37 protein-coding genes and 2 pseudogenes (1 of these 39 cut by a window edge) are annotated in these 52,455 nt (G+C 63.5%); 19 read left to right on the top strand and 20 right to left on the bottom strand.

The features are described from left to right. The 5 genes and pseudogenes from NCS58_RS33840 to NCS58_RS33820 form a co-directional block, all read right to left on the bottom strand. Positions 1-15,297, bottom strand: a 15,297-nt coding sequence (locus tag NCS58_RS33840) for a non-ribosomal peptide synthetase (protein ID WP_250539035.1), incomplete at its 3' end; no start/stop codon positions are given. Between the two features lie 202 nt (positions 15,298-15,499). Beyond that, positions 15,500-16,396 (bottom strand): cupin-like domain-containing protein, encoded by an 897-nt coding sequence (locus NCS58_RS33835; protein ID WP_061117033.1) that lies wholly within the window; start codon positions 16,394-16,396, stop codon positions 15,500-15,502. A 24-nt stretch (positions 16,397-16,420) separates the two neighbouring features. Then, positions 16,421-16,600 (bottom strand): MbtH family protein, encoded by a 180-nt coding sequence (locus tag NCS58_RS33830; RefSeq protein WP_061117032.1) that lies wholly within the window; start codon positions 16,598-16,600, stop codon positions 16,421-16,423. A 547-nt stretch (positions 16,601-17,147) separates the two neighbouring features. After that, positions 17,148-17,457: pseudogene (locus NCS58_RS33825) on the bottom strand (NAD-dependent epimerase/dehydratase family protein); the annotation flags it as partial. A 1-nt stretch (position 17,458) separates the two neighbouring features. Further along, positions 17,459-17,634: pseudogene (locus tag NCS58_RS33820) on the bottom strand (cyclic nucleotide-binding domain-containing protein); the annotation flags it as partial. A gap of 299 nt (positions 17,635-17,933) precedes the next feature. Here NCS58_RS33820 and NCS58_RS33815 point away from each other — a divergent pair. From NCS58_RS33815 to NCS58_RS33775, 9 genes are read left to right on the top strand one after another with little or no spacing between them, the layout of a single operon-like run. Then, positions 17,934-19,310 (top strand): amidase family protein, encoded by a 1,377-nt coding sequence (locus tag NCS58_RS33815; protein ID WP_250478520.1) that lies wholly within the window; start codon positions 17,934-17,936, stop codon positions 19,308-19,310. Positions 19,311-19,341: 31 nt separating this feature from the next. Further along, complete coding sequence (locus NCS58_RS33810; protein WP_061117030.1) at positions 19,342-20,223, top strand: polysaccharide deacetylase; 882 nt, start codon at positions 19,342-19,344, stop codon at positions 20,221-20,223. A 35-nt stretch (positions 20,224-20,258) separates the two neighbouring features. Next, positions 20,259-21,629: an MFS transporter gene (locus NCS58_RS33805; RefSeq protein WP_250478519.1), complete on the top strand. Its 1,371-nt coding sequence runs from the start codon at positions 20,259-20,261 to the stop codon at positions 21,627-21,629. An 18-nt stretch (positions 21,630-21,647) separates the two neighbouring features. After that, on the top strand, positions 21,648-22,403 hold the full coding sequence (locus NCS58_RS33800; RefSeq protein ID WP_061117028.1) for an SDR family NAD(P)-dependent oxidoreductase: 756 nt from the start codon (positions 21,648-21,650) through the stop codon (positions 22,401-22,403). A 27-nt stretch (positions 22,404-22,430) separates the two neighbouring features. Continuing rightward, positions 22,431-23,189, top strand: coding sequence for an SDR family NAD(P)-dependent oxidoreductase (locus NCS58_RS33795; RefSeq protein WP_061117027.1), 759 nt, complete (start codon positions 22,431-22,433; stop codon positions 23,187-23,189). Between the two features lie 17 nt (positions 23,190-23,206). Further along, positions 23,207-23,539, top strand: coding sequence for a hypothetical protein (locus NCS58_RS33790; protein ID WP_061117026.1), 333 nt, complete (start codon positions 23,207-23,209; stop codon positions 23,537-23,539). Beyond that, positions 23,536-24,594 carry a GTP-binding protein gene (locus NCS58_RS33785; RefSeq protein ID WP_061117025.1) on the top strand — a complete coding sequence of 353 codons (1,059 nt, stop codon included), beginning with the start codon at positions 23,536-23,538 and terminating at the stop codon, positions 24,592-24,594. The genes NCS58_RS33790 and NCS58_RS33785 overlap by 4 nt, the downstream gene beginning before the upstream one ends. A gap of 32 nt (positions 24,595-24,626) precedes the next feature. Next, entirely contained in the window at positions 24,627-25,808 is a 1,182-nt protein-coding gene (locus NCS58_RS33780) for a PotD/PotF family extracellular solute-binding protein (RefSeq protein ID WP_061117024.1), read from the top strand. A gap of 19 nt (positions 25,809-25,827) precedes the next feature. Then, complete coding sequence (locus tag NCS58_RS33775) at positions 25,828-26,904, top strand: GntR family transcriptional regulator (protein WP_250539034.1); 1,077 nt, start codon at positions 25,828-25,830, stop codon at positions 26,902-26,904. Between the two features lie 276 nt (positions 26,905-27,180). Here the strand turns inward: NCS58_RS33775 and NCS58_RS33770 are convergent, their stop codons facing one another. Genes NCS58_RS33770 through NCS58_RS33755 form a run of 4 tightly spaced genes read right to left on the bottom strand, consistent with a single transcriptional unit; the run spans position 27,181 to position 31,392 of the window. Further along, complete coding sequence (locus tag NCS58_RS33770; protein WP_061117023.1) at positions 27,181-28,077, bottom strand: ABC transporter permease; 897 nt, start codon at positions 28,075-28,077, stop codon at positions 27,181-27,183. Between the two features lies 1 nt (position 28,078). Then, positions 28,079-28,993, bottom strand: a complete 915-nt coding sequence (locus NCS58_RS33765) for an ABC transporter permease (RefSeq protein ID WP_061117022.1) — start codon at positions 28,991-28,993, stop codon at positions 28,079-28,081. 16 nt (positions 28,994-29,009) lie between these two features. Continuing rightward, complete coding sequence (locus NCS58_RS33760; RefSeq protein ID WP_061117021.1) at positions 29,010-30,299, bottom strand: PotD/PotF family extracellular solute-binding protein; 1,290 nt, start codon at positions 30,297-30,299, stop codon at positions 29,010-29,012. Between the two features lie 37 nt (positions 30,300-30,336). After that, entirely contained in the window at positions 30,337-31,392 is a 1,056-nt protein-coding gene (locus NCS58_RS33755) for an ABC transporter ATP-binding protein (protein ID WP_061117020.1), read from the bottom strand. A 270-nt stretch (positions 31,393-31,662) separates the two neighbouring features. On the opposite strand from NCS58_RS33755, the gene NCS58_RS33750 reads away from it, so the two are divergent. The 3 genes from NCS58_RS33750 to NCS58_RS33740 are packed head-to-tail and all read left to right on the top strand — an operon-like array spanning position 31,663 to position 33,870. Next, a complete protein-coding gene (locus NCS58_RS33750) occupies positions 31,663-32,580 on the top strand; it encodes a polysaccharide deacetylase family protein (protein WP_061117019.1) in 918 nt (305 codons plus the stop codon). Continuing rightward, positions 32,577-33,281 (top strand): GntR family transcriptional regulator, encoded by a 705-nt coding sequence (locus tag NCS58_RS33745; protein ID WP_061117018.1) that lies wholly within the window; start codon positions 32,577-32,579, stop codon positions 33,279-33,281. The genes NCS58_RS33750 and NCS58_RS33745 overlap by 4 nt, the downstream gene beginning before the upstream one ends. 1 nt (position 33,282) lies before the next feature. Next, positions 33,283-33,870, top strand: a complete 588-nt coding sequence (locus NCS58_RS33740; RefSeq protein ID WP_061117017.1) for a flavin reductase family protein — start codon at positions 33,283-33,285, stop codon at positions 33,868-33,870. A gap of 33 nt (positions 33,871-33,903) precedes the next feature. Here NCS58_RS33740 and NCS58_RS33735 read toward each other — a convergent pair whose 3' ends face one another. From NCS58_RS33735 to NCS58_RS33685, 11 genes are all read right to left on the bottom strand, one after another. Beyond that, positions 33,904-34,278, bottom strand: coding sequence for a glutathione S-transferase family protein (locus tag NCS58_RS33735; RefSeq protein WP_061117016.1), 375 nt, complete (start codon positions 34,276-34,278; stop codon positions 33,904-33,906). A gap of 55 nt (positions 34,279-34,333) precedes the next feature. Further along, a complete protein-coding gene (locus NCS58_RS33730; protein WP_311394693.1) occupies positions 34,334-34,492 on the bottom strand; it encodes a hypothetical protein in 159 nt (52 codons plus the stop codon). Positions 34,493-34,694: 202 nt separating this feature from the next. Then, positions 34,695-36,551: a SagB/ThcOx family dehydrogenase gene (locus NCS58_RS33725; RefSeq protein WP_250478516.1), complete on the bottom strand. Its 1,857-nt coding sequence runs from the start codon at positions 36,549-36,551 to the stop codon at positions 34,695-34,697. Between the two features lie 362 nt (positions 36,552-36,913). Then, on the bottom strand, positions 36,914-37,867 hold the full coding sequence (gene speB / locus NCS58_RS33720) for an agmatinase (protein WP_250478515.1): 954 nt from the start codon (positions 37,865-37,867) through the stop codon (positions 36,914-36,916). A gap of 16 nt (positions 37,868-37,883) precedes the next feature. Beyond that, positions 37,884-38,435, bottom strand: coding sequence for a cupin domain-containing protein (locus NCS58_RS33715; protein WP_061117013.1), 552 nt, complete (start codon positions 38,433-38,435; stop codon positions 37,884-37,886). Positions 38,436-38,575: 140 nt separating this feature from the next. Beyond that, the gene (locus tag NCS58_RS33710; RefSeq protein WP_061117012.1) at positions 38,576-39,274 is read right to left on the bottom strand and encodes a DUF1989 domain-containing protein; all 699 of its coding nucleotides are present in this window, start codon (positions 39,272-39,274) and stop codon (positions 38,576-38,578) included. A 10-nt stretch (positions 39,275-39,284) separates the two neighbouring features. Next, on the bottom strand, positions 39,285-40,520 hold the full coding sequence (locus tag NCS58_RS33705) for a M20 family metallo-hydrolase (protein ID WP_061117011.1): 1,236 nt from the start codon (positions 40,518-40,520) through the stop codon (positions 39,285-39,287). Further along, positions 40,517-41,326 (bottom strand): amino acid ABC transporter ATP-binding protein, encoded by an 810-nt coding sequence (locus tag NCS58_RS33700; RefSeq protein ID WP_061117010.1) that lies wholly within the window; start codon positions 41,324-41,326, stop codon positions 40,517-40,519. Before NCS58_RS33700 ends, NCS58_RS33705 begins: the two co-directional genes overlap by 4 nt. After that, positions 41,323-41,976 (bottom strand): amino acid ABC transporter permease, encoded by a 654-nt coding sequence (locus NCS58_RS33695; RefSeq protein ID WP_061117009.1) that lies wholly within the window; start codon positions 41,974-41,976, stop codon positions 41,323-41,325. Before NCS58_RS33695 ends, NCS58_RS33700 begins: the two co-directional genes overlap by 4 nt. A gap of 9 nt (positions 41,977-41,985) precedes the next feature. Continuing rightward, the gene (locus NCS58_RS33690; protein WP_061117008.1) at positions 41,986-42,648 is read right to left on the bottom strand and encodes an amino acid ABC transporter permease; all 663 of its coding nucleotides are present in this window, start codon (positions 42,646-42,648) and stop codon (positions 41,986-41,988) included. Between the two features lie 7 nt (positions 42,649-42,655). Beyond that, entirely contained in the window at positions 42,656-43,510 is an 855-nt protein-coding gene (locus tag NCS58_RS33685) for a transporter substrate-binding domain-containing protein (protein ID WP_061117007.1), read from the bottom strand. Between the two features lie 726 nt (positions 43,511-44,236). On the opposite strand from NCS58_RS33685, the gene deoC reads away from it, so the two are divergent. The 7 genes in view from deoC to NCS58_RS33650 are tightly spaced (at most 60 nt apart) and all read left to right on the top strand, a layout consistent with a single transcriptional unit that may run on beyond the window. Then, complete coding sequence (gene deoC / locus NCS58_RS33680; protein ID WP_061117260.1) at positions 44,237-45,244, top strand: deoxyribose-phosphate aldolase; 1,008 nt, start codon at positions 44,237-44,239, stop codon at positions 45,242-45,244. Positions 45,245-45,269: 25 nt separating this feature from the next. Next, on the top strand, positions 45,270-47,660 hold the full coding sequence (locus NCS58_RS33675) for an aldehyde dehydrogenase family protein (protein ID WP_061117005.1): 2,391 nt from the start codon (positions 45,270-45,272) through the stop codon (positions 47,658-47,660). A gap of 60 nt (positions 47,661-47,720) precedes the next feature. Beyond that, complete coding sequence (locus NCS58_RS33670; RefSeq protein WP_061117004.1) at positions 47,721-48,203, top strand: RbsD/FucU family protein; 483 nt, start codon at positions 47,721-47,723, stop codon at positions 48,201-48,203. Continuing rightward, entirely contained in the window at positions 48,200-49,132 is a 933-nt protein-coding gene (gene rbsK, locus NCS58_RS33665) for a ribokinase (RefSeq protein WP_061117003.1), read from the top strand. The genes NCS58_RS33670 and rbsK overlap by 4 nt, the downstream gene beginning before the upstream one ends. Beyond that, a complete protein-coding gene (locus NCS58_RS33660; RefSeq protein WP_061117002.1) occupies positions 49,129-50,172 on the top strand; it encodes an ABC transporter permease in 1,044 nt (347 codons plus the stop codon). Before rbsK ends, NCS58_RS33660 begins: the two co-directional genes overlap by 4 nt. A 53-nt stretch (positions 50,173-50,225) precedes the next feature. Continuing rightward, entirely contained in the window at positions 50,226-51,230 is a 1,005-nt protein-coding gene (locus NCS58_RS33655; RefSeq protein ID WP_061117001.1) for a substrate-binding domain-containing protein, read from the top strand. Positions 51,231-51,284: 54 nt separating this feature from the next. Further along, positions 51,285-52,455, top strand: partial view of a sugar ABC transporter ATP-binding protein gene (locus NCS58_RS33650; RefSeq protein WP_086960831.1) — the 5' portion only. Its footprint extends 359 nt past the window's final position; 1,171 of the gene's 1,530 nt are visible here — the first part of the coding sequence; it begins with the start codon at positions 51,285-51,287; its stop codon lies off the right edge, out of view.

The following is a 52,455-nucleotide window of genomic DNA, read 5'->3' as shown; positions in this document are numbered from 1 at the left end:
GTTGCGGCCGAGGAACTCGATGTTGCCATCGGCACGATAACGCGCGAGATCGCCCGTGCGGTACATGCGCTCGCCGGATTCGAAGGGATTGGCGACGAAGCGCTGAGCGGTGAGCGCCGAGCGTCGCAGATAGCCACTCGCCAGACCTGCGCCGCCGATATACAACTCACCCGTCACGCCGAGTGGCACAGGACGCAAGGATTCATCGAGCACGTAGGCTTGCGTGTTGGCAAGCGGTCTCCCGATGGGAATCGACATGCCGTATGCGATGGCGTCGTGATAGGCATGCGTCAACACGCCCACGGTGGTCTCGGTCGGCCCAAAGTGATTGAGAATGCGCATGCCGGGCTTCAGCGCCTGCACGCGACGGATCCAGTCGGCGCGCGTCGCTTCTCCGCCGAGCACGAGCAGTTGCGTCGGCAATGCCGGGGCGGTGTCGAGCGTGACGTCAACGAGCGCGCGCAGATGTCCGGGCACGATCTTGAGAACATCGATGCCGCGCTGACGCATGTATTGCCCGAACAAATAGCTATCGGTGGTGCGCTCGTTCGACAGCACATGCAGCTCGTGGCCCGCGACCAGCGCACCGAACAGAATCGTATTGCCCAGATCGGTCGCGATGGTCGAAGCAAGTGCCATCTTCGACTGCGCTCGAACGTTCATCCTCGCGAGCACGCCGCTCAAATAGTTCGAGAGATTCCGATGACTCAATACGACGCCCTTCGGCTTGCCGGTCGAGCCGGACGTGTAGATCACATAAGCCGGGCAGTGCGCATGCATGTCGATGGCGGGTTCGATATCGGGACATGCTTGGACACGCCTCGCGTCCTTGTCAGGACAGACGATCGGCACGTCCCGCGCGACATCTGAAAGACCGTCGAGAAGCGATGTCTGAGTCACGAGCAGCGATACATCGGCGTCGTCGAGCATGTACCTGAGACGCTCCGCTACCGTGGTGGGATCGAGCGGCACATACGCAGCGCCTGCCTTGAGTATCGCCATCAACGCGACGATCATGTCGATGCCGCGCTCCATGCACAACGCGACGCGATGCTCTGGTTCGACGCCAAGCGCGATGAGATGATGGGCAAGCCGGTTGGCGCGGGCATCGAGTTGCGCATACGTGAGCGACTCGTTTTCAAAGACGAGCCCGATTGCATCGGGCGAGCGTCGCACCTGTTGAGCGAAAAGCTGATGGATACACAGATGCTCGGGATACGCAGCGGCGGTATCGTTCCATCGCCTGAACATTGCGTGCTCTTCGGGTAGCACGATCTCGAACGCATGCAGGGGCGCATCGGGTTGATCGAGCGCCTGTTCGAGCAGGCGCTCGAAGCGTTCCCCGAGCCTTGCAATCGTGCGCTCGTCGAAGAGATCGGACGCGTAGCTCAGGCTGCCAGCAAAGCGCCCTTGCGTGTGCGCGAGCTTCAACGTGAGATCAAACTTCGCGCCGGCTTCGGACGGAGGCAGCAACTCGAGCGTGAGTCCGGGCAAGGCGAGGGGCTCCGCCGGTGCGTTCTGCAACACGAACATCACCTGGAAGAGCGCCGTACGGCTGGTATCGCGAGCCGGCGCGAGTGCTTCGACGAGCTTCTCGAACGGCAGGTCCTGATGCGCGTAAGCGGCGAGCGTCGTATCGCGCACTTGCGTGAGCAACGTACGCAACGAAGGCGAACCGGAAAGATCCGCGCGCATGACCAGCGTATTGACGAACAGGCCGATGAGCGGCTCGACTTGCGCGTGCGTGCGATTGGCGATCGGCGAGCCGACTGCGATATCCGTTTGACCGGATAGACGCGCGAGCAGCGTCTGGAAGACGGCGAGCAGCAGCATGAAGGGCGTCGTGCCTTCACCTTGCGCGAGCCCGATCAGCCGCTCGGAAAGCACCGGGCTCAGAGCGAAGGGCAAGCTTGCGCCGCGCCCGCTGATGTGCGACGGCCGAGGGCGATCGGTCGGCAGATCGAGCGGCGCGAGCCCCTCGAGCCGATCGCGCCAATAGCGTGTCTGTCGTTCGAGTTCGGCGCCGGCGAGCCAGTCGCGCTGCCACAAGGTGAAGTCGGCATACTGCACGTCGAGCGGCGGCAACGCAGCAGGCGCGTTCGACAACGCCGCCGTGTAGCACGCGCCGAGTTCACGCACGAGCACGCCAGTCGACCAGCCATCGTAGATGATGTGATGGATCGTGAACAGCAGGACATGCTCTCGCGCAGACAGGCGCAGCAATCCAGCACGAAGCAGCGGACCGCGTGCAAGATCGAATGCGTGTGTTGCTTCGTCTTGTGCCAGGCGGCGGACTTCGGTGGCTTGCGCATCGGCATCGAGCGTATCGAGCGCGATCAGCGGCAAGGTGATCCGTGCTTGCGTCGCGATGCGTTGAACCGGCAAACCATCGTGTTGGGCGAAGCATGTGCGCAGGATTTCATGTCGATCGATGAGCGCATCCATCGCGCTCTGCAACGCGCGAACATCGACCGATCCGCTGAGACGCACGGCCACTGGAATGTGATACGTAGACTGCCCCGGGTTGAGCTGCTCTAGGAACCACAAACGTTCCTGCGCGAAAGACAACGGCAGATGCGTGGGGCGCTCACGGGTCCGCAAAGGCGGCAAGATGCTCGCGCGATCGGAAGGCGCATCGAGCGTAAGCGCTTCGGCAAGCGAGGCGACGCTAGGCGCATCGAACAGCGTACGCAAGGGCAGCTCGATCGCAAGCGTCTGACGCAAGCGCGAGACGAGTTGCGTAGCAAGCAGCGAATGACCGCCGAGCGAGAAGAAGTTGTCGAGGACGCTCACGCGCTCGAGGCCGAGCACATCGGCGAAGCACTGCGCGAGCGTGTGTTCGAGCAAGGTGCGCGGCGCGACATACGCGGCGAGGTCTTGCCATTGCGGATCGGGCAGTGCGCGACGATCGAGCTTGCCGTTGGGCGTCAGCGGCAACGCGTCGAGCAGCACGAAAGCCGACGGCACCATATAGTCGGGCAGACGCGAACTCGCATGTTCCCGAAGTTCGTCAATGTCGATATCGCCAGTTGCCGTGACATATGCGACGAGTTGCTGATCCAGCGTCTTTTCATGCCGCATGCGGGCGATGACGACGGCCTCGCGCACCAACGGATGACTGGCGACGTGCGTCTCGATCTCGCCGAGCTCGATACGAAAACCGCGTATTTTGACCTGGTGATCGTTGCGTCCGAGAAACTCTATATTGCCATCGGCGTGATAACGCGCGATATCGCCCGTTCGATAAATGCGCGCGCCGGCGATGAACGGATCATCGATGAAACGTTCGGCCGTGAGATCGGGCTGGTTCAGATAACCACGCGATACGCCCGCGCCGCCGATATACAACTCACCAATCGCGCCCGGCGGAACCCACTGAAGGTGCGCGTCGAGCAGATAGATGCGCGCGTTGGCAATCGGCTTGCCGATAACCGGTTGCATCTGATCGGCCGTGATTTCCGTGAGCGCGGCATCGACGGTGCATTCGGTCGGACCATAGACGTTGAACGCGCGAATCCGGTCAGCTAGCGCGAGCCTGTTCCACGTCTGTTGCGTGATCGCTTCGCCGCCGATAAGCAAGGTCAGCTCCGAGTGTCGACGCTCGAGCAAGCCGCTGGCGAGCATGACATCGAGTTGAGTCGGCGTGCAGTCGATGACGTCGATATCGGCGTTGTTCAGATACTCGATGAGCGCCGCGCTATCGGTGCGCACGTCGGCGGGAATCAAGATCAGCCGATGACCTGCAAGCAGCGCGGTGAGGCTCTTCAGCGAAGAATCGAACGCGATGCTTGCGTTCAGGCCGATGCCGGAGCGGGCGGCGCAACGTGCGAACACCGTTGATTGCAGCGCGTAATGCAGATTCACGACATGGTGATGCTCGACCATCACGCCCTTGGGCTTGCCGGTGGAGCCGGAGGTATAGATGACGTAGGCGAGATGATGCGCCGCGACGTTCGTTTGCGGGTTCTCTTGTGACAGCGCGTCATCGAGCGATGCATCGATATCGAGTACGACGAGCGCGCCCGTGTCGCCCAATGCTTCACGGCCCGCAGCATCGGCGAGCAGGAGACGCGGCGCTGCATCGGTGAGGATGTGGCTCAGTCGTTCGCCCGGATAAGCCGGATCGAGCGGCACGTAAGCGCCGCCTGCCTTCAGTATCGCCATCAACGCGACGATCATGCCGATGCTTCGCTCCATGCACAGCGCGACCCGATCTTCCGGCCGGACCCCGAGCGCGACCAGCCGATGCGCAAGCCGATTCGCGCGCGCATTGAGTTCGGCGTATGTGAGCGATTCGTCTTCGAATACAAGCGCGATTGCTTCAGGCAAGCGTCGAACCTGTTGTTCGAACAGACGATGGATGCACACATCTTCGGGATACGCCGCGGTCGTGTCGTTCCATCGTTCGAGCAACGCATGCTCTTCGGGCAGCACCAGTTCGAGCGCATGCAAGGGCGCATCGGGTCGATCGAGCGCCTGTTCGAGCAGACGCGTGAAGCGTTCGCCCAAGCGCACGATCGTTTGCTCATCGAACAGGTCGGCCGCGTATGCGAGCGTGCCGCGCAAATGATCTTGTGTTTGCGTCAGGTTCAGCGTGAGATCGAACTTCGCGCCAGCATCGGCGGGGCGCATTACTTCCAGCGTGAGGCCGGGCAGCGCGAGCGGCTCCATCGGCGCATTTTGAAGGACGAACATCACCTGGAACAACGCCGTGCGGCTGGTATCGCGAACCGGCGCGAGCGCTTCGACGAGCTTCTCGAACGGCAAGTCCTGATGCGCGTAAGCGGCGAGCGTCGTTCCACGCACTTGCGCGAGCAATTCACGCAGCGACGGCGATCCCGAAAGATCGGCGCGCAAGACGAGCGTGTTGACGAACAGGCCGATGAGCGGCTCGACCTGCGCATGCGAGCGGTTCGCGATAGGCGACCCTATGGCGACGTCGTTTTGACCGGATAGCCGCGCAAGCAGCGTCTGGAACACGGCGAGCAGCAGCATGAAAGGCGTGACGCCTTCCCGATTCGCAAGCGCGTCGATCCGATTGCACAACGCGGCACTCACCGCGAATGGCACGCTCGCGCCGCGTCCGCTCATTTGCGATGGACGTGGGCGATCGGCGGGCAGGTTCAGCGGTGCGAGTTCGGCAAGCTGATTGCGCCAGTATTGCGTCTGACGTTCGAGTTCGGCACCCGCCAGCCAATCGCGCTGCCACAAGGTGAAGTCGGCGTATTGCACGGCCAGTGGCGGCAGTGAGAGAGGTTCATTGCGCAATGCAGCCGCATAGCCCGCGCCGAGTTCACGCACGAGCACGCCCGTCGACCAGCCATCGGAGACGATGTGATGCATCGTGAACAGCAAGACATGTTCGTGTTGCGCAAGACGCAGCAAGAGCGCACGAAGTAAAGGACCGCGCTGAAGATCGAATGCGCGCGTGGCTTCATCCTGCGCGAGTCGACGCAGTTCGGCGGCTTGTGCATCGGAAGCGAGCGCATCGAGCGCGATGACCGGCAGCGCGATGTGCAAGTGCGGCGCGATGCATTGCACGGCCTGTCCGTCGTGTTGCGCGAACGTCGTTCGCAAGCTTTCGTGACGCTCCACGAGGGCGTTCAGCGCGGTTTCGAATGACGGCACATCGAGTGCTCCGTTCAGACGCACCGCGACCGGAATGTTGTAGGCGGATTGTCCCGGATTGAGTTGTTCGAGGAACCACACACGTTCCTGCGCGAAGGACAGCGGCAGACGAGCGGGCCGCTCGCGTGCTTGCAAAGGCGGCAAGGCGCTCGCGACGCGGGAAGGTTCGTCGAGCGCAAGCACTTCGGCAAGCGCGGCAACGCTCGGCGCATCGAACAAGGCACGCAGCGGCAACTCGATGGAAAGCGCCTGACGTACGCGCGACACGAGTTGCGTGGCCAGCAGCGAATGGCCGCCCAGCGAGAAGAAGTTATCGAACACGCTGACACGTTCGAGGCCGAGCACGCTGGCAAAGCATTGCGCGAGCGCATCTTCTAGCGATGTGCGCGGCCCGACATAGGTGGCCTGGTCCTGCCACTGCGGGGCGGGCAATGCGCGACGATCGAGCTTGCCGTTGGGCGTCAGCGGCAAGGCATCGAGCACGACGAAGGCCGAGGGCACCATGTAATCGGGTAAGCCCGATGCAAGATGTTCGCGCAACACGCTTGCATCGATCTCGTCCGTGCCGGTGACGTACGCGATGAGCTGTTGATCCTGCGTGGCTTCATGCCGCGCACGCGCGATGACGACGGCCTCGCGTACCGACGGATGACTGGCGATCTGCGCTTCGATCTCGCCGAGCTCGATGCGGAAGCCGCGAATCTTGACTTGATGATCGTTGCGTCCGAGAAATTCGATGTTGCCATCGGCGCGATAGCGTGCGATGTCGCCGGTGCGATACATGCGCCCGCCCGGTACGAAGGGATCGTCGAGAAAGCGCCCGGCGCTGAGTTCGGGACGATTCAGATAGCCGCGCCCAACACCCGCGCCGCCGACATAGAGTTCGCCCACGGCGCCGACAGGCATCAAGCGGCGCTCGGCATCGAGCAGATAAATGCGCGTGTTCGCAATGGGACGGCCGATGGGCACCGGGTTCGACTCTTCCGGCAGGCACCGATACGCGGTCGCCCAAACCGTCGCTTCCGTGGGACCGTATTCGTTGTAGAGCGCGACCGGTCGGCGCAGCGTCGAGCTTTGCTTCGCGAGTCCCGGCGGGCACGCTTCGCCCGCGACGATGATCTCGCGGAGCTTATGAGCATCGCTCGACGACATGCTGTCGAGAATGGCCTGGCCGAGCGACGGCACGCACAACACACGCGTGATGTCGCGATGCCGCACCAGTTGGATGATCGCGTCCGGGTCTCGCGCGGTATCGAGATCTACGAGCGCAAGACAGCCTCCGTTCGTGAGCGTGCCGAAGAGGCCCGCGACGGAGCTGTCGAAAGCGAGCGACGACAGCAGCAGGAAGCGTTCGTTCGATGCGCGCTCATAGAACCGGTGCCGCGCGAAGGTGGACGCGACGAGCGTTCCGTGCTCGATCGCAACGCCTTTGGGCTTGCCGGTCGAACCCGATGTGTAGATCACGTAAGCGAGGTTGTTCGGCCCGACGTTCGGGCGCGGATCGTGCTGCGGGAACGCGTCGTTGAGCGCTGCATCGGGATCGATGACCGTGAGCGAACCCGTGTCGCCCAATGCTTCGCGACCGGCGGCATCGGCAATGAGCAGACGAGGCATCGCATCGGTGAGGATATGCGTCAGCCGTTCGCCTGGATAGGCAGGATCGAGCGGCACATACGCGCCGCCTGCCTTCAGTATCGCCATCAACGCGACGATTCCGCCGATGCCGCGCGCCATGCAGAACGCGACGCGATCTTCCGCTTGCACGCCCAGCGCGATCAGCCGATGCGCAAGCCGGTTCGCACGCGCATCGAGCTGCGCGTACGTGAGCGACTGATCCGCGAAGATGAGCGCGAGCGCATCGGGCGTGCGCCGGACTTGCTCTTCGAAGAGCTGTTGAATACAGACATCGTCGCGATAGGCCGTTGCCGTGTCGTTCCATCGTTCGAGGAGCGCGTGTTCCTCGGGCAGCACGAGCTCGAGCCCAAAGAGCGGTGCATCGGGCTGATCGAGCGCCTGTTCGAGCAAGCGCGCGAAGCGCTCGCCGAAGCGCGCGATGGTGCGTTCGTCGAACAGGTCGGTAGCGTAGTTCAGGCTGCCGGTCAGATGGTCTTGCGTATGAGTCAGGTCCAATGTGAGATCGAACTTGGCGCCGGCTTCGGCCGGCGGCAGCAACTCGAGCGTGAGTCCGGGCAAGGCGAGCGGCTCCGCGGGTGCGTTCTGCAACACGAACATTGCCTGAAACAACGCGGTGCGGCTGGTGTCGCGAACCGGCGCGAGCGCTTCGACGAGCTTCTCGAACGGCAAGTCCTGATGCGCGTAAGCAGCGAGCGTCGTATCGCGGACTTGCGCAAGCAACGTACGCAACGAGGGCGACCCCGAAAGATCGGTGCGCAACACGAGCGTGTTGACGAACAGGCCGATGAGCGGCTCGATCTGCGCATGCGTGCGATTGGCGATGGGCGAGCCTACGGCGACATCGTTCTGTCCGGACAGTCGCGCAAGCAGCGTCTGGAACACGGCAAGCAGCAGCATGAAAGGCGTGACGCCTTCGCGGTGCGCGAACGCATATAGCCGTTCACATGACGCGGGGCTAAGCGCGAAAGGCAACGTTGCGCCGCGTCCGCTGATCTGTGCGGGGCGCGGACGGTCGAGAGGCAAATCCAGCGGCGCGAGATCGGCAAGACGATCGCGCCAGTATTGCGTCTGACGCTCCAGTTCCGCATCGGCGAGCCAGGCACGCTGCCATATCGTAAAGTCGGCGTATTGGACAGGCAAGGGCGGGAGCGCAACCGGCTCCTTGCGCACTGCAGCCGTATAGCATGCGCCGAGTTCACGAACGAGCACGCCGATAGACCAGCCATCGGAGACGATGTGATGCATCGTGAACAACAGGACGTGTTCAGCGGATGACAAACGCAGCAATTGCGCGCGAAGCAGCGGTCCATGCTGGAGATCGAAGGCGCGTGAGGCTTCGATTTGCGCAAGGCGGAGGACCTCGGCGCTTTGCTCATCGGCGACGCGTTCATCGAGTTCGATGAGCGGCAGCGCGATCTTCAGGCTGGAAGCAATGCATTGCACTGCCTGGCCGTCGTGCTCCACGAACGATGTGCGCAGGCTCTCGTGACGCGCCACGAGTGCGTTCAACGCTGTTTCGAATGCGTGAACATCGAGCGAGCCCGAGAGGCGCACGGCGACCGGTATGTTGTACGTCGATTGTCCCGGATCGAGCTGATCGAGGAACCACAAGCGTTCCTGCGCGAACGACAGCGGCAGTTGCACGGGACGCGGCAACGCTTGCAAGGGCGGTCGCGCACCGGGTTGACGAGCCGTGTCCTCCAGCGCGTCGGCGAGCGCCGCGACGCTTGGCGCATCGAAGAGCGTGCGCAAGGACAGTTCGACCGACAGGGCTTCGCGCAGTCGCGAGACGAGTTGCGTCGCGAGCAACGAGTGACCGCCGAGCGCAAAGAAGTCATCGAAGATGCTCACGCGTTCGAGGCCGAGCACGCTGGCAAAGCACTCCGCAAGCGATGTTTCAAGCGATGTCCGCGGCGCGACATACACGGCGAGGTTCTGCCATTGCGGATCGGGCAGCGCGCGGCGATCCAGCTTGCCGTTTGTCGTAAGGGGCAAGGCATCGAGCGTCACGAACGCGGATGGCACCATGTAATCCGGCAAACGCGAACTGAGATGCTCGCGAAGATCGCTCGTATCGGTGTCTGAAACGCCGGTGATATAGGCGATGAGTTGCTGATCCTGCGTCGCTTCATCGCGCGCACGCGCAATGACGACGGCTTCGCGCACCGCCGGATGACTGGCAATCTGCGCTTCGATCTCACCCAGCTCGATACGAAAGCCTCGAATCTTGACCTGATGATCGTTGCGCCCGAAAAACTCCAGACTGCCATCGGGCCGATACCGTCCGAGATCGCCCGTACGATAGAGCCTCGCGCCCGGAACGAACGGATCGTCGATGAAACGCTGGGCGGTCAGCTCGGGCCGATTGAGGTAGCCGCGCGCCACGCCCGCGCCTCCGACATACAACTCGCCCACCGCACCGACAGGCGCGAGCCGCTGTTGCGCATCGAGCAGATAGATCGTCAGGTCGGGAATGCGCACGCCGATCGGGCTGTGGCTGTCCGCGCAGTCTTCGCGATCGAGCGGTCGATAAGTCACATGCACGGTCGTCTCGGTGATGCCGTACATGTTGACGAGGCGCGGCTGCCGATCCGAATGACGTGCGTACCACGTCTCCAGCATCGAAGGATTCAACGCCTCGCCGCCGAACACGACATAACGCAACGCGGTGGGCGCATCGTTCGTTTCCTGCGCCTGTATCAGTGCACGAAATGCGCTGGGCGTCTGATTCAGCACGGTCACGCGTTCCTGCTGAAGGAGTCGAATAAAGTCGGGCGTGAAACGCGCAACCTGTTGCGGCACGATCACGAGCTTGCCGCCATAACGCAGCGCGCCCCACATTTCCCAGACCGAGAAATCGAAGGCGAACGAGTGGAACAGACACCAAACATCGCGTTCATCGAAACCGAACCAGTCGTGCGTCGCATCGAAGAGACGAACGATCTGCGCATGCTCGATCATCACGCCCTTGGGCTTGCCGGTCGAACCGGACGTGTAGATCACGTAAGCGAGATGCGACGGAGCGACGGCTGTAAGTGGATCGTCTTGCCCGATTTCGTCGTCGAGCGATGCATCGGGATCGATCACGGTGAGCGTGCCCGTATCGCCGAGCGCCGCGCGGCCGGCGGCATCGGCGAGCAACAGGCGCGGTGTCGAGTCGATGAGAATGTGGCTCAAGCGCTCGCCCGAATAAGCGGGATCGAGCGGCACATAAGCGCCACCCGACTTGAGGATCGCGAGCAATGCGACCATCATGCCGATGCCACGCTCAACGCATAACGCGACGCGATCTTCCGGCCCCACGCCCAACGCGATCAGACGATGCGCGAGCCGGTTCGCCCGCGCGTTGAGTTGCGCATAGGTCATGGATTGATCTTCGAAGACGAGCGCGACCGCGTCGGGCACGCGCCTCGCCTGCTGCTCGAAGAGCTGATGAATGCACATGTCCGATGGATACGAAGCCGTATCGTTCCATGTCTTCACCAGCAAGTCGTGCGTCTCGGGCGGCACGACATCGAGCTGGTTCACCGGCGTTTGCGGCGCCTCTTCGAGTGCCTGCGCAAGGCTCGACAACGCCTGTGCCATATATCCGCAGAGCTGTTCGGGCGACAGCGGCGCGACGGTCTGCGCGATGAGGCCGAGACTATCGCCGTTGTCGTCGACGCACAGCGTCAGCGGATAATTCGTGCGCTCTTCGGCGCCGAGCAGTTCGATTCCATCGAAGGCGGTGTGCCGTTCGTCGGATGCGCGATTATGACGATAGTTGAGCAGCGCATTGAAGAGCGGCGCGGGCGCGGCAACGCCGCTGCACCGTTGAGCGAGCGCGAGCGGGGCATGCTGATACTGCAGCAGCGCGGCAAGACGGTCATGCGCAAGACGCGCGCTGTCCGCGACGGAAGCGTCGTCGATGTCGAGGCGAACCGGCAAGGTGTTGATCACGAGCCCGAGCGCCTGATCGACGCCCGCCTGCATGCGTCCGAGCAACACGGTGCCAAATACGACGCGCCCATCGGAATCGAGCGCGCTCCCCGCGCTCAACACGCGCGCCCACGCGAGATGACAGAGACTCGCGAGACTCACGCCGATATGCCGGGCCTGCGCGCGCAGACGTGCATCTAGCTCTGCGGGCAGCGTGATGTGCGCTTCGGCGACGGCCGAGCCGTCGTGATGCACATCGGTCAAGCCGAACGGCAACGTGGGCTCGCTGACATCGGCGAGCGTGTCGCGGAAAAAGGCTTCCTGCGCTTCACGGTTCGCACCGAGCCGGGCCTGCGCGACGAGGTCGCGGAATGGTTGCGCCGCGCCCAACGCGTGCGCGCGGCCATCGAGAATCGCGCCGATTTCCGCATGCATGACTTCGAGCGTCGCATGATCGCCGATCAGATGATGCCAGTTCAATTGCATCAGCCAGCGATCACCGCACGCCTCGCGTGCGATCGCGATCTGCATCAAGGGCGCACGAGCGAGATCGAGGCGCTGCGTGCGCGCATCGAAACGATGCGTCAGATCGTCGACCTCAACGATCGTCACGGGCGCGTGACGCAGGACGACCTGCGCTGCCGTCGTCACGCCTTCGTGAACGAACGCGGTGCGCAGAATGTCATGCCGCGCGACGACCTGTTGCAACGCATCGACCCATGCATCGAGACGGGCGCGGCTGTCGAACGCGAGGCGAGCCGTTTGCAGATACGGATCACCTTCGGTCGTGAGCATGTGATGAAACAGGATGCCTTCCTGCAGCGGCGCGAGCGCATAGATATCCTGAATGTTGGAGATCCCGCCAGGCACCTGATCGACGATGCGATCGATATCCGCCTGCGTCAGCGCGATGAGCGGCAGCATGTCCGGCGTGATGGCGCTGTTCGCGGCCGTGATGGCATTGGGCGGCACGACGATGTCGGACTTCGGCGCGGCGTAATCGATGGCATCGGCGAATGCGCTGAGCACGGGCGTCGCGAAGAGATCGCGCACGCTCGCTTGCAGCCCGATGCGCCGCAAGCGCTCGATGAGCGTCACCGCGAGCAGCGAGTGGCCGCCGAGCGCGAAAAAATTGTCATGCCGGCCGACACGTTCGATGCCCAGCAGCTCAGCCCACAGATCGGCGAGCGCGCTTTCGGTGCGACCTTGCGGTGCTTCGAAGGGACGCAGCGCGAAGGCGTCGGCTTGCGGATCGGGCAACGCGCGGCGATCGAGCTTGCCGCTCGGCGTAAGCGGCAGCGCATCGAGCGTGACGAACGCGGCGGGCGTCATGTAGTCGGGAAGACGCGAACTCAGATGCTCGCGCAAGCCGCTTGCATCGATGCCGAATTCATCGCGCGCGGTGACGTAGGCGATGAGTTGCTGATCCTGCGAGCCGGGCGTGCGCGAACGCGCAATCACCACGGCATCGCGCACCGCCGGATGACTCGCGATCTGCGTCTCGATCTCACCGGGCTCGATGCGAAAGCCGCGAATCTTGATCTGCAGATCGTTGCGTCCGAGGAATTCTATGTTGCCGTCGAGATGAAATCGGGCGAGATCGCCGGTGCGGTACATGCGCGCGCCCGGCACGAAGGGATCGTCGAGAAAGCGCTCGGCCGTGAGCTCAGGACGATTCAGATAGCCGCGCGCAACACCCGCGCCGCCGATATACAGTTCGCCCACGGCGCCGGGCGGCACCACGCGACGCCGCGCGTCGAGCACATAGGTGCGCGTGTTGGCGAGCGGCTTGCCGATGACCGGTTGCGCCTGTTCGTGCGTGATCTCCGCGAAGGTCGCATCCACCGTGCACTCGGTCGGACCATAGACGTTGAACGCGCGTATGCCTTGTGCACGCGCGAGACGGCTCCACGTCTGCGGGGTGAGTGGTTCGCCGCCGACGAGCACGGTCAGTGGCGTTTGCCGTCGTTCGAGCAGACCAGCGGAGAACAGCGATTCGAGTTGCGTCGGCGTGCAGTCGAAAACGTCGATATCAGATGTATCGAGAAAATCGACGAGCGCCATCGCGTCGGTGCGCACATCGGCGGGAACGACGACGAGTCGATGTCCGGACAGCAACGCGGTAAGGTTCTGCACGGACGCATCGAAGGCGATGCTCGCGTTCAGCGTAACGCCAGCATGCGGCGTGCAATGCGCGAACACTGTCGATTGCAACGCATGATGCAGATTCATCACATGCCGATGCTCGACCATGACGCCCTTGGGCTTGCCGGTCGACCCGGACGTGTAGATCGCATACGCGAGATGATGCGAGGCGAGGCCGGGCACATGCGGATCGGTTTGCGGCAGCGCATCGTCGAGCGATGCATCGGGATCGAGCACCGCAAGCGCACCGATATCACCGAGCGCGTGACGGCCCGCCGCATCGGCGACCAGCAACAGGGGCGAGGCATCGCCGAGTATGTAACTCAGGCGCTCCCCCGGATAAGCCGGATCGAGCGGAATGTACGCGCCGCCCGACTTGAGTATGCCGAACAACGCGACAATTGCGCCGATGCCGCGCTCCATACACAACGCGACGCGATCTTCGGGACGCACGCCGAGCGCGATCAGCCGATGCGCGAGCCGGTTCGCACGCGCATTGAGCTGCGCAAACGTGAGCGATGCGCCATCGCAGACGAGTGCGACGGCGTCGGGCGTGAACCGGGCCTGCTGCTCCAGAAGCCGATGAATACACTCATGCTCGGGATACGGCGCGGCTGTGTCGTTCCAGCGTTCGAGCAGCGCCTGTCTTTCTGGCAGCACAAGCTGAAGCGTATGCAGCGGCGCATCGGGCTGATCGAGCACTTGTTCGAGGAGACGCGTGAAGCGGCGCGCGTGCGCATCCACGGACTCGGGCGTATAGAGCAACGGATTGCCATCGAACATCAATTCGATGCCGAGTTCATCGCCCTGGTCATGCACGATCAGCGCGAGATCATCGGGCGTGCCATAGAACGAGCGATTCGAGCCGATGAGGCAGCCCGCGAAGTTCAGCGCGCGGCTGTACTCCGGCATGATGTTCACGGTGGGACCGAAAAGCGGCCTGTCGGCTTCGATGCGGCCCACATCGCGCCGGATATCTTTCACGCGATAGCGTTGATGACGCAGCACCCGGCGGCTCTGCCGTGACACGGCATCGAGAAGATCGACGATGGTCGTGCGTTCGTCGACGATCGCGCGCAACGGCAGCGCATTCGACAACATGCCCGGCACGCTTCTCGCCAGACGCCCGACGCGTGCGGTGACGGGCAAGCCAAGCACCACTTCGGGCTGGCCGCTCAGACGTGCGACGTAGGCGGCCATCACCGCCGTCATGATTTGCGGCCAGGTGGTGCCGTTGCGTGCGGCCATCTCGCGCATGCGCGCGGTCGTGTCGGGCGATAGACGGATTTGCGCGCTCGCCTGCGAATACGCGTGGGCAGGCATCGGCTCGGGCGCCATGCACGCCGAGAGGATCACAGGCTCGGGGCAATCCTCCATGTATTCCTGCCAGAACTGCCGATCGCTTTCGAAGGCGCCGGATGCGCGATACGCTGCGTCGCTGTCGAGCAGATTGGCAAGGGGCGCCCAGCCGGACGGCGCGGGATCGTGTCCTTCGATCAGTGCCGAATAGACGGCTGCGAGCCGCTGCGTGAAAAGCAGGAACGAAAATCCATCGAACGCGACATGGTGAATCCGCTGAAAGAAGAAAAAGCGCGTGGGGCTCGCCTGAAAAAGCTGCGCATCGAATAGCGGCCAATGACCGAGATCGAATGCCGTGGCGAGCGCGGTCTGCACATCGCGATCGATCGCTTCCAGCGGATCGGGTGCGTCGCTTACATCGACGACGCGCAGCGTGAAGTGCAACGGCTCATCGGGCACGATCTGACGCGGCAAGCCGTCGGTGACGAGCAGGCGCACGCGCATGCCTTCGGCTTCGTCGACGGTTTGCCGCAGCGCAGCCTGAAGCACATCGACATCGAGCGGCCCGATGATCTCCGTGAGTTGCGCCAGATTGAAGCGCGGATCGTGCAAATCGAATTGCTGCCGAAAGAAGATGCCCGATTGAGCAGGCGTGATGGGAAAACCGTGCATGGCGTCGATCCGTAGTTGAGAGCACGCGCGTGCTCTGGAAAGCGATGGTCAAGGACAGGGTCACCAGAACGCGGTGGAAGAAGCGCACGCGCGTTCGCGCGCGGGTCCACCTGGCACAGATCCCTGCGTGTTCGTCAGACTGATCCGGCGGCGAGGAGGGACGAAAATGCGCCTCGATCGTCCGCGGGTGCGGATATGAAACTCACGAAGTCACGAGTCGGGATAGCGAACCGAGGGCGACGAACGCTCTCATGCGGAACGCGAGCATCGCGCTTTGCTGCGCGTGGATGACGTCTTTCACGGCGGGATCGCTCAATGAACCGATGCGATTGAGCGGCGTTCTGAAACAATGAGCGAGTGTGATGCCGAAATCGCTATCGGCGGGATCGACGCCATGCCACCAGAACGGCGGAATATAGAGAACGTCGCCGGACGCAAGCGTCGCTTCGAACTTCGTCAGTGCACCATCCGCGGGAAAAAAGCGCGCGCTGTCATCCATGTGATGAAGATTGGACTTGATCGGCACGGCATACGCCTGCCAGTCTTCGCTGGACAGCTTGAACATGGAAATGCGCTTGGTCCCGATGAGTTGCGTGGTCAGCGTCTCGTCGGTCGTATGGTAATGCCATTCGGTTGAAGCATTCCGATAGATGAAGAGCCGGTCTTGCGCGTAGGCGCGCGGCGGTCGATCGCGCTCTGCTTCGAGAAAATCGTAATGGCCGAGATCGGGCTTCCATTCCGCCGGAATAGGCAACGCGCGAATCGCATGTGTCTCGTCCGGCCCTGCATTGCGCAGACGCGTGATGGCCTGACCGAGTTTCAGCTTCGGGAGATTTGCATACCAGAGGCCGGTGGGCGAGGCGTTGAACGCATCGGAGACGCCGACTTCGCTATCCGTCAATGCTTCCAGATAACCCGGTGCATTCCATTTCTGAAGAGCGGGCCAGTTGCGCACAGCCCGCCTGATGACAACGGGTTTCTGAGCACAGACATAGTCGCTCCAGAATTGCCCGCGGCCGAGCGTTTCATTATCGATGGACGGAAGCTGTACGCTGCGTCCCGGAACAAGGTCGATCACTTTCACAATGTGCTTGGCCATTTCCCACTCCCAGATCGAGAATCATCAGGACCGTGCAGTCCAGTTCTGTTCGATGTAGTCCAGGCATTGCCTGCGCGAACTGTCTGGATACTCCACTGTCCAGCCGTCCGGAACGTCGAGATGAGCGGGCCAGAGCGAGCGCTGCTGCGATTCGTTGATCAGGACACGGAACGTGCCCTGATCGTCGTCGAATGGGTTGTCCACGCTGTTGCTCCCTTCGTTCGTGCTTCGGATGCAACGAAATATAGGCGCCGGGAGTTAGCATTGAATGAGGTGTCGCTAGAGCAATAGCGTGCGTCGAGCGTGGCGCGCACCCGATGCGACGAGCACCTTGAAAAAGACGTGAGGAATCCATCGCTATTAAATATCGGCTTCGGATTGGTAGCAAGGGAAATTGCGCGAGCCATATCGCGGTCGATATGTCTCGTGTGTGACAAGCCATCGGGCGATTCGCACTTCGCGGTCAGCACAGGGCGCCTCGAGTCTTGCTCAAAGTTGCGTGAATGCTTCCGACGCGTGTGCTGCCGCGGCACGGGCCGGGGGCAGCTTTGATCCTGAATTGATCAATGGATCGGTGACGACAAACCCGGCCGCAGCGGCGGATGAGAAGCGCTGCTATGGAAACGCTTCGCGATGGCTTGGAGCGCCATAAAAGATGCGTCGGATTGGTTTGTTAATACGACGCGCCAGGCATTTGCATAGTGGCGGGCACAGACTGAGTGCGAAGAGATCTTCTCGGCTCGCGGACAGGCACGTGGCCAATGCGAAGGCAGTAAATGTCCGCTCCCGTGCGCACATGAAACGCCTTCGCCGTGACTTCGTTGATGACTTCGATGTGGCATAGCTGTCCGCGCGAACACTGCGCCATACGTCGTCTCGCTGGAGGCGACGATCACCTTGCGGATGCCGTACTTCGATGCCGCATCGAATATGTTGTACGTGCCCATCACGGCAATGCGGAACACCTCGTTGTCCGTCGTGACGAGAAGGCGCGCAATGGCCGCGAAATGCACGATGGCGTCGATCCGCTTCGGCTCGATGTCTTCGTCGAACTCCTTCGGCATCCTGTCCGTCCTCGGTCGAACGGTAAAGCCTGACGCTGCCGCTCTTGAGCAGATAGACATGCTCGCTCGATTCGTCAGGCCGATAAACGATGCTGTTCTTGCGCAGCGTGCGATGGTCGCTGGAGGCGGGCATTACCTCGTCGGGGCAATGTCGCTTAATGAGAGAGAGAGCAGTTCGCTCTTGCCGCCAAACCACGTTGCCGTCTCCTTAAGGTTTCCTTTCGATTTGACTCTCTTTGCAGGCGCCTGGCCCGGCCCGTGAGGAACCTTGCCCAAATCGCGCCCGTTCTAACCACCGAATATATCTTCGCGCATGGACGGATCGCCGCCCGATCGGCCTGGGAAGCCCTACCGATCCGCGACGCAGGGCGCCAGCGGCAACTAAGGGTAATCCCTCGGTTGCCGTTTTTTTTTGGCGTTTGCATCGTAAACGGATGTTGTTGACGAAATACATTTTGGTCGAGGAGCTTCGATTGCCGACTCAGCCTGCCCAAACAGCGTCCGCCGTAACGCTCGCCGCCGCGTATGCGGACGGAAGCGCAAATGTCGAAGAGGTCGTGCGCCAATCGCTCGCCGCCGCGCGCGACGCAAACAGCGCCTTCGTCTCCATCGACGAAGCCCGCGCACTCGATGAAGCCCGCGCCGCAGCCGCGCGCTGGCGCGACGGATGCCCCGCGAGCGCGCTCGACGGCGTGCCGATCGCCTGGAAGGACCTGTTCGATATCGCGGGCAGCGTCACGACGGCGGGGTCGGCGCTGTTCCGCGCCCGCGCTCCGGCAACCGTAGATGCGCCACTGGTCGCGGCGAGCGTGCGCGCGGGACTGGTCGGCATCGGCAAGACGAACCTCAGTGAATTCGCGTACTCGGGCCTTGGGCTGAACCCGCACTTCGGCACGCCTTTCAATCCCGCCTTCGACGCAACCGTCGAGGGTGGCGGGCATCGCGCGCCGGGCGGCTCGTCGTCGGGCTCGGCGATCGCGGTAGCGATGGGCGTCGTGCCGATCGCCGTCGGCACCGATACCGCCGGCTCCATCCGCGTGCCCGCCGCGCTGAACGGCGTCGTCGGCTACCGCGCGAGCCGGGCGCGCTATGCGCAGCAGGGCATGACCGGCCTGTCACGGTCCGCCGACACCATCGGCCCGCTCGCCCGTACAGCCGCCGACTGCGCCGCCTTCGACGCCGTCGTACGTGGCCGCGAAGCCGTTGGCGCGTTGCGCGACCTGCGTGGCCAGCGCTTCGTCGTGCCGACCGGATGGCAGGCGCGTTTCGCGGTGACCGACGCAGTCGCGGGCAACTTCATGCGCTTCCTGGCTCGACTGGCTAAAGCCGGCGCGCGCATGGACGAGGCGCCGGTCGTCGCCTTCGACGCCGCCTGCGATCTCATTGGCGAGCGCGGCTGGTTCGGATCGCTCGAAGCCTTCGAGACGTACCGCGGCGTGCTGGATTCCGCCGATGCCGAGCGCATCGACCAGCGCGTGCGCACGCGACTGGAACTAAGCCGCGGTGTGCCTTCATCGCGTCTCGGCGAGTTGCTCGCGGACCGGGAGCGTCTCATCGCCCGGTTCGGCGACGAACTCGCGGGCGCGACGCTGCTCCTTCCGACGCTGCCGCACGTTGCGCCGGAATGCGCGTCCCTTGAAGCCGATCCGGAACGCTTCGCCCGCGTGAACCTCGAGACGCTGTCGATGACGATGCCCGGCAGCTTCCTCGATACACCCGCCTTCGCGATGCCCACGGGCGTCGACGCGACGGGCCTTCCCACCAGCGTGCAACTCATGCGCGCACAAAACGACGACGATGCGCTCATCGCGCTCGCGCTGGCCGTCGAGCAGACGGTCGGCCTGAACTGAATCGCTCAATCGCTCAAAGGAGAACATCAAGATGGCTAAGGAAATTCTGGTCGCATTCGGCATCGACGTGGATGCGGTGGCGGGCTGGCTCGGCTCATACGGCGGCGAGGATTCGCCCGACGACATCTCGCGCGGCCTGTTCGCGGGCGAAGTCGGTTCGCTGCGTCTCTTGAAGCTCTTCGAACGCGAAAAGATCAGGACGACGTGGTTCATTCCCGGACATTCGATCGAAACTTTTCCCGAGCAGATGAAGGCGGTTGCCGACGCGGGACATGAAATCGGCATCCACGGCTACAGCCACGAAAACCCGATTGCGATGACGCCCGAGCAGGAAGAAGCGGTGCTCGACCGCAGCATCGAACTGGTGACGAAGCTGAGCGGGAAGCGGCCCACCGGCTATGTCGCGCCCTGGTGGGAGTTCAGCAACGTGACCAACGAATTGCTGGTGAAGAAAGGCATCAAGTACGACCACAGTTTGATGCACAACGACTTTCACCCGTACTACGTGCGCGTCGGCGATTCGTGGACGAAGATCGACTACAGCAAGCATCCCGACACATGGATGAAGCCGCTGCAACGCGGCCGCGAAACCGATCTCGTCGAAATTCCCGCCAATTGGTATCTCGACGACCTGCCGCCGATGATGTTCATCAAGAAAGCGCCCAATAGCCACGGCTTCGTCAATCCGCGTCATATCGAGGAAATGTGGCGCGACCAGTTCGACTGGGTATACCGCGAACACGATTACGCGGTGTTCCCTATCACGATCCATCCCGACGTCTCCGGCCGGCCGCAGGTGCTGCTGATGCTCGAACGCCTGATCGCGCACTTGCGCAAGCACGCGGGCGTGCGCTTTTGCACCTGCGACGAAATCGCCGATGACTTCCTGCGGCGTCATCCCCGCCAGTCCTGACCTCGCCCCCAAACCGACCGACACGAGTCCCGACCATGTCCACTCCCGAGCTCCAGAGGAGCAACACGATGAAAGAGAATCCGTTATCTGCTTCGGGCTTCAGGCTCGAACAGATCCTGCCGTCCGATGTGAAGCGGGCGACGGTCGTCGCGTTCTTCGCCTGGGTTTTTGCGGTCTACGACTTCATTCTGTTCGGCACGCTGTTGCCGGAAATCGGCAAGCACTACAACTGGGACGCGGCGGCGCAGGCGGAGATCGCCACGCTGGTCGCCATCGGCACGGCGGTGATCGCGTTCGCCATCGGGCCGTTACTCGACAGGCTGGGCCGCAAGGCGGGACTCCTGTGGACGGTCGCGGGGGCGGCGGTATGTTCGGGCCTGACCGTCGTCGGCGGCGCGATGGGACAGGTGCCGCTGGTGCTGATCCGCTCGCTGTCGGGTCTCGGTTACGCCGAGGAAACCGTCAACGCGACATATCTCAACGAACTGTATTCGGCCGCGAACGATCCGAAGCTCAATCGCAACAAGGGCTTCATATATAGCCTCGTGCAAGGCGGCTGGCCGATCGGCGCGCTGATCGCCTCGGGCCTGACGGCGCTGCTGTTGCCACGCATCGGCTGGCAGGGCTGCTTCATCTTCGCGACGTTTCCGGCCATCGTCATTTTCTTCATGACACGGCGGCTCAAGGAAAGCCCGCAATTCCTGCTGCACAAGCGCATCAAGCAGTTGCGCGAAGCAGGGCAGGACGGCGAAGCGCGCTCGCTCGCGAGCACCCATTCCGTCGATTACGAAGAGCACGCCCGCGCCGGTCTCGCCGAAGCGTTCCGAGGCAGCGCGCTGCGTGCGACGCTCGTGCTCGGCGGCGGCATTCTGCTGAACTGGTCGGCCATTCAGGTGTTCAGCGTGCTCGGCACCACGGTGCTCACGCAGGTACATAACGTGTCGTTCGAAAACTCGCTCCTGATTCTCGTGCTGTCGAACGTGATCGGCTATTGCGGCTATCTGAGCCACGGTTTCATCGGCGACAAGATCGGGCGGCGCAACACGCTCGCCATCGGCTGGATGTGCGGGGGGCTCGCTTTCGCGGGCATGCTGTTCGGGCCGAGCAGCGCGGGCGTCGTGGTCGCCCTATACAGCCTCGGGCTGTTCTTCCTGATCGGACCGTATTCGGCGGCGCTGTTTTTCATCGGCGAGAGCTATCACACGGCCATTCGCGGCACCGGCAGTTCGATCGTCCACGCGATGGGCCCCATCGGCGCGATCCTCGCGGGCGTCGGCGTCACCTACATGCTCAGCCACGGCGGCGACTGGCTGCACGCGGCGCTCTGGTTCGGCGCGGTGCCGTGTTTCCTGTCCGGCGTGCTGATCCTGTTCGCGCGGCACGTCGATCCCGCCGAAAACAAATAATCCGACTGGAGGAATGCTGTGAGAGTAGCTTTGATTACGGGTGCGGCGAGCGGTATCGGGCAGGCGCTGGCGGTGGCGTACGCGCAGATCGGCGTGGCGGTCGCGGGCGGTTATTTCCCCGGCGATCCGCACGATCCGCAGGCCACCGCGCATGCCGTCGAGCAAGCGCGAGGCGAGTGCCTGATGCATGCGGTCGACGTCACGCAGGCCGGGCAGGTCGAAGCCTTCGCGAACGCGGCGATGGAGCGCTTCGGGCGCATCGATTACGCGGTGGCGAATGCGGGGCTGCTGCGCGCGTCGCCGCTGACGGAGATGAGTGACGCGCAATGGCATCAGATGCTCGATGTCGATCTGTCCGGCGTGATGCGCACTTTCCGCGCGGCGGCGCGTCACATGCCGGACGGCGGCGCGATGGTGGCGGTGTCGTCGATCGCGGGCGGCGTGTACGGATGGGAGAACCACACGCACTATTCGGCGGCGAAGGCCGGCGTGCCCGGCCTGTGCCGCGCGATCGCGATGGAACTTGCGCCCCGCAACATCCGTTGCAACGCGGTGATCCCGGGGCTCATCGAAACGCCGCAATCGCTCGATGCCGTGAACTCGCTCGGACCCGACGGATTGCGCGAAGCCGCGAAGGGCATTCCGCTCGGGCGCGTGGGCAGGCCGCAGGAAATCGCTTCGCTGATTCGCTATCTCACGAGCGAGGAGGCGTCGTACATCACGGGCCAGTCGATCATCGCGGACGGCGGGCTGACCGTGCGCTGGCCAGGCTGATTCATCGCATACAGGACGCTCAACGATATGGCATCGGCATTTTCACTCGATCGCCGCCGCGCCGTCGTCACCGGCGCGGCAAGCGGCATCGGCGCGGCGATTGCGCTGGCGTACGCGCAGTCGGGCGCGCGCCTCGTGCTCGCGGACCTCAACGAAGCGCGTCTCGCCGCGCACGCCGACCTGTGCCGCGCGAGCGGCGCGCAGGTAGACACCGTCATCGCCGATGTGGGCGATGAAGCGGGCGCGCACGGCATCGTCGATCGTTGCATTGCGGCGTATGGCGGCATCGACATTCTCGTCAACAACGCGGGCATGCTGACGCAGGCGCGCTGCACCGACCTCACCACGCGGATGTGGGACGACATGCTGCGCGTCGATCTGCGCAGCGTGTTCCTGTGCTCGCGGCGCGCGTTGCCGTCGATGACGGCGCAACGCTGGGGGCGCATCATCAACGTGGCGTCGCAGCTCGGCATCAAGGGCGGCGCGGAACTCACGCATTATTCGGCGGCGAAGGCGGGCGTGATCGGCTTCACCAAGTCGCTCGCGCTCGAAGCCGCGCCCGACAATGTGCTCGTGAACGCGATTGCGCCGGGTCCTATCGAGACGCCGCTCGTGGATGGCATCAGCGCAGCGTGGAAGGAAGCGAAATCGAAGGAATTGCCGTTGCGGCGCTTCGGCCGCGCGGAGGAAGTCGCGCCGACGGCCGTGCTGCTCGCGTCCGATCCCGGCGGCAACCTGTTCGTCGGCCAGACACTCGGCCCCAATTCCGGCGATGTCATGCCCTGAAGAAAGGAGTCAGCGAAATGTGCGGTATGTGCGGTTTGCTCGGCGGCGGGCGCCACTGGTCGAACACGGTGGCGGCGGGCGAAGGCGCGAGCGCGCGGCAGCAGCGGTACGTGCAGGTCGCGCATGCGAACCGTGTGCTGGAAGGCTTCCGGCTGAAGCTCGTGGATTTTCACGGACAGTCGTTCGTGCTGTCGTCGCCGACGGGCGCGCAGGTCATCGTCGAGGACTTCATGCAGGTGTGGAAGGCGGCGGAAGGCATGCTCGGGCGTCCGCTCGATCCTTTGACCCTGTTCGATGACGACGATGACGACGATGACGACGCTGAGGACGCTGAGGAGGCGCACGCATGAGCCTCGCCTACGACGTGATTCCGGTGACCATCGTGACGGGCTTTCTGGGCAGCGGTAAATCAACCTTGCTCGCCGATGTCCTGAAGGGCGAGGCCGCGCGCGACACCGCCGTGCTCGTCAACGAATTCGGCGAGGTCGGGCTGGACCATCTGCTGATCGGCGAAGTGGATGCGCAGACCGTATTACTGGACAACGGCTGCGTCTGTTGCGCCATTCGCGGCGAACTGAAGGATGCGCTCGCCGCGCTGTTCTCGCGCCGCGCGCGTGGTGAAGTGCCGCCGTTCTCGCGCGTCGTACTGGAAACGACGGGATTGGCGACGCCCGCGCCGATCGTCGCGACGCTTCTGGGCGACCGTATCGTGTCGAGCCATTATTCGATTGCCGCGATCGTCACGGTCGTCGATGCCGTGAACGCGGGGCAGCAACGCATGCGGCATCCGGAATGGCTCGCACAGGTCACGGCGGCGGATCGTATCGTCATCAGCAAGGCGGATCTCGCGGGCGATGCTTGCGTGCTCGAAAAGACTCTTGCGCAACTGAATCCGGCAGCGCGGATCGCATGGCGAACGAACGACGCCGATGCATCGATCGTCCTGGACGAAGCGGCGAACGCGCACGACTTCGCCGATTTCGTGCGGCGCGCCGGCATGCGCGAGCACGACGCGCGCGGCGAGGTCGAAAACCCGCTCGCGCGACTGAACGCAATGCCCGGGCACCGCGAAGGCCTGGAGGCGCTCAACGCTTTCTGCATCGAGTTCGATGCACCGCTCGACTGGCCCGTGTTCACGCTCTGGCTCACGCTGCTGCTCAACCGCCACGGTGATAACATTCTGCGCGTCAAGGGCATACTCGCCTTGACCGGTGTGGCACAACCGGTCGTCGTGCATGCCGTGCATCATCTCGTGCACCCCGTTTTGCATCTCGATGCGTGGCCCGATGAAGGCGCGCGTCGTTCGCGGCTCGTTTTCATCGCGCAGGGTCTCACGCGCGAGACCGTGGCCGATTCCTACCGGCGTCTGTGCCGGCATCTCCGAACAGCCGAAACCGTCGATTGAAACCCGTCCGTCCAAGTCCGTCCGCGCCTGCCGTGCATCCGTCCAAAGTCGAGTTGCGGGTGCTCGGCACGACCGTGACGCTGCAGGAGCACATCCGCAAACGCGCGGAGCAGGATCTCGGCATCCGGCTGCGTTTTATCGTGCAGGATGGCGGCGCGGTACAGCGCGACGGCGCGATGCATCCCGACCGCTACGAGCTTTACGACCAGTGGTTCCACAGCCTCGACTGCGTGTGGCCGACGCACGCGCTGCAACCCATCGAACTGGCGCGCATCCGGCGCTGGAATGAAGTCAACGCCCTGCCGCGCACGGGGCAGATGGATCCCGCACATCAAGCCACGAACGCCGGCTGCGCGCCCGCCGACCGGCTGTACGTGCAGCCGGACGGATCGCTCGGACGCGAGGCGAGCGAGCGCATCAGCATGCTGCCCCTCACGCACAACGCGGACAGCTTCGTTTATCTCGAAGACGCCATGCCTGCCTCCCTCACCGAAACGGACGAGAGCTGGGCGTGGTTACTCGCGCCAGAGTTGTCAGGACGCGTCGCATTGCAGGCGGATGCCGCCATCGGCGCGATCGATGCGGCGCTGGCTGTCGAAGCGAGCGGGCTCATGCGCTTCGACGACATCGGCAATCTGGATATCGAGGAAATCGACGGGCTGATCGCCATTCTCAAAGACTACAAGCGGCGAGGGCACTTCGCGGGCTTCTGGTCGAGTTTCGCCGAAGCCGCGCAACTGATGATCGCGAACAAGGTGGCGATCCAAAGCATCTGGTCGCCGGCGACCATCGAACTGGAGCGCGCGGGCTTGAAGTTCCGGCTGGCTCGGCCGCGCGAGGGTTATCGCGCGTGGTTTGGGGGTATCGGCATATCGCGGCTCGCGCATGGCCGTGTGCTGGATGCCGCGTACGATTATCTGAACTGGTGGCAGGAAGGTTGGGCAGGCGCGACGGTGGCGCGGCAGGGCTTCTACATCTCCAATCCGGAACGCTCGCGCGCGCACATGGACGCCGCCGAATGGTCCTACTGGTACGATGGTGCCCGCGCGAGCGCCGACCTTCCCGGCCCCACCAGCAAGCATCTGGTGCCCGTGGGTCAGATGCGGGACGGCGGCAGCTACCTCGCGCGCATGAGCCGAATCGCGGTCTGGGATTCGGTGATGGATGAGCACAACTACCTCGTGCGCCGCTGGACCGAATTCATGCGGTCCTGAAGGCGAAGTTCGTTCGACGATGACAAGACGCGCAGGCGCCACCCGATCTTCACGACCCGACGCGGCAACGCGCCGGCTGCCCGACATCGGCTCGACCGATGTCTCGCCCGAAGCCGACAGCCGTCTTCGTTACCGCGTGATTCACGATCAACTGAAATCGGCGATTGCACTTGGCAATATCGCGCCGGGACTCGTGCTGCTGGAAGGGCCGGTCGCACGAATTTTCGGCACGAGCCGCGTGCCGGTGCGAAAGGCGTTCGAGATGCTGCACGCGGGCGGCTTGCTCATCACCTTCGAAGGGCGCGGCTATCTCGTCGCGCGTGCGGACGGCAGCGCGCCGGAACCGCTGCGTGCGCCCATCTCCGAAGAAACGCTGGCCTTCGACCGTCCGCCCGAGCCGCTCGATATTCCGACCAACGCCGAGCGCATCTACGACTCGCTCGAAGCCGCCATCTCGTTGGGCATCGTGTTCGGGCATTTCCGCATCGACGAGAGCCATGCGGCCGAAGCGTTCGGCGTGAGCCGCGGCACTGTGCGCGAAGTGCTCAACCGTCTGCGCGATCGGGGACTCGTCGAAAAGTCAGCGTATTCGCACTGGCTGTGCGGACCGCTCACCGCGCGCGCCGTGCGGCAGGATTACGAACTGCGTGTGCTGCTCGAACCGGCCGCGTTGCGCGCCAGCGGTCCGACGCTGCCGCGCGAGAAGCTCGAAGCGGCGTTGCGCGATATCGAACGCGCCATCGACGATCCGGACTCTGTTCATGCCGCGGCGCTGCATCACCTCGAAACCACGCTGCACGACACGTTTCTCGCGGGCGCATCGAACCGCAAACTGCTCGCGACGATCAGCCATGCGCACATGCCGTTGATCGTCAATCACGCCTTCTATGACGCGTTCCGCTTGCATCCCGAAATGGGCACGCTAACCGAGCACCGGACGGTCATTGAACTGTTGTTGCAAGGAAAGTTCGACGCAGCGTCCGAAGCGCTTGCGGCGCACCTCAGGAACGGCGAAACACGCACGCGGCAGCGATTGAAAGTGCTTGCTGTGCTGCCCGATCCAGACCTGCCGGCTTATATGCATAGAATCGCCTAGTGACGAAAAGTAAAAACAATCCCTGACGCTCGGCTGGTCTTGCGCAGATATTCGAGCGGGCGAGCAGTATCGCGAGCTGCAAGGTTGAGCTTGCAACCTTCTCTCCGATGCGTACGTCGCCGATGGCGCGATGCGTGTCGGCGTGCTCATTCCCGGCTCGAAGACGGACAAGGGCTGGATGGATTCGGACTCGACGGCGTGCTCGCCGCGCAGAAGGCGTTCGGGCCGAAGCGCGTTTGTGGCGGGAGAGCGGGTGCTCGAACTGACGTAGGCCCTTCAGTTGACGAGCTTTCGGCGCTTTGCAATCGATCTCACGATCAACAGGCCGCCGACCATCACCGCAAGCGACATCAGCGTCGTCACCGTGCCGAGCGCGTAGATGACGGGCGTCGTCACGGATGTCGTCAAGCCCTGCAATTCGAGCGGCAGCGTGTTCTGGTCGCCTATCGCCTGCGAGGTTCGCGCTATTTCATCCCACGACAGCGTGAAGCCGAACATGCCGACACCGATCACGGAAGGCCCGATGATCGGCAGCACCACGTGTTTGAACGACTGCCACGGCGAAGCGCCGAGATCGCGCGCCGCTTCCTCGTATGCGGGATTGAAACGGTTGAACACGGCGAACATCACGAGCAGGCCGAACGGCAGCGTCCACGTGAGATGCGCACCGAGCGCCGAGGTGAAGAGACCCATCGACGTGGCCCAGCCATCCGCGAACGACTGGAAGCCCCATTCGTTCGCCAGATATTTGATGAGCGTATCGAGCAGGCGAAAGGTGAGGCCGATGCCGAGCGATACGATGATCGACGGCATGATGAGGCTCGCCACGGAGACATAGAACACCGCGGTATCGCCGCGAAAGCGCCGCCTGAACGCAAGGCCCGCGCTCAGTGAGAACAGCACGGTCAGCACCGTTACTGCGAGCGCGAGCTTCACGGAGCGTCCGAACGCGGCCCAGATGTCGATATCTCCGACGCCGTCGCGCAACGCCGCGAACCAGTGCAGCGACACGCCGCGCATCGGGAAGGTGAGACCGCCTTCAGGACCCTGGAAGGACAGAATGAAGATCGTGATGACCGGCCCGTACAGGAACAGCACGAATAGCCCGAAGAGGAGCGAGAGCCAGTAGAAGCTCGCGGGCCGATGTTCCCGATGCGCGATTGCACCCGCCATGTCACAGCTCCTTTCTGATATCGACGACGCGCGTGAGCGCCCACACGATCATCAGCACGACGGCAAGCAGGATGATCGCGTTGGCCGCCGCGGCGGGGAACTGCAGGTAGCCGGTCTGCACCTGGATGATCTTGCCGACCGAGGCGATCTGCTGTCCGCCCATCACGCCCACGGTGAGGAAGTCGCCCATCACGATCGTGACGACGAAGATCGAGCCGATCACGATGCCCGTCTTCGATAGCGGCAGCACCACCTCGCGGATGACCTGCCAGCCGCTCGCGCCGGCGTCGCGCGCCGCTTCGAGCAGAGCACGGTCGATGCGTATCATCGCGTTGAAGATCGGCACAATCATGAAGAACGTGTAGAGATGCACGAACGCGAGCACGACCGAGAAGTTCGAGTACAGCAGCCATTCGATCGGCCGGTCGACGAGATGCGCCGACATCAGTGCCTGATTTACGAGTCCGTTGCGCCCGAGAAGCGGAATCCACGAGATCATGCGGATCACGTTCGAGGTCCAGAACGGAATGGTGCAGACGAGGAACAGCACGGTCTGCATCGCGGTCGTGCGCACGTGAAAGGCGAGGAAGTACGCGAGCGCGAAGCCGAGCACGAGCGTCACCGCCCACACGATCGCGCAGAACCTGAGTGTCGACCAGTACGTCTTGAAGGTCACGCACACGTCCGTGGACGAACCGCAGCCGTCGAATATCGCCGCGTAGTTCTTCAGGGTGAAGGCCGGGATGATCTGATATTCGTTGAAGTCCCAGAAGCTCACGATCAGCGTGATCACAAGCGGCACGATGAAGAACAGCAGGAAGGTCAGCGTGAGGGGCGTCGCCTGCAGCCACGCGCTCACGCGCCGGTGACGCACCGGCGTCTGTTTCGCCTGCTCGAGATATTCGACTGAAGCCATCGTGAGCGGCGCTCCCTTATGCGGCGATGAACTCGTTCCATTTCTGGACCATGTAGATGTTCTCGTCCATCACCGCGTTCCAGCAGGCGATCGCGCCCATGCGCTGGCTGTACGAGCCGCCGTCGCGCACGGTGCCGGCCTTCTCCAGCAACTGGCCGTCGGGTGCCTTGATGTCTTGCGCCGCGGGCTTGCCTTCCATCCAGTAGTCCCACTCGTAGGCCTGCATGTGCGACTTGGCCGTTTCGGTCACGCCGGGGTAGTAACCCTGGCGCATCAGATACGCGCCCGCCCAGCCGTCCTGGAACCAGTTGACGAATTCATACGCGGCATCGAGTTTCTTGCCCTGCAGCGAACGGGGAAAGCCGAAGCCCGAGGCCCACGAGCGATAGCCTTCCTTGAGCGGCTGGAACTTGCACGCGATGCCCATCGTGCGGACCTTGGTGACGGCGGGCGACCACATCGACTGGATCACCACTTCGCCCGACGCCATCAGATTCACGCTCTCGTTGAAGTCGCGCCAGAACGCGCGGAACTGTCCCGCGCGCTTTGCTTCGATCAGCACCTTGATGGTCTGGTCGATCTCCGCCTTCGTCATGTTGCCCTTGTCGCCGTACTTGACGTGACCCGTCGCCTCGATCGCCATGGCCGCATCCATGATGCCGATGGCCGGAATGTTGAGCAGCGCGGCCTTCCCCTTGAACTGCGGGTCGAGCAGGTCGGCCCATGTCGTCACGGGCCGCGAGATCAGATCCGGGCGGATGCCGAGCGTGTCCGCGTTGTACGTCGTGGGGATGAGCGTCATCCATTCGGTGGGCGTCGCGCTGAACTCGGTCGAGCGCGCGCCCTTGAGGAACATCACCTTCTTCGGCGCGGTGCCCTGATCGCCGATCTTCTTGCCGTTCACCTCGCCCTTGGTCAATACGGGCGTGATCTTGTCGGCGAGCTTGATGCGCTTCGCATCCATGCCCGCGAGCGTACCGGCGGGAATCAGCTTCTTGAGCGAGAAGTATTCGGTGTCGACGATATCGAACGAATTGGGTTGCGTGATGATGCGCTTGGTCACGTCGTCGGTCGTGACGGGAATGTATTGAATCTCTATGCCCGTATCTTCCTTGAACTTCTTCGCGATCTCCGCGCTCTGGTTCACCGCGGTGCCGAGATAGCGCAATGTGATCTTCTCCTGCGCGTGCACATACGGAAACCCGGCGATGCCCGCCGCCGCCACCGCGCCCTTGATGAACGTGCGGCGTGAAATGCCTGCGTTCTTGGTGTCTGCTTCGCGTGCGCTGGCTTGTTCGTCGTTCATGGACGTTCCTCGAATTTAAAGTTGTGAATGCCTGAGTTCACGCGGCGAGCGGATGCGCGTTCTGCTCGTCCCACCACACCGTCACGCGCGCGCCGGGGCCGGCGCGTTGCGCGTCGTAGTCGGCGTCGCTGATCATCGAGACGAGCTCGGGAGAGCCGTCGAGCGGATCGAGCGTCATGCGCAGATGCGTGCCCTGATACTCCGCTTCGCGCACCGTGCACGCGAGCCCGCCGATGCGCAGAAGACCGCTGTTGCCCGCGCTCGTGCCGGGCGCGACGCCCTGCGGCGCGATGCGCAGATGATCCGCGCGCACCGTGAAGAGCCGCCCGCTCGAGGCGAGCACGTTATGACCGCCCAGAAAGCGCGCGACGAATTCCGTGCGCGGCCGGTTGAATACGTCGAAAGGCGTGCCGCTCTGCTCGATATGACCGTGACTCATCACGACGACGAGATCCGCGAGCGCCATCGCTTCCTCCTGCGAATGCGTGACGTGCACGAAGGTGATGCCGAGTTCCTTCTGCCAGCGCTTGAGTTCGGCGCGCATCTGCACGCGCAGGAAGGGATCGAGCGCGGACAGCGGCTCGTCGAGCAGCAGGCAGCGCGGCTCGTTGAGGAGCGCTCGCGCAAGCGCAACGCGCTGCTGCTGTCCGCCCGAGAGTTGCGCAGGCTTGCGGCTCGCGTAGGCCGACATCGCGACGAGTTCCAGCAGTTCGCCCGCGCGCTTCCTGCGGGCTTCCTTCGCGACGCCGCGCACCTTGAGGCTGAAAGCGACGTTGTCGAGCGCCGAGAGATGCGGGAAGAGCGCATAGCTCTGAAACACCATGGCCGTGCCGCGCGCGACCGGCTGCTCGCGCGTGACATTGCGCCCGCCGATCAGCACATCGCCTTCGGAGACCCATTCGTGGCCCGCGATCATGCGCAGCGTCGACGTCTTGCCGCAGCCGGACGGCCCGAGCAGACAGCAATACGCTCCGCCGGGAATGCGCAGGTCGATGGCGTCGACGGCGAGCGCATCGCCATAGCGCTTCGAAACATGCACGAGCTCGATATCGGCCGGGCTCGCGCGAACCACCGTGGATGCCGGTTGAACCATGAAGGCTTGTCCTGTTGAAGACGCTGATGGAATACAGCGGGCAAGCCATTGCAAGACATATGCCATTCGTGCGCGGGCGCACGGTCGAGCCGCACGACCAGAACGCTGCCACATACGCTGACAGCAGGTGTCGACGAATTGGCGCGCATATTGCACACGATCACGGACCCCGATCGTCAGCATCTGCAGACGCCTGGCGTGTGCGATCGAGGTGCGGATCAGGTCCGCTATGGGGCACGACATAACCAAACCGGTTCATCACACTCGACAATGAACGACTTCGCTCCGTTGAAGACGCATGGACGCTTCGACTATCGGCCGATCCACGAAAGCGATGGATATCGCTGGCCGAACGGCGCGGGCCTCGCGGTCTATCTCGGCTTCAACCTCGAACACTTCGCGTTCGGCGAGGGGCTGGGCGCTGCGCTCGGGCCGTTGTCGCCGCAGCCCGATGTGCTCAATTACAGCTGGCGCGAGTATGGCAATCGTGTGGGCGCGTGGCGCTGCATCGAACTGTTCGATGCGCTCGACCTGCCCGCGGGCACGCTCATCAATACGTCGCTTTATGATCACTGTCCCGCGCTCGTCGAAGCATGCGCCGCGCGTGGCGACGAACTCATCGCGCACGGTCACACGAACGCGCAGCGCCAGAGCGATCTCGACGAAGACGGCGAACGCGCGCTGCTCTCGCACTGCCGCGCACGCATGCTCGAATGCTCCGGCGCAGCGCCTTCGGGATGGCTCTCGCCGTGGATCTCCGAATCGCATCGCACGCCGGACCTGCTCGCCGAGACGGGTTTCCGTTACACGCTCAACTGGTGTCACGACGACCGGCCCGTACGCATGAACACGCGCGGCGGCCCGCTGTGGTCGATTCCGTATCCGCAGGAGCTGAACGACCTGCCGATGATCATGGCGCGTCACATGGACATGCGCGACTTCGCGGATATGATCATCGACCAGTTCGACGAGATGCTCGAGCAGACGCTGCGCGCGCGCACGCCGCAGGCGCTCGTGATGGGCATCGCGCTGCATCCGTATATCGTCGGGCAGCCGTACCGGTTGCGGCATTTGCGGCGTGCGCTGGCGCATATCGCAGCGGCGCGCGAGGACATCTGGCTCGCGACGCCCGGGGCGGTCGCGCGTCATGTCGAAGAAGCCGTGCCCATGCCGGCGCAGGCCGCATGAAGAGCGGGAAGGAGAGCGCGGACGCGCGCGTCTATCGGTCGATTTTCGAAGGCGTGCTCAATCGCAGGCTCGCGCCTGGCACGAAACTGCCCGAGCCCGAGTTATGCGCGCTGTTCGGCGTGGGCCGCGCGGCGGTGCGGCGCGCGCTGGAAAAGCTCGCATACGACGGCATCGTCGTGCTGCGTCCGAACAGGGGCGCGGTGATCGCGCAGCCGACCCGCGAGGAGACGCGCGCGATTTTCGAGGCGCGGCGTTCGGTCGAGCGTGCGCTCGTCGAACTCGCGGCGGAGCGCGCGAGCGCCGCCGATATCGCCGCGTTGCGCGGACAACTCGACGAGGAACACGAGGCGATGCATCGCTTCGATCAGCCATCGTGGGCGCGGCTTGCGAGCGCTTTTCATCTGCGTATTGCGACGCTTGCGGGCAATGCGATCCTCGAACACTATCTCAGCGAACTGATCTCACGCTGCTCGTTGATCGTCGGCGCTTACGAGCCGGCCGGCAACGCGCCGTGCGAGCACGACGAGCACACCGCCATCCTCGATCACCTCGAAGCGCGCGATGCCGCGGGCGCGATCGCGCACATGATGGCGCATCTGCGCAGCCTGGAGGCGCGCATCGAGACATCGCGCATGCCGGGCGCAAACGGACTCGCGCATCTGCTCGGCATCGATCCCGCGCAACGAACCGCAGTGGAGTGACATGGAAATCGATTTCGAAGCAATTACCGAGTACCAGCGTTACCAGCTAATGGCGAGTCTGATCGTGCCGAGGCCCATATCGCTCGTCACGACGCTCGGCGCGGACGGCACCGTGAATGCCGCGCCGTTCTCCATGTTTAATATGCTGGGCGAAGAGCCGCCCATCGTCATGATCAGCATCAACCGGCTGGCGGACGGGACGTTGAAGGACACCGCGGTGAATGTCCCGCGCGAAAAGGAGTTCGTCGTGCATCTCGCCGATGAAGCCATCGCGCAGCAGATGCATCGCTGCGGCGAACGCTTCGCCCCGGATGTCTCCGAGCTCGAACAGGTGGGCTTGAGCACGCTTGCCTCGACGCGCGTGAGGCCGCCGCGCATCGCCGAGGCGCCCGTCGCGTTCGAGTGCGCGTTATGGGAGACGCTCGAAACGGCGAGCCGCCACATCTTCATCGGACGCGTGCTGATGCTTCATGCGCGTGACGAACTCATCGATATCGATACATGGCGCGTCCGCCTGGAGCATTACTTTCCGGTGGGACGCTTCGGCGCGAGCGACTACGTGACGACGCGTGACCGCTTTCGGATGTGATGGCGCATGGCCGTGCGCTGCGGGCCAGGCCTTTCACCAACCGATGCAACGCTTTTCATCGGTTTCACGATCAGGTTGGTCATCGTCGAAATCGACCGAATGACTCGTCGTCGTCAACGACGCGCGAATTCGATGATCTTCCGGTAGCAGGCGACCGGCCGCTTTTCCACCGTAGCAGACGATCGAGCTTGACCGGGTTGCGACGAACGGTGCTTCGTCCTGTGTCTGCTCGACCAAAACAGGTGCTTTTGTCGCCGGGTTCAGCGCCAGATGTGCGGATTGCTTCTGCTCGTGAGTCGCGAGATCGACGAATCGAATCGTGTAGAGCAAATCGGCTTCTTCCAGAACGATCACTGCGCGGATGCAGTTGCCGGACGGAGCACCGTGAAGCTCCAAGATATTCGTCATTTCAAGATCCCTTGCGCCCGTTGTTGAATTCGCGGCCGCGATCATCGAATGAGACTCACTCGACGACGATCGTCGGGCTACCAGGGACACAGTGCATCCGCTCGAAAGGTTTTGACGGAATGGTCGAGATGGCTGTGCGCTGGCCCAGCGTGAACGCCACCACTGCGGCGGCGTTCGAGGCTTTGCCGGGCGGCAGCGCTTCGTCCACGACAATGACACAACGCTCCGGCTCGGGCGGGGCTTCAATGGCGTCGTTCGCTGGTCACCTATGAAGCGCTTTTCGGCGTGCCTCGCATGTCGGGGAGTGCGCCCCGTGTGTCGCCCAGCGCGTGTGAGCGGTTCCTGTCATACCCTCGAGACGCGCTTCGCGCACCTGCGCGTGGGCCCGAGCGCGTCCGTCAGCATGCGCGAGCCTTCTACGTTCCCGTCGACACGCCGAGCGCCGCGAAGTGCAACACCCATTCCCTTTGCCCATCGACATCGATCAGGGCCGCCGCTTCGTCGTCGTAAAACCCGCCCACCGGGCAGGCGGCCAAGCCGCGCGCGACCGCGCCTAGCAGCCAGCGCTCGCCCAGCATCCCCGCCTCGATAAAGGCATGGCGATAACCACGCGCACCTTCCGCCAGCATGTGCGCGCGATCGGCGGAAAGCACCAGCACGACGGCGGCGTTGCCGATCACGTCCTGCGACAATGCGGCCGCCTGAGCCGCAGCGGCGGAATCGTTGTCGCGCACCCGTACCAGCGCGTGCTGAGGCAGGTAGCGATACACGCCCGGCCGAAGCCCTTCGACACGATTGACGACCAGATTGATACGGATGGCGCCCGATAGCTGGGGCGGCAGCGCCATGTCGGCCAGCATCGATGACATCGTCGCGAGCGGCACCGCATCGTCGAGGAAGCGCCGCTGGCTCCGCCGCTGGACTATCGTGTCGGTCACGCCTGCGGCGGCGGGCTCAGGCGCCGGTAGCGCGATATGCCCGGCGCCCGCCTCGTCGGGCAATAGCTGCAGCGACGTGGCCCGGTGCACCATGCCCGTCACCCCGATTGTCAGGCCGGAGGGAACCGGCGGCGCTGCGAAGCGCGCGCGCAAAGCTTCGCCGGTGGAGTCCACGGCGCTGGGTGCGGGCCGCAGATCCATGACGGCGAGCACGCCTTCCTCGAGGCCATCAACACCGATGGTTTTGGCGGCCAGCATCTCGTCAAAGCGCGCGACGAGCGTCGCGCGCATTCCTGCCTGATGCCCCGCGAGCCGCAGATTCTCGAGCAAGTGGCCAGCGTCCGCAACCGCATAGCGGTAGGCCCGGTCACGGTACTTGTAGCCGGTGCGGCGGAACACCGCAGTCAGCACCACGACCGCGTCGGCGCCGTCTGCCTGAGGCGCGCCGAGTGCGAGCGGAGCCGCGCCCAGCGCGTCGAGCCGATCGTGCTCCGGGTCGTAGTGATAAAGCCCGGCCGGCAAGCCCTCGACCTTGTGTGCCAGGACATAGAGCTCGCTGGGAAACAGCGCGCCGGAAGATGGAGAGGCGCGCAACGCCAGGCCGCCGCGCCGCGCCGTGATGCCGGCCGAGAGGTATAGCATCTCGCCCAACTCGGCAACGCTCAGGCTCCGTTCGCGCGACGAGGGCGCGCGCAGCGCGTCGCTCAGGCCGCGCTCGTGGGTCCTGTCGCGCGCGAGGGCGATGTGCGGCACGTCGGGGTAGCGCTTGAAAGCGGGCGGCGGTGCACCCCATTCGACCCCCGGCGCGCGCTGGAACACGCGGCTGCGCGACTCGGACGAGAATTCGTGATAACGGGCCACGGCGTCGACTGGTCCAGATCCGGCTTCGGAGGCGTTGGTCCAGCGGACGGCGACTTCGCTGGCGCCGTGACGCGTGCCGAGGAAGAACGCCATGCCGAGAGCGGCGAGGACGGTCAGCGCCTTGCCGACCGCGACCGGGCCGTGCCTGCCACCGCGGGTGGACTGCTGCGCTGGCTGGGACGGTGCGAGCCGCAGCCAGCGGAACACGGCCGGCAGATTGAAAACCAGGTGCACGGAGACAAGCAGCAGCGTGCAGTAGCCAAACAGGTAGTGCCAGTCGAACACCGGCAACTGCTGATTGGCCACCCAGAACACACCGAGACTTGCCGTCGTCAACAGGTAGGCGATCAACAGCAGGCTGGTTTGCACATTGAGCGCCTGACGCGACGGTGTCCGTCCGCGCCACGTCGACACGGTGACATACAGTGCATACATCGAAAGCGGCAATAGGACCCAAATGATCTTTGAAACCATGTCCTGACGCGCCTTGCTGAAATGTGGAGAATGCGACGGAGCCTAAACTCTATCCTTGTCCGCCTGGCGAGGCTACAGGCTGTCAAGATGCCGAAAGAGATTGATCGAGCCAAAATTGCGTTCGACGAGCGCGTGCTGAACTGTTCACGATTACGTGGGAATCGTTACGTGAGTTACTCGTACCGAAAAAGCGGCGCCGGGACATGCAAAGCAAAACGAAGTCCGGTAGACCGACGCTACCCGTGGGGTCCAGCCGCTCACTCGATTCGATACAGGAGCACGGCATTGTTGATGAGCCAATGTACAGAACCTACGCCGCCAACGGTCCGACCCGCTCTCTAAACTTCCGAGCAGAAGCTGTGCTAGCGTCGGCTCGATCGCGCCTGACGTGCCGCGAACAGACACAGTATCTCGTACATCATGGTTGCGGCGACAAGCGCGGTGTTGCCGCTCGGATCATACGGCGGCGACACTTCCACCACATCACCGCCGACCCAGTTCAGCCCGTCGAGCCCACGCAAAAGCGCGAGCGTTTCGCGCGTCGTCAGCCCACCAATTTCCGGCGTGCCGGTGCCGGGTGTGAAGACGGGATCGAGACCATCGACATCGAGCGAAAGATAGACGGGCGCATCGCCCACCACCCGTCGCGCTTCTTCTACAATCGCCGCCGGCCCGCGTTCCTCGAACTCTTCGATGAACACCACGCGCATGCCGTGATCCAGAGAATAACGCCAGCCTTCGTCGGTATTCTGCGCGCCGCGTATGCCGATCTGAATAGTACGCGTGGGATCGAGCAAACCCGCTTCGACCGCACGTCTGAACGGTGCGCCGTGCGTAAACTTTGAGCCTTTGAACGCGTCCCAGGTGTCGGTGTGCGCATCGATATGCACGAGCGCGAGCGGTTGCTTCGGCGCGATGGCCTGGAAGACCGGATAGGTAATCGAGTGATCGCCGCCCGCGATCAGCGCCATTTTTCCAGCACGGAACACGGGTTCGAAAAAGCGGCGGATATCGGCGTGCGCGGCTTCGAGATCGTACAGATGCTCGAAGGGCACATCGCCGATATCGGCCACGCGGCACGCTTCGAACGGATTGAAGCGCGTGACGTGATGGATGGCGCGCATCATCGTCGACATATTGCGGATTTCCCGCGGGCCAAAGCGCGCGCCCGGACGCGCGGTGACGCCGCCATCGAAGGGCACGCCCGCCAGCGCGATATCGAGCGCCGCGAGATCGCGCTCGAACGGCACGCGCATGAAAGTGGGAATGCCCGCGAAGCGCGGCAACTGCATCTGCGAAAGATCGGTGCTGGCCATGATAGGAGTTCAGTGATCAGAACGTGGGTGGCGTGTTGACCCACAGAATGCGCGCGACCGTATCGCCCGGATTTCGATAGCTGTGCGGCTCGGTGCTCGGAAAATAGAACGAATCGCCCGCCTTGAGCGAATAGCTCTGATCGCCGAGCGTGAGTTCCAGTTCGCCTTCGAGCACATAACCCAACTCTTCGCCGACGTGATGAATCTGCTCGTCGCTGCGCGCGAGCGGTTCGAGAACGTGGATATCGCCCTGAAGCAACTGGCCCGGACTCGGCACGACGAGTCGTTCGAGCAGGATGGAGCCCTCGGCACGTCTGCGTTTGTCGGCCGCCGGAGCGGCTCGCGTGCCCGGAAAGCGCACCGAGGGCCGCTCGCTCGCGCGCTGAACGGGCGAAGCCGTGAGGGCCGGCGCGGACAGCAGCGCCGCGATGTTGGTGTCGAGCGCAATGGCGAGCTTGTGCAGCGTGGCGAGCGATGGCGTCGCGTGGCCGCCTTCGACCTTCGACAGAAGACTTTCCGAGCAACCCGCCGCTCCCGCGAGCACCTTGAGCGTCATCTGCCGCACCATGCGCGCATGACGCAGACGCGTGCCGAGGCCATCGGCGGCGGAGGCCGGCGCGGCGTCGGCTTTAGGAGAAGTACGCGCTGCAGGTGAGGAAGGTCGTTTGCTGGCCACGAATGAACACCATCGAAAGGAGAAGGGCGCGCTTACGGGAGCACCGTGAACTCGACTTCGAGCGGGTTGAGCGCGTTGATCGGAATGATATCCTGCGGGCACGCCGACATGACCACGACGCAGTCCATCGCGGCCTTGATATCCACGTAATCGCCGGACTTCGACACGGGCGGCAGCCAGTCGATCGAATAGTCCGGCTTGACTGGAATGTTCATCCACAGATTGAACGGCTGGGGCACTTCTTTCGTGCGCAGACCGATAGCCTTCAGCGCAAGCCGCAAATTGTCCGCGCAGTTGTCGTGATAATGCTCGACACCGAGATTGCGATAGCGATACAGATCGCACGCGGCGATCAGCGTATCGTGCACGCCGGGCGAAGTATCTGCGACCAGTTCTGCGATCGGGCGTCGCTGGTTGGTCACGAGCGGATCGCCCGGCTGCGGAATGATCTTGTCGATGAACGCGCGCGTATGTTCGAACGACAGGAATTCGTTCAGATGTTGCGCGTTGAAGATCCACGTATCGCACACTTGAGTGCCGTGCGGATTCGCGATGCGGATGGTCTGGCCCGCCTTCACGCGCACCGCGCGGCCGCAACGCGCGGGCACCGTGTACGTCCTGCCGATTTCAGGCGTCCCGTCCGGCGAAATCGGTTCGTTCAGCGTGGCGTTCACGCCGTTTTCCTGGCCGTTGTCTTCGGCGCTTGCGAGGGTGGTTGCGGGGGCGTTCATATGGGCTCCTTTAGTCGTTGCAGAGTGTGGTGAGGCAATGGGCGAGCACGCGTGCGCCGAGCGCGAGATGTCCGGCGTCCGTTGCTTCGGCGGGGTTGTGGCTGATGCCGTCGATGCTCGGCACAAAGATCATCCCGCTCGGGCAATGCGTCGCGAGATACATCGCGTCGTGGAACGCGCCCGAGGTCAGATGCAGCGCGCGGGCATCGAGTGCGCGGCACGCTCCGTCGATGCACGACAATACAGACGCATCGAAAGCGACGGGCGCATGCGTGAACAATGCTTCGATGCGCGCGCCATGACGTTGCACGATGGCGTGCGCGTGCTCGTCGAACGCGGCCAGCACGCTCGCTTCCGGATGACGGAAGTCGATGGTGAAGCTCACCGCCGACGGGATCGTGTTGATCGAGTTCGGCTCGATGCTCCAGCGGCCGAAAGTGACGCGCGTATCGGCGCGGCCGAGTTCGTGCGCGATGGCATCGAGCTCCTGACGCAGCGCAATGGCGAGCGTCATCGCGTCGCGGCGCAGCGGCATCGGCGTGGTGCCTGCATGGGCTGCGCTGCCTTGCACGTGAAGCGCGTACCAGCGCACGCCCTGAATGCCGCTGACGACGGCAAGCGGCACATCGGCGTCTTCGAGTTGCGGGCCCTGTTCGATGTGAAGTTCGACAAAAGCATGTGCGACTTCATGCTGGGCGCGTTGGGGCAATCCGGGAAACGCGCTTCGGTGATGGTCCAGCGCCGCGCTCAAGGTCATGCCTTCGGAATCCCGCACGTCCGCATAACGCGCCATACGCGACGGCTCAACGAACGCGCTCGATCCCATCGCGCCCGGAGAGAAGCGCGTGCCTTCCTCGTTGGTCCAGATCGCGACTTCGAGCGGGCGGCGCGTGCGCACGTTCGCATCGTTCATTGCGGCGAGCACTTCGAAGCCCGCGAGCACGCCGTAACAGCCGTCGAGCTTGCCGCCGGTCGGCTGCGTGTCGATGTGGCTGCCGGTCATCACCGGCGCAAGTGCTGCATCGCCTTCGCGCCGGAAGAACAGATTCGCGCAGGCGTCGACGTGCACGCCGCATCCGAGGGCGCGCGCACGCTCGATCAGAAAGCGCCGCGCTTCGATATCGCGTTCGCCGAGCGCGGGCCGGTCCACGCCGCCGTCGTCGCGTGCACCGAAAGTGGCGAGCGTATCGATCGATTCGAGGAGACGGTCTTGGTTCACGGCGTCCGCTATTTGTCTTGCGATCACGACGTCGCTCCTTCGCCTGCAATCGCAAGGCTGCGTTCGAGCCACGGTTTGAGGAATTGCTGCAAACGCGGCGTGCGCGTATTGCCGAACAGTTGCGCGGGCGGTCCGGCTTCAACGATTTTTCCCGCCTCCATGAACACAACCTTGTCGGAGATCTTGGCGGCGAAGCTCATTTCGTGCGTGACCATCACCATCGTCATGCCATCCTGCGCGAGCGAACGGATCACGTTGAGCACTTCCTCGACGAGTTCGGGATCGAGTGCGGACGTAGGCTCATCGAGCAGGATCACTTCGGGTTCGATGGCCAGCGCCCGCGCGATGCCCACGCGCTGTTGCTGTCCGCCGCTCAGTCGCGCGGGATAGGCATCGGCCTTGTGTTCGAGGCCCACGCGCCTGAGGGCGGCCTGCGCCCTCTCGCGCGCGTCACGCCTGCTCATCTTCTTGGCGAGCACGAGCGGCGTCGCGACGTTGTCCAGCGCGCTCATGTGCGGCCAGAGGTTGAATTGCTGAAAGACCATCGCAATGGGACGGCGCACGTCGGCAATGCTGGCTTCGCTGTCACGGTCCTTCGCCGTGCGTCCTTTCGATCGATAGCCCAGCAACTGGCCTTTGATCCACACTTCGCCTTCGTCGTAGGCCTCGAGAAAGTTCATGCAGCGCAGCGCAGTGGTCTTGCCCGAACCGGACGGCCCGATCAGCGTGACAATCTCGCCGCGCATGACATCGAGGTCGATGCCTTTGAGCACGCGGTTCTCCCCGTACGACTTGCCGACGGCTTGCAGCTTGAGAATGGGAAGGTCGCTCATGATGTCTTCTTCAGAAACGAAATGCGGGAAGTGGCCGCCTGCGCGATCAGCGACACGGCTTGCGTGAGCAGCCAGTAACATGCGATCAGCAGCGCATACGGACCGATATACGTGTAGCTCGATGCGACGATATCGCTTGCCGTCATCGTCAATTCGGGCACGGTGATGATCGACGCGACCGCGCTCTCCTTAATGACGAGAATGGTCTGGTTCGCGATCAGCGGCGCGGCGAACGCGAGCGCCTGCGGCAACTCGATGGAGCGAAAGGCGTCGCGCCGGCTCACGCCGAATGCGGCTGCGGCTTCGAGCTGGCCGCGCGGAACGCACGCCCAGGCAGCGCGAAACAGTTCTGCAAAGTAAGCGCTCGAGTAGAACGCGAGCGAAAGAATCGTGGCTTGCACGGCCGACAAGGTAATGCCGATGACTGGCAGCCCGAAATAGACGATCACGAGTTGAGACAGATAAGGCGTGCCGCGCACCAGCCACACGAACGCGCCATAAGCGAGCGCGAACGGACGGCCGAGCGCGAGACGCATCGCGTTGAGCGCGAAGCCCGCGACGATGCCGATGAGCGCCGCAAGCACGCTCACTTCGAGCGTGATGCCCATTGCTTCGATGAAGCGCGGAATGAGTGCGATGAAGTTGTGCATGCCGATGCCTCACGGACGCCGAGCTACACGCAGCGAGTACACATGACCCGCGCCCGCGAGCAGCGACGTGATCGCCAGATAAAACACCGCCGCCATTGCGTACACCTCGAGTGGCCGGTACGTCGATGACGAAAGTTGCTGTCCCACGCGCATCAGATCCGTCACGGAAATGACCGACACCACCGCCGACGCCTTGACGATATCGATCATCTCGGACACCAGCGCCGGCAGCGTCGCACGCACGACCTGCGGCACTTCGATATGCCACAAGGTCTGACGCCGCGTGAGATTGAAGGTCGTTGCCGCCTCGATCTGTCCGGGCGCAATAGAGCGGAAACCTGCGCCCAGAATCTGCGATTGATACGCGCCGGTGTTGAGCGACAGCCCGATCACCGCTGCCGCGAGCCCCGGCAATTCCAGCCCGAGCGCGGACGGCACGTAATAGAACACCAGCAGTTGCGCGAGCACTGGCGTACCGCGCAGCACGCTGACGTACACGCGCGCCGTTGCGCGCATCAGGCGGCTGTCGCTGACCGACATCGTGTAGACGAATACGCCGACGAAGAAGCCGCAGCACACGGCGACCGACGACAGCACGAGCGTTGTCAGCGCGCCGTCGAGCAACTGCGGCAAGTAGCCGATGCAGCGCGTGAGCAGATCGGGACCGTTCATGGCAAGGTCAGATGGAAGGCGCGGGGAGCGTGGCCGGAACGTCCATCGTCGAGCCGAACCATTTCTCCTGAAGCTTCTTCATGGTCCCGTCGCTGTTCGCTTTCGCGATGCCATCGCTGAAAAGCTTGAGCAGGGCGGCGCTGTCGGCATCCTTGCGCGCGACCCATGCGAAGTAGCTTTTCGGACCGATTGTCTGCGGCAGCACCGCGAACACGCCCGGACGCGACTTTATCAACGGCCCGAGATTGGCGACGGATTGCGCGACCGCATCGAGCCGGCCGACGGCGAGGTCCGCATAGGCTTCGTCGAACGCGACGTATTGCTTGACCTGCTTGAGGCCTGGACCGCCCGCTTCCTTCAGCTTCTTGTCGAGCGCCATCAACGCCTGCAACTGCGCGGAGCCGGTCTGCGAGCCGACCACCTTGCCGTTAAGATCGTTGGGAGTTTTGATGGACGCATCGGCCGAGCGGGTGAGTACGCCGGTGGTCGCATCGGCAACGGGCACGGTGAAGGCAAAATGATCCGCGCGGTCCTTGTTGACGGTCACCGCTGTCACGACGACATCGAAGCGCTTTGCATCGAGACCGGGCAGCAGACCCTGAAAGGGCAGGTCGAGTTGCTTGACTTTCACATCGGGCAGAGACTTGAGGACGTAGGCCATCAGATCGGCGTCATAGCCGACGATCTTGCCGTTATCGACGTATTCGAAGGGCGCGTAACGCGCTTCGGTCGCAATCGTGATTTCCTTGTTCGATTTGATGCGGGCGAGCAGATCGTCCGCGTGCGCAAACGACGGCGCGGCGGCGTTGAGCGCGAGCGCGCCCGTCAGCGCGGTCAGCAAATGGCGAAGACGTTTGTTCATGACACTCCCCTTGCATGTGAGCTATTGTGAAGACAACCAGAATTTCATTCAAGTGACTTGAATGAAATTCATTAGGCATGAAGCGTGCCAGCGTGAGGCACCCCGACGTACGGGACTGCGTCCTTCTGACATGCACTGAAAGAGGGGAGCAGGGCTGGACGAATGCACCGCCGCGCGCGGCGATGCACCGGATTGAAGTACGAAGAGGTAATGCGAGAGTCAGCGGAGTCCGCAAAGCACGGACGCAAGACGCTGCACGAGCGACAGCGCGTAGGGCTCCTGCCGCTTGACGAGCAGTGGCGACATGGAGATCGAATACTCGATCAATAACATTTCGAGCGTGGCGCACGCACGCCGTGTACGCGAATCTACGGCAGCGTGGGCAACAGATTGACCGCTCGTCTCTCTACGGTTCACTTGACGTGACGGAGAAGAGCGCAACCTCGTACTTCCTCGGTATGGCTATGGCGAAGCTCTTCGCTGCTCCATTGTTTGCCACGCCGTGGTTGTTCCACGTCTCCATGGCATCTGGCGTTTCGATTTTTTTGTTGGCCGGTACATCTCGTTCCCGACTTATTGCGGCAGTTTCAATGTTTGTGTTCCACAACATTCAACAAAGCGCCTCCGAACTTTCCCTATGTTACGATCCTAACAACGATGTTATAAACTGAGATCAATCTATCAAAAACTGTTGTGCGTCGCACAAGACGCCGGCATACCGATCTCATGCTGGAAACTGCATCGAAGTCCATCGTCGCATGGCCCGGAAAGGCTCAGGTTCACGCCAGCGCGCGCAATCCCGGCGTGCCGTTCGATTTGTCGTGGCTCGACGGGTTGCGCGTAAATCAGTCGGCGGTGGCACGCCGCGCATCGACGCTCGGCACGCGCCGCGCGGTGAAGAAAGATGCGCAGGCCGCGTGGCTGCTCAAGGCGATTACCTGCATCGACCTCACGACACTCAGCGGCGACGATACGCACGGTCGCGTCGAACGACTGTGCGCGAAAGCGCGCCGTCCGTTGCGCGACGATCTGCTCGACGCGCTCGGCATGGCGCCCGGTTCGATCACGACAGGCGCCGTGTGTGTCTATCACCGCTACGTTAAAACAGCGGTGAAAGCGCTCGAAGGCAGCGGCATTCCTGTTGCAGCCGTGTCGACGGGCTTTCCCGCCGGACTCAATCCGCACGAGCTCAAGCTGCGCGAGATCGAGGCCTCGGTGCGAGACGGCGCCTCGGAGATCGACATCGTCGTCACGCGCGAGCATGTGCTCACGGGCAACTGGCAGGCGCTTTACGACGAGATGCGCGATTTCCGCGCGGCATGCGGCGATGCGCACGTGAAGGCGATTCTCGCGACCGGCGATATCCGCACGCTGTCGAACGTCGCGAAGGCGTCGATGATCTGCATGATGGCCGGCGCCGACTTCATCAAGACATCGACGGGCAAGGAAAGCGTCAACGCGACGCTCGATGTGTCGCTCGTGATGGTGCGCATGATTCGCGAATACCTTGCCCGCACCGGCGTCGCGATCGGCTTCAAGCCCGCGGGCGGCGTGTCCACCGCGAAATCGGTGCTCGAATATCAGATCCTCATGAAGGAAGAGCTCGGGCGCGAATGGCTCGAAGCGGACATGTTCCGCATCGGCGCATCGAGCCTGCTCGCGGATATCGAACGCCAGCTCGAACATCATGTGAGCGGACGCTATTCGGCGTTCAACCGTCATCCCGTCGCCTGATTCACGGACTTCAATACATAGCCTCATGAGCGTTGCCGAATACTTCTCCTCGATGGAATACGGACCCGCACCGGAAGACGATCGCGCCGCGCGCGCATGGCTCGATCAGCATGCCGGGCGCTTCGGTCACTTCATCAACGGCGCATGGCGCGACAGCGCCGACGCCGACCGATTCGATTCGCGCGAACCGGCCACGGGCCGCGCGCTCGCGTCTATCGCGCAAGGCACTCAGACCGACGTCGATGCCGCCGTAGAAGCCGCGCATGCCGCCCTCGAAGGCTGGCAGGCGATCGGCGGAGCGGGGCGCGCGCGGCATCTGTATGCGCTCTCGCGCATGGTGCAGCGGCATAGCCGTCTTTTCGCCGTGCTCGAATCGCTCGACAACGGCAAGCCCATTCGCGAATCGCGCGATATCGATATACCTCTTGTGGCAAGGCACTTTCTGCATCACGCGGGATGGGCGCAGTTGCAGGACAAGGAGTTTGCAGACTGGGCGCCGCTCGGGGTGATCGGGCAGATCGTGCCATGGAATTTTCCGCTCCTGATGCTCGCGTGGAAGATTGCGCCGGCGCTCGCGCTCGGCAACACGGTCGTTCTGAAACCCGCCGAATTCACGTCGCTGACGGCGCTGTTGTTCGCGGAGCTGGCGCATCGCGCGGGCTTGCCCAAAGGCGTGCTCAACGTCGTCACCGGCGATGGACGCACGGGCGCGGCGCTCGTCGAGCATGATCGTGTCGCGAAGATCGCGTTTACGGGCTCGACCGAAGTGGGCCGCCAGATTCGCGCAACGACAGCCGGTTCGGGCAAATCGCTGACGCTCGAACTCGGCGGCAAGTCGCCCTTCATCGTATTCGACGATGCCGATCTCGACAGCGCCGTCGAAGGTGTCGTCGATGCGATCTGGTTCAATCAGGGACAAGTGTGCTGCGCGGGCTCGCGCCTGCTCGTGCAGGAAGGCATCGAAGCGCGTTTCATCGAGAAGCTCAAGCGCCGCATGGACACCCTGCGTGTCGGGACTTCGCTCGACAAGGGCGTCGACATGAGCGCGGTCGTCGATGACGTGCAGCTCGAACGCATTCGCGCGCTCGTCGACAAGGGCGAGAGCGAGGGCTGCGAAATCTATCAGTCCGCGCGTGCCACGTTCCCCGAGGGGGGCGCGTTCTTTCCGCCGACGCTCGTTACCAACGTCGCGCCCGCATCGACGCTCGCGCAGGAAGAAATCTTCGGGCCGGTGCTCGTGACGATGAGCTTCCGCACGCCGGAAGAAGCCGTCGCGCTCGCGAACAACACGCGCTACGGTCTCGCCGCGAGCGTGTGGAGCGAGAACATCAGCCGCGCGCTCGATGTCGCGCCGCGCCTGCAATGCGGCGTGGTGTGGATCAATGCGACCAATCTCTTCGATGCGGCTGTCGGCTTCGGCGGCTATCGCGAGTCGGGGTTCGGTCGCGAAGGCGGACGCGAGGGCATCTACGAATACCTGAAGCCGCGCGCCTGGGCCAGACTCCCGGTGCGCGGCGAAACGAAGCCATTGCAGGCGCAACCCGATTCGCTCGTCGATGCCGGCAACGTCAGCGCGCTCGATCGCACCGCGAAGCTCTTCATCGGCGGCAAGCAGGCGCGGCCCGACAGCGGTTATTCGCGGCTCGTGCATTCGCCCGCGGGCGAGATCGTCGGCGAAGTGGGCGAGGGCAGCCGCAAGGACATTCGCAATGCAGTGGCCGCCGCGCGCGGCATGACCAAGTGGTCGTCGGCGAGCGCGCACAACCGCGCACAGGTGCTGTACTACCTCGCGGAAAATCTGAGCGCGCGCGCCGATGAGTTCGCGAAGCAGCTCGTCGCGCGCGCGGGTTCGAGCGAGCGCGATGCGAAGCGTGAAGTGGAAGCGTCCATCGCGCGCTTCTTCACCTACGCCGCGTGGGCCGACAAGTACGACGGCGCGGTGCATGCGCCGCCGCTGCATGGCGTCGCGCTCGCGATGCACGAACCGCTCGGTGTGATCGGCATCGTGTGTCCGGACGAAGCACCGCTGCTCGGTTTCGTGTCGCTCGTTGCGCCCGCGCTTGCGCTGGGCAACCGCGTGGTCGTAGTGCCGAGCGAGACGTGCCCGTTGATGGCGACGGACTTCTATCAGGTCGTCGAGACGTCGGACGTGCCGGGCGGCGCGCTGAACATCGTCACCGGCGATGCGCGTTCTCTTGCGCAAACGCTCGCGCAACACGACGATGTCGATGCGCTCTGGTGCTTCCACGGCGCGTCGCTTTCGGCGATGGCCGAGCGTGAATCGACCGGCAACCTGAAGCGCACGTTCGTCGATCAGGGCCGCGTGTTCGACTGGCACGATGCCGCAAGCGAAGGACTGCCGTTCCTTCGCCAGGCCGTGCAGGTCAAGAACATCTGGGTGCCGTACGGAGACTGAATGAAGCATTGACGGGCGCAGATCTCGAGACGAGACACGCCCACGCATGGAGGAGACGCTGTGCTGAAGAACATCGATCCGCTCTTGAACGCCGATATCCTCTACGCGCTCGCCGCGATGGGCCACGGCGACGAAGTGGTGATCTGCGACGCTCACTTTCCCGCCGACTCCGTCGCGCGGCAAACGGTGCTGGGCAAACTGCTGCGCATCGACGGCGCGAGCGCGCCGCGTGCAGTGCGCGCGGTGTTGTCGGTGCTGCCGCTCGATACGTTCGTCGACGATCCCGCGGGCCGCATGGAAATAGTTGGCGATGCAACTACCTTGCCCGCCGTGCAGCGCGAGGCGCAACGCGAAGTGGACGACGCGGAAGGCCGTGAAACGCCGTTCGCGCCGATCGAGCGCTTCGCGTTCTACGAGCGCGCGAAGCAGGCCTACTGCGTGATCGCGACGGGCGAAGCGCGCGGCTACGGCTGCTTCATCTTCAAGAAGGGCGTGCAGCTCGCACCTGATGCACCGGATGCGCCGGAAGGAGGCACGCGATGAAAAGCGTCGTCATTCTCGGCATCTATGTGACGGACCTCGCGTTTCGCGCGGAACGCATGCCGCTGCTCGGCGAAACGGTTGCGGGCTCCGCGTTCAAGATGGGACCGGGCGGCAAGGGCTCGAATCAGGCCGTGGCCGCCGCACGCGCGGGCGCGGACGTGATCTTCTGCACGCGCATCGGTGCGGATGCGTTCGGCGAGATCGCACAAGCGACCTGGGCGGCCGAAGGCATCACCTCGCGCGCAACCGTGATGAACGATGTTGCGACAGGCGCGGCGCATATTTACGTCGATGAAAACACGGGCGGCAACGCGATCATCGTCGCGGCGGGTGCGGCGGGCACGCTCGCTCCCGAAGACGTCGATGCCATCGAGGACGATATCGCGCGCGCGGGCGTCTTCGTCACGCAACTCGAACAGCCGATTCCGGCTGCGCGCCGCGGTCTGGAACTCGCGCGCAAGCATGGCGTGACGACCGTCTTCAATCCGGCGCCCGCGTTGCCGCTCGCCGACGACATCTATCCGCTGTGCGACTACATCACGCCGAACGAAACGGAAGCGACGGCGCTGACGGGCGTGCCTATCGCCAATATCGATGACGCGCGCCGCGCCGCCGACGTGTTGCTGAAGAAGGGCGCACGCGCGGTGATCGTCACGCTCGGCGAAGCAGGCGCGCTACTGCATACGTCGGATGAATCGACGCTCGTGCCGGCGTTCGATTGCGGCCGCGTCGTCGAAACGGCCGGCGCGGGCGATGGTTTCACGGGCGGCTTCGCAGCCGCGCTCGCACGAGGCGAAAGCGCGGTCGATGCGGTGCGTTTCGGCTGCGCGCTCGCGAGCATCTCCGTGACGCGCCCCGGCACCGCGCCGTCGATGCCGCGTCTCGATGAGATCAACGCGCTGCTCGAACAAGGGAGCGTCACGCAATGAAAGCGTCGAAGTGGCTCGCTGATCGCCAGTTCAACTTCCTCATCGGCGTGAACGTGCTCGTCGTCATCGTCGCTACGTGGCTGTCACACGGCCAGTTCCTCGATATCGACAATCTTCAGTCGATGGGCGGCCAGTTGCCCGAACTTGGCCTGCTCGCGCTCGGCATCATGCTGTCGATGGTGTCGGGCAACGGCGGTATCGATCTCTCAGGCGTCGGGCTTGCGAATCTCTCCGGCATGGTCGCGGCGATGGTTCTGCCGCATATGCTCTCCGCTGACGATTCGCCCGCGCTCTATACGGCGGTGTTCATCTGCATCGTCGTGGCGATGGGCGCGATCGGCGGCTTGCTGAACGGCGTCGTGATCGCGAAGCTGAAGCTCACGCCGATTCTCTGCACGCTCGGCACGCAATTGCTGTTCACCGGCATCGCCGTCGTGTTGAGCAACGGCGCATCGGTGCGCGTGGAATATGTCGATCCGCTGTCGAACATCGGCAACGGCACCTTCCTGCAAGTGCCGATTTCATTGTGGATCTTCGTCGCCGCCGTGCTGGTGCTCGGCTGGGTGCTGAAGCGCACGCCTTTCGGCCTGCGTCTCTATCTGATGGGCACGAATCCGAAAGCCGCGTTCTATGCGGGCATTCCGCGCGCGCGCATGCTGATTCTCACCTACGGCATGTGCGGCGTGCTCGCGTCGCTCGCGGGCCTCATCAGCGCGACGCATACATCGAGTGCCAAGTGGGATTACGGCAACTCGTATCTGCTGATTGCGATCCTGATCGCGGTGATGGGCGGCGTGAATCCGGCGGGCGGCTATGGACGCATCGTCTGCGTGTTTCTCGCCGCGACCGTCCTGCAGTTTCTGTCGAGCCTCTTCAACCTGCTCGGCGTATCGCAGTTTTTCGGCGATTGCGCGTGGGGCTTTCTGCTGCTCGCATCGCTCGCATTCGCGGGCGGCGAACGCGTGCGCGCGATCTTCGGTATCGGCGGGGCCGCGCCCAAAAGCAATGTTCCACCGCCGCCCGCATCGACGGGACGTTAGTGTTGCGTGTGATTCATCAAAGAGACCAATCGGTACATAACGGAGACAAGGCAATGAAGCTCAGCAGACTCGGCACCGCGCTCACGGCGATCGCACTTGCAGCGGGCGCGATTGCGGCCGCGCAGGCCGCGACGAACGAAACCATCGTGACGGTCGTGAAGGTGACCGGCATCAACTGGTTCAATCGCATGGACGAGGGCGTGAAGGAGTTCGGCAAGGCGAACCCGAACATCAACGCGTATCAGACGGGACCGGGCCGCGCCGACGCCGCGCAGCAACTGAAGATCATCGAAGATCTGATCGCGAAGAAGGTCACGGCCATTGCCGTCGTGCCCTACGATCCGCCGACGCTCGAGCCCGCGCTCAAGAAGGCGATGGACCGCGGCATCAAGGTGGTCACGCATGAAGCGGACAATGCCAAGAACACGATGGTCGATATCGAAGCCTTCGACAACACCGCATACGGCGCGGGCCTGAACGAGCGCCTGTCGAAGTGCATGGGTCAGCAGGGCAAATGGGCGGTGCTGGTCGGCTCGCTCGGCTCGCGCTCGCAAGTGCAATGGGCAGATGGCGGCATCGGCAACGCGAAGGCCAAGTATCCGAAGATGGATCTCGTCGAGCCGAAACTCGAAACCAACAATGACGGCGAACGCGCGTATCAGGTCGCGAAGGAAGTGCTGCGCAAGCACCCGGATCTGACGGGCTTTCAGGGCTCGTCGTCGCTGGATGTGATCGGCATCGGCCGCGCGGTCGAGGAAGCGGGCAAGGTCGGCAAGATCTGCGTGTACGGCACGGGCCTGCCGACGGAAGCGGCCAAGTTCCTCGAAAGCGGCGCGATCAACGGCATCGCGTTCTGGGATCCGAAGCTCGCCGGTCTCGCGATGAACAAGGTTGCGCAGATGCTCGTGGACGGCAAGGAAGTGCAAAACGGCGCGGACCTCGGCATCACCGGCTACAACAAGGTCACCGTGACGAAAGGCCCGGGCAAGGGCGTGATCGTGCGAGGCACCGGCTGGGTCGATGTCGACAAGACGAACTACAAGCAATACAACTTCTGATGTGACGTGCGCGGCGCGCTTTCTTGAAGAGCGCGCCGCATGCCCAAGACAGACATGACCACAACGACACCGCTCCTCGAAGTCGTCGATATCCACAAGCGCTTCACCGGCGTCTACGCGCTGCGCGGCGTGAGCCTCGCGTTCGAGCGCGGCCAGATCTATCACTTGCTGGGCGAGAACGGCTGCGGCAAGAGCACGCTCATCAAGATCATTTCCGGCGCGCAGCCGCCCGATGAAGGCGAGCTCGTGATCGAAGGCGTGCGCCACAGCAAGCTCTCGCCGCTCGAATCGCTTTCGGCGGGCATCGAGACGGTCTATCAGGACTTGTCGCTGCTGCCGAACATGAGCGTCGCGGAGAATGTCGCGCTGACGTCCGAACTCGCGGAACATGCGGGCCGGCTCGCCCGCACCTTCGATCGTCGTGCGCTTGCGCAAACTGCCGCGCGCGCGCTCGAAGCAGTCGGCCTGCCGGGCGACGCGAACTTCCAGAAGACGCTCATCGAGCAGTTGCCGCTCGCGACGCGTCAGCTCGTCGCTATCGCGCGCGCCATTGCGAGCGAGGCGAAATTCGTCATCATGGACGAGCCGACGACATCGCTCACACAGAAGGAAGTCGACAACCTCATCGCCGTGCTCGCACGTTTGCGCGCGGACGGCGTCGCCGTGCTGTTCGTGAGCCACAAGCTCGACGAGTGCTACGCGATCGGCGGCGAAGTGATCGTGCTGCGCGACGGCCAGAAAATGGCGCAGGGCCCGATCGAAAACTACACGAAGGCGCAGATCAGCGAGCTCATGACGGGCAAGCATCTGTCGACGGAACGCTATCGCGCGCAAGGTGAAGCAGGCGCAACGCAAGTCGTGCTCGATGTACAAGGCCTCGGCCGCAAGGGCCAGTTCGCCGATGTCTCGTTCAAGCTGCACAAGGGCGAAATTCTCGGCGTGACCGGTCTGCTCGATTCGGGCCGCAACGAACTCGCGCGTGCACTTGCGGGTGTCGCGCCCGCCGACATGGGGACGGTGACGCTCGACGGCATGCGCGTGCGCCTGCATTCGCCCGCGGATGCGAAAGCGCAGCGCATCGGCTATGTGCCAGAAGACCGCCTGAACGAAGGCCTCTTTCTCGACAAGCCGATTCGCGACAATGTCGTCACCGCGATGATCGCGAGCCTGCGCGATCGCTTCGGACAGATCGACCGCAAGCGTGCGCAAGAGCTCGCGGAGCGCA

The organism is Caballeronia sp. INML3B (assembly GCF_023631305.1).
GTDB classification, from domain to species: domain Bacteria; phylum Pseudomonadota; class Gammaproteobacteria; order Burkholderiales; family Burkholderiaceae; genus Caballeronia; species Caballeronia turbans.
The sequence above is the reverse complement of the archived record's forward strand: the minus strand, read 5'-3'. Positions and strand labels throughout refer to the sequence as shown.

What these genes read in the sequence shown, in the direction of transcription:
- NCS58_RS33835 (WP_061117033.1), bottom strand. Translation starts at nt 16,396, where the DNA reads ATGGCCAAGCACATTGTGAAAGTGATCGACCTTGTTCCGGGACGCAGC.
- NCS58_RS33810 (WP_061117030.1), top strand. Translation starts at nt 19,342, where the DNA reads ATGGCTAAGGAAATTCTGGTCGCATTCGGCATCGACGTGGATGCGGTG.
- NCS58_RS33805 (WP_250478519.1), top strand. Translation starts at nt 20,259, where the DNA reads ATGTCCACTCCCGAGCTCCAGAGGAGCAACACGATGAAAGAGAATCCG.
- NCS58_RS33795 (WP_061117027.1), top strand. Translation starts at nt 22,431, where the DNA reads ATGGCATCGGCATTTTCACTCGATCGCCGCCGCGCCGTCGTCACCGGC.
- NCS58_RS33790 (WP_061117026.1), top strand. Translation starts at nt 23,207, where the DNA reads ATGTGCGGTATGTGCGGTTTGCTCGGCGGCGGGCGCCACTGGTCGAAC.
- NCS58_RS33785 (WP_061117025.1), top strand. Translation starts at nt 23,536, where the DNA reads ATGAGCCTCGCCTACGACGTGATTCCGGTGACCATCGTGACGGGCTTT.
- NCS58_RS33775 (WP_250539034.1), top strand. Translation starts at nt 25,828, where the DNA reads ATGACAAGACGCGCAGGCGCCACCCGATCTTCACGACCCGACGCGGCA.
- NCS58_RS33770 (WP_061117023.1), bottom strand. Translation starts at nt 28,077, where the DNA reads ATGGCGGGTGCAATCGCGCATCGGGAACATCGGCCCGCGAGCTTCTAC.
- NCS58_RS33765 (WP_061117022.1), bottom strand. Translation starts at nt 28,993, where the DNA reads ATGGCTTCAGTCGAATATCTCGAGCAGGCGAAACAGACGCCGGTGCGT.
- NCS58_RS33760 (WP_061117021.1), bottom strand. Translation starts at nt 30,299, where the DNA reads ATGAACGACGAACAAGCCAGCGCACGCGAAGCAGACACCAAGAACGCA.
- NCS58_RS33755 (WP_061117020.1), bottom strand. Translation starts at nt 31,392, where the DNA reads ATGGTTCAACCGGCATCCACGGTGGTTCGCGCGAGCCCGGCCGATATC.
- NCS58_RS33750 (WP_061117019.1), top strand. Translation starts at nt 31,663, where the DNA reads ATGAACGACTTCGCTCCGTTGAAGACGCATGGACGCTTCGACTATCGG.
- NCS58_RS33745 (WP_061117018.1), top strand. Translation starts at nt 32,577, where the DNA reads ATGAAGAGCGGGAAGGAGAGCGCGGACGCGCGCGTCTATCGGTCGATT.
- NCS58_RS33740 (WP_061117017.1), top strand. Translation starts at nt 33,283, where the DNA reads ATGGAAATCGATTTCGAAGCAATTACCGAGTACCAGCGTTACCAGCTA.
- NCS58_RS33735 (WP_061117016.1), bottom strand. Translation starts at nt 34,278, where the DNA reads ATGACGAATATCTTGGAGCTTCACGGTGCTCCGTCCGGCAACTGCATC.
- NCS58_RS33725 (WP_250478516.1), bottom strand. Translation starts at nt 36,551, where the DNA reads ATGGTTTCAAAGATCATTTGGGTCCTATTGCCGCTTTCGATGTATGCA.
- speB (WP_250478515.1), bottom strand. Translation starts at nt 37,867, where the DNA reads ATGGCCAGCACCGATCTTTCGCAGATGCAGTTGCCGCGCTTCGCGGGC.
- NCS58_RS33715 (WP_061117013.1), bottom strand. Translation starts at nt 38,435, where the DNA reads ATGGTGCGGCAGATGACGCTCAAGGTGCTCGCGGGAGCGGCGGGTTGC.
- NCS58_RS33710 (WP_061117012.1), bottom strand. Translation starts at nt 39,274, where the DNA reads ATGAACGCCCCCGCAACCACCCTCGCAAGCGCCGAAGACAACGGCCAG.
- NCS58_RS33700 (WP_061117010.1), bottom strand. Translation starts at nt 41,326, where the DNA reads ATGAGCGACCTTCCCATTCTCAAGCTGCAAGCCGTCGGCAAGTCGTAC.
- NCS58_RS33695 (WP_061117009.1), bottom strand. Translation starts at nt 41,976, where the DNA reads ATGCACAACTTCATCGCACTCATTCCGCGCTTCATCGAAGCAATGGGC.
- NCS58_RS33690 (WP_061117008.1), bottom strand. Translation starts at nt 42,648, where the DNA reads ATGAACGGTCCCGATCTGCTCACGCGCTGCATCGGCTACTTGCCGCAG.
- NCS58_RS33685 (WP_061117007.1), bottom strand. Translation starts at nt 43,510, where the DNA reads ATGAACAAACGTCTTCGCCATTTGCTGACCGCGCTGACGGGCGCGCTC.
- deoC (WP_061117260.1), top strand. Translation starts at nt 44,237, where the DNA reads ATGCTGGAAACTGCATCGAAGTCCATCGTCGCATGGCCCGGAAAGGCT.
- NCS58_RS33675 (WP_061117005.1), top strand. Translation starts at nt 45,270, where the DNA reads ATGAGCGTTGCCGAATACTTCTCCTCGATGGAATACGGACCCGCACCG.
- rbsK (WP_061117003.1), top strand. Translation starts at nt 48,200, where the DNA reads ATGAAAAGCGTCGTCATTCTCGGCATCTATGTGACGGACCTCGCGTTT.
- NCS58_RS33660 (WP_061117002.1), top strand. Translation starts at nt 49,129, where the DNA reads ATGAAAGCGTCGAAGTGGCTCGCTGATCGCCAGTTCAACTTCCTCATC.
- NCS58_RS33655 (WP_061117001.1), top strand. Translation starts at nt 50,226, where the DNA reads ATGAAGCTCAGCAGACTCGGCACCGCGCTCACGGCGATCGCACTTGCA.